Source organism: Novosphingobium sp. KN65.2 (assembly GCF_001368935.1).
Lineage (GTDB): Bacteria > Pseudomonadota > Alphaproteobacteria > Sphingomonadales > Sphingomonadaceae > Novosphingobium > Novosphingobium mathurense.
This window is the reverse complement of record NZ_CCBH010000131.1, coordinates 1-48260: the sequence shown is the minus strand read 5'-3', so window position 1 is coordinate 48260 and position 48260 is coordinate 1. Positions and strand designations below refer to the sequence as shown.

General features: G+C 62.3%; 36 protein-coding genes. 16 read left to right on the top strand and 20 right to left on the bottom strand.

Features of this window, described 5'->3' with window-relative positions; genetic code table 11:
• Positions 1 to 96: 96 nt before the first annotated feature.
• A complete protein-coding gene (locus tag SPHV1_RS04800; RefSeq protein WP_054944905.1) occupies positions 97 to 1317 on the bottom strand; it encodes an MFS transporter in 1221 nt (406 codons plus the stop codon).
• Positions 1310 to 2383 (bottom strand): LacI family DNA-binding transcriptional regulator, encoded by a 1074-nt coding sequence (locus tag SPHV1_RS04795; RefSeq protein WP_054944904.1) that lies wholly within the window; start codon positions 2381 to 2383, stop codon positions 1310 to 1312. Before SPHV1_RS04795 ends, SPHV1_RS04800 begins: the two co-directional genes overlap by 8 nt.
• An 80-nt stretch (positions 2384 to 2463) precedes the next feature.
• Between SPHV1_RS04795 and SPHV1_RS04790 the strand changes: the two genes are divergently transcribed.
• The 4 genes from SPHV1_RS04790 to SPHV1_RS04775 all read left to right on the top strand — a co-directional run bounded on the left by SPHV1_RS04790 (position 2464) and on the right by SPHV1_RS04775 (position 8958).
• Complete coding sequence (locus SPHV1_RS04790) at positions 2464 to 2649, top strand: hypothetical protein (RefSeq protein WP_054944903.1); 186 nt, start codon at positions 2464 to 2466, stop codon at positions 2647 to 2649.
• A 39-nt stretch (positions 2650 to 2688) separates the two neighbouring features.
• On the top strand, positions 2689 to 4446 hold the full coding sequence (locus tag SPHV1_RS04785; protein WP_054944902.1) for a sulfotransferase: 1758 nt from the start codon (positions 2689 to 2691) through the stop codon (positions 4444 to 4446).
• A gap of 135 nt (positions 4447 to 4581) precedes the next feature.
• Positions 4582 to 7008 carry a TonB-dependent receptor gene (locus SPHV1_RS04780; protein WP_054944908.1) on the top strand — a complete coding sequence of 809 codons (2427 nt, stop codon included), beginning with the start codon at positions 4582 to 4584 and terminating at the stop codon, positions 7006 to 7008.
• Between the two features lie 174 nt (positions 7009 to 7182).
• Positions 7183 to 8958 (top strand): diguanylate cyclase, encoded by a 1776-nt coding sequence (locus SPHV1_RS04775; protein WP_054944901.1) that lies wholly within the window; start codon positions 7183 to 7185, stop codon positions 8956 to 8958.
• Positions 8959 to 9001: 43 nt separating this feature from the next.
• Here SPHV1_RS04775 and SPHV1_RS04770 read toward each other — a convergent pair whose 3' ends face one another.
• Entirely contained in the window at positions 9002 to 10240 is a 1239-nt protein-coding gene (locus tag SPHV1_RS04770; protein WP_082430819.1) for an MFS transporter, read from the bottom strand.
• Positions 10241 to 10349: 109 nt separating this feature from the next.
• Between SPHV1_RS04770 and SPHV1_RS04765 the strand changes: the two genes are divergently transcribed.
• Positions 10350 to 11432: a YeiH family protein gene (locus SPHV1_RS04765; protein ID WP_054944900.1), complete on the top strand. Its 1083-nt coding sequence runs from the start codon at positions 10350 to 10352 to the stop codon at positions 11430 to 11432.
• 133 nt (positions 11433 to 11565) lie between these two features.
• On the opposite strand, the gene SPHV1_RS24290 is transcribed toward SPHV1_RS04765, so the two are convergent.
• From SPHV1_RS24290 to SPHV1_RS04715, 10 genes are read right to left on the bottom strand one after another with little or no spacing between them, the layout of a single operon-like run.
• The gene (locus SPHV1_RS24290) at positions 11566 to 14223 is read right to left on the bottom strand and encodes a CocE/NonD family hydrolase (protein WP_231634525.1); all 2658 of its coding nucleotides are present in this window, start codon (positions 14221 to 14223) and stop codon (positions 11566 to 11568) included.
• The gene (locus SPHV1_RS04755) at positions 14202 to 15359 is read right to left on the bottom strand and encodes a CaiB/BaiF CoA-transferase family protein (RefSeq protein WP_054944899.1); all 1158 of its coding nucleotides are present in this window, start codon (positions 15357 to 15359) and stop codon (positions 14202 to 14204) included. Before SPHV1_RS04755 ends, SPHV1_RS24290 begins: the two co-directional genes overlap by 22 nt.
• Positions 15356 to 16387 (bottom strand): TRAP transporter substrate-binding protein DctP, encoded by a 1032-nt coding sequence (gene dctP / locus SPHV1_RS04750; RefSeq protein ID WP_054944898.1) that lies wholly within the window; start codon positions 16385 to 16387, stop codon positions 15356 to 15358. The genes SPHV1_RS04755 and dctP overlap by 4 nt, the downstream gene beginning before the upstream one ends.
• The gene (locus SPHV1_RS04745; protein WP_054944897.1) at positions 16384 to 17670 is read right to left on the bottom strand and encodes a 2-hydroxyacyl-CoA dehydratase subunit D; all 1287 of its coding nucleotides are present in this window, start codon (positions 17668 to 17670) and stop codon (positions 16384 to 16386) included. Before SPHV1_RS04745 ends, dctP begins: the two co-directional genes overlap by 4 nt.
• Positions 17667 to 19751: a CoA transferase gene (locus tag SPHV1_RS04740; RefSeq protein ID WP_231634524.1), complete on the bottom strand. Its 2085-nt coding sequence runs from the start codon at positions 19749 to 19751 to the stop codon at positions 17667 to 17669. Before SPHV1_RS04740 ends, SPHV1_RS04745 begins: the two co-directional genes overlap by 4 nt.
• Positions 19748 to 20629: a hypothetical protein gene (locus SPHV1_RS04735; protein ID WP_054944895.1), complete on the bottom strand. Its 882-nt coding sequence runs from the start codon at positions 20627 to 20629 to the stop codon at positions 19748 to 19750. Before SPHV1_RS04735 ends, SPHV1_RS04740 begins: the two co-directional genes overlap by 4 nt.
• A gap of 3 nt (positions 20630 to 20632) precedes the next feature.
• Complete coding sequence (locus tag SPHV1_RS04730) at positions 20633 to 21940, bottom strand: TRAP transporter large permease (RefSeq protein ID WP_082430818.1); 1308 nt, start codon at positions 21938 to 21940, stop codon at positions 20633 to 20635.
• On the bottom strand, positions 21937 to 22389 hold the full coding sequence (locus tag SPHV1_RS04725; RefSeq protein ID WP_054944894.1) for a TRAP transporter small permease subunit: 453 nt from the start codon (positions 22387 to 22389) through the stop codon (positions 21937 to 21939). Before SPHV1_RS04725 ends, SPHV1_RS04730 begins: the two co-directional genes overlap by 4 nt.
• Positions 22386 to 23492: a CapA family protein gene (locus tag SPHV1_RS04720; RefSeq protein ID WP_054944893.1), complete on the bottom strand. Its 1107-nt coding sequence runs from the start codon at positions 23490 to 23492 to the stop codon at positions 22386 to 22388. The genes SPHV1_RS04725 and SPHV1_RS04720 overlap by 4 nt, the downstream gene beginning before the upstream one ends.
• Before the next feature lie 26 nt (positions 23493 to 23518).
• Entirely contained in the window at positions 23519 to 26179 is a 2661-nt protein-coding gene (locus SPHV1_RS04715) for a TonB-dependent siderophore receptor (protein WP_054944892.1), read from the bottom strand.
• Between the two features lie 193 nt (positions 26180 to 26372).
• Between SPHV1_RS04715 and SPHV1_RS04710 the strand changes: the two genes are divergently transcribed.
• Complete coding sequence (locus tag SPHV1_RS04710; protein ID WP_054944891.1) at positions 26373 to 27050, top strand: GntR family transcriptional regulator; 678 nt, start codon at positions 26373 to 26375, stop codon at positions 27048 to 27050.
• A 132-nt stretch (positions 27051 to 27182) separates the two neighbouring features.
• On the opposite strand, the gene SPHV1_RS04705 is transcribed toward SPHV1_RS04710, so the two are convergent.
• Positions 27183 to 28505 carry an FAD-binding oxidoreductase gene (locus SPHV1_RS04705; RefSeq protein WP_054944890.1) on the bottom strand — a complete coding sequence of 441 codons (1323 nt, stop codon included), beginning with the start codon at positions 28503 to 28505 and terminating at the stop codon, positions 27183 to 27185.
• A 559-nt stretch (positions 28506 to 29064) separates the two neighbouring features.
• Between SPHV1_RS04705 and SPHV1_RS04700 the strand changes: the two genes are divergently transcribed.
• The 5 genes from SPHV1_RS04700 to SPHV1_RS04680 are packed head-to-tail and all read left to right on the top strand — an operon-like array spanning position 29065 to position 35327.
• Positions 29065 to 30768, top strand: a complete 1704-nt coding sequence (locus SPHV1_RS04700; RefSeq protein ID WP_082430814.1) for an ABC transporter ATP-binding protein — start codon at positions 29065 to 29067, stop codon at positions 30766 to 30768.
• Positions 30765 to 32531, top strand: a complete 1767-nt coding sequence (locus SPHV1_RS04695) for a peptide ABC transporter substrate-binding protein (RefSeq protein WP_082430812.1) — start codon at positions 30765 to 30767, stop codon at positions 32529 to 32531. Before SPHV1_RS04700 ends, SPHV1_RS04695 begins: the two co-directional genes overlap by 4 nt.
• A complete protein-coding gene (locus tag SPHV1_RS04690; RefSeq protein ID WP_054944888.1) occupies positions 32532 to 33482 on the top strand; it encodes an ABC transporter permease in 951 nt (316 codons plus the stop codon). It begins immediately after the preceding gene.
• 35 nt (positions 33483 to 33517) lie between these two features.
• Complete coding sequence (locus tag SPHV1_RS04685) at positions 33518 to 34396, top strand: ABC transporter permease (RefSeq protein WP_054944887.1); 879 nt, start codon at positions 33518 to 33520, stop codon at positions 34394 to 34396.
• Between the two features lie 58 nt (positions 34397 to 34454).
• Entirely contained in the window at positions 34455 to 35327 is an 873-nt protein-coding gene (locus tag SPHV1_RS04680) for a GNAT family N-acetyltransferase (protein ID WP_054944886.1), read from the top strand.
• 119 nt (positions 35328 to 35446) lie between these two features.
• Here SPHV1_RS04680 and SPHV1_RS04675 read toward each other — a convergent pair whose 3' ends face one another.
• Genes SPHV1_RS04675 through SPHV1_RS04655 form a run of 5 tightly spaced genes read right to left on the bottom strand, consistent with a single transcriptional unit; the run spans position 35447 to position 42201 of the window.
• Positions 35447 to 36643 (bottom strand): CaiB/BaiF CoA-transferase family protein, encoded by a 1197-nt coding sequence (locus tag SPHV1_RS04675; protein ID WP_054944885.1) that lies wholly within the window; start codon positions 36641 to 36643, stop codon positions 35447 to 35449.
• Positions 36640 to 38535, bottom strand: a complete 1896-nt coding sequence (locus SPHV1_RS04670) for a hydantoinase B/oxoprolinase family protein (protein ID WP_054944884.1) — start codon at positions 38533 to 38535, stop codon at positions 36640 to 36642. The genes SPHV1_RS04675 and SPHV1_RS04670 overlap by 4 nt, the downstream gene beginning before the upstream one ends.
• An 11-nt stretch (positions 38536 to 38546) precedes the next feature.
• Positions 38547 to 40595: a hydantoinase/oxoprolinase family protein gene (locus SPHV1_RS04665; protein WP_054944883.1), complete on the bottom strand. Its 2049-nt coding sequence runs from the start codon at positions 40593 to 40595 to the stop codon at positions 38547 to 38549.
• Positions 40595 to 41524: a hydroxymethylglutaryl-CoA lyase gene (locus SPHV1_RS04660; RefSeq protein WP_054944882.1), complete on the bottom strand. Its 930-nt coding sequence runs from the start codon at positions 41522 to 41524 to the stop codon at positions 40595 to 40597. Before SPHV1_RS04660 ends, SPHV1_RS04665 begins: the two co-directional genes overlap by 1 nt.
• The gene (locus SPHV1_RS04655) at positions 41524 to 42201 is read right to left on the bottom strand and encodes a GntR family transcriptional regulator (RefSeq protein WP_054944881.1); all 678 of its coding nucleotides are present in this window, start codon (positions 42199 to 42201) and stop codon (positions 41524 to 41526) included. Before SPHV1_RS04655 ends, SPHV1_RS04660 begins: the two co-directional genes overlap by 1 nt.
• A 121-nt stretch (positions 42202 to 42322) precedes the next feature.
• On the opposite strand from SPHV1_RS04655, the gene SPHV1_RS04650 reads away from it, so the two are divergent.
• Entirely contained in the window at positions 42323 to 44839 is a 2517-nt protein-coding gene (locus SPHV1_RS04650; RefSeq protein WP_054944880.1) for a TonB-dependent receptor, read from the top strand.
• A 50-nt stretch (positions 44840 to 44889) separates the two neighbouring features.
• Here SPHV1_RS04650 and SPHV1_RS04645 read toward each other — a convergent pair whose 3' ends face one another.
• On the bottom strand, positions 44890 to 45561 hold the full coding sequence (locus SPHV1_RS04645) for a TetR/AcrR family transcriptional regulator (protein ID WP_054944879.1): 672 nt from the start codon (positions 45559 to 45561) through the stop codon (positions 44890 to 44892).
• A gap of 136 nt (positions 45562 to 45697) precedes the next feature.
• Here SPHV1_RS04645 and SPHV1_RS04640 point away from each other — a divergent pair, with 136 nt between their 5' ends.
• The 4 genes from SPHV1_RS04640 to SPHV1_RS04625 form a co-directional block, all read left to right on the top strand.
• Complete coding sequence (locus SPHV1_RS04640) at positions 45698 to 46879, top strand: amine dehydrogenase large subunit (protein ID WP_054944878.1); 1182 nt, start codon at positions 45698 to 45700, stop codon at positions 46877 to 46879.
• Positions 46879 to 47367 carry a MauE/DoxX family redox-associated membrane protein gene (locus SPHV1_RS04635; protein WP_054944877.1) on the top strand — a complete coding sequence of 163 codons (489 nt, stop codon included), beginning with the start codon at positions 46879 to 46881 and terminating at the stop codon, positions 47365 to 47367. Before SPHV1_RS04640 ends, SPHV1_RS04635 begins: the two co-directional genes overlap by 1 nt.
• Positions 47367 to 47960, top strand: a complete 594-nt coding sequence (locus SPHV1_RS04630) for a redoxin family protein (protein ID WP_054944876.1) — start codon at positions 47367 to 47369, stop codon at positions 47958 to 47960. The genes SPHV1_RS04635 and SPHV1_RS04630 overlap by 1 nt, the downstream gene beginning before the upstream one ends.
• Positions 47957 to 48260: methylamine dehydrogenase light chain (locus tag SPHV1_RS04625; protein WP_304437719.1), on the top strand; the 304-nt coding region annotated here is incomplete at its 3' end. The genes SPHV1_RS04630 and SPHV1_RS04625, both read left to right, overlap by 4 nt.

Below are 48260 nucleotides of genomic sequence, written 5' to 3'. Positions count from 1 at the left end.
GGGGGCATTTTTTTTGGCGTGACGGCGTTCACTGCAGTCAGCGTAGAAGAGTATTGTCAAAACGGCGACGCTTCAAAACGCCACCGAAGCGGTAGATCAGGGCCGGGACGGCCGACGAAGCAGGAATGCTGCGGACAGCGCGAAGATCGTCAGGACCGCGAAGAGCGCCGGAAATCCGAGAGCAGGCACGAGGGCCATAGTCAGGGAGGGGACGATAAGTGAGGGCACGGTATTGGTGAGGTTGAAAAATCCCAGATCCCGTCCACGACGCGCGTTGTCTGGCAGGATGCGCAAGGTCTGTGCGCTGTGCAGGGACAGGAACACCGTACTCGAAATGCCGAATACGATGTAGCCACCCATCGCCAGTTCCGGGTCGTTTGCCAGTGCCATCAGCGCGAGTCCTGCGCCACTGACGATCGCGCATATGCGCAAGGGCGCTATCGGACGTCCGGCCAGATCGGCCCAACGTCCAGCCCAAAGGGCCACGGGCGCGGCAAGGAGGAGGACGAAGGACAATAATCTTGCGACTGACGAATCGGTAAAGCTCCGGTCGATGCTGCGAAACCAGATGTAGAGATAGGCGAACAGGGAGACTACGGTGATCTGCACGAGGAGACGCGCAAACCACATGCGAGTCACGGTCAATCGCAGCCATTGGGCGCTGTCGAACCGTACATCCCGTTCCAGCAAATCGGCTTCCTGCCTGCCGGCCCCGCCTCGCCCGCCGAAGACCAGCAGCGGCACCACGCAGGCACAGGTGATCATGACCACGAGCACAAAGCGCATTTGCACTTCCGCCAAGCCCGGGATCGTGACGAAGGCACCGGAAAACGCGCCAAGGGCCGGAGCAAAGGCAAGCAGCCCGCCAAGGATGCCCTTGTGCCTGTCGGGCACCCCGTCCCCAGCCCATGCAGAAAGCGGCGCCATCATCATATTCAGCGCAAGCTGCCAGCCGATCACCGCCGCGATCAGGACCGGCAGCCTTTCGATACTCGGGATGAGCAGCAGGATGACGCCGGAGAGCACCAGGCCAAGTCCCACCCAGATCCTTCGCTGTCCGCTCAGGTCACTCAACCATCCAAAGGCGATATTGCCGAGACTGGCGGCCATCGCTCCGGCGAAAGTCGTCGCCGCCAGCCATTGCACCTGCTGTCCGCCGGCCAGCAGTTCGGCGCGAACCGGCAGGAGTATCGTCAGGAACGGCGTGTAGGCAATCGTCGCTCCGGCCCATGCAAGGGCATAGAGCGCCAGGAAGCGTCCGGCAGAATTGCAACGCTTCTCACCGGATGCCGCTTCTGCGACGTTAATCCTAGCCACTTTGCCCCGGCGGAGCCGTCGATCCGCGCACGACGAGATCGGCTGAAATGACTTCGGCGGCAGGTTCGCACGTCTTGTCCCGCTGCCACGCAATCAGCATCCGCACTGCGCGAGCGGTCATGTCCGCTACCGGCTGGTCCACGGCCGTGAGGGGCGGCCTGGTGAACCGGACTGGCGGGGTATTGTCGAAGCTGATCAGCGAAAGGTCCTGCGGGATCGACAGCTCCAGCTCATGCGCGACTTCGACGGTGGCGAGTGACATCTGATCGTTGCTGACAATGATAGCCGTCGGCCGGTTGTCCTGCGAGAGCAGCGTCCTTGCTGCCTGCTCGCCCGAAGCGAAAGTAAAGTCGCCTGCGGCCAGAAGCCCTTCGGTGGCATTGCCGGCGGCTTCCATCTCACCGCGCCAGCCGTCGACGCGCCACTGCGAGAGTTTGTAATTTGCAGGGCCCGCGATGAACCCGATCCGACTATGTCCAAGGTCAAGCAGGTGACGCGTCGCGAGGCGCGCGGCGCCTTCCTCATCCATGGCGATCTTGAAGCCGTCATGCCCCGTCTCGTCGAACCCTGTGCGCGACCCCATGCGGGAATAGGGAATGTTGAACCGGTCGAGCGTCGCCAGGATCTTGGGATTTTCCGAATGCGGCGGCGTCAGGACAGCACCGTCCGGCTGCAAAGCGGCAATCGCGGCGGTCAGTTCACGTTCGACATGGTCGTTATGCGTGTCGACCAGTTCGAAGATCAGGCGATAGCCATGCTGCGAACATTCCAGCATGCCGCCCAGCAGCATCTGGTCCACCCAGTCCGTGCCATGGCGTGCGCGCCAATCGGCGATCGTGCGCTCCCGATCGTTGAGTGCGAGGATCAGGTAAGAGCGCGATCCGCTCATGCGCTGTGCAGCGATCGACGGGACATAGCCCAACTTGTCGATCGATGCCTGGACGCGCTCGCGCATTTCGGACCGCACATTGGGCTCGTTGTTGATGACGCGACTGACCGTCTGCAGCGAGACGCCCGCGTCCGCCGCAACGTGCTTGATCGTGACTGCCTGGCGCCGTCGCCCCATGGTCTACGGATTTCCCCCTGTGCCTGCTGCCGTGTACTAGCTGCGCTTGGCGGCTTTTGCCAGACACGGACCCAGTCGATATGCACGGACTTGGGATAGTCCTGATCGTCGGCACCGCCGGTGTTGCGGCTTTCAGGGAGACGGCCGCCCGTGCGGGCTACCTGCGCGCGCAGACCGGCAAGCAGGTGCGCCAGTTCATCATCGCGCAGCTTGGCAGCATCGCTCCTGTGCAATTCATTGCCAGTCGAGAATCTTGTCCTGTATGAAAGATGTGGAATCAACCACGGTGAGGTGTCGATCCACGTATGACGCCAGCAAACTACTCCGCCATACGTAAGGAGGTGGGCCAGAACCCGCGCGCCGCCCTACGCGACTGCGAAAGGCTGCTGGCCCGAAATTCGGATGACGCCGAAGCCCATCGCCTCGCCGCCCGCGCCTTGCGCGCCCTGGGCAATGAAGAGCGCGCCAGTGTCGAAGAACTGGCCGCGATCGATGCCTCCACTCTCGACCCGATCCTGATCCAGGCCGGGCACGCGATGGTCCGGAACAGGCTTGAGCAGGCAGAACCGCTCCTTCGCGGCCGCCTGCGCGAGAACCCGTTCGACGTCGCCGCCATTCGGATGCTGGCCGAGATCGCCGGACGGATCGCGCGCTATCAGGATGCGGAACAGCTCCTGCGCCGTGCACTGGAACTCGCCCCCGCCTTCGTTGCCGCGCGCACCAATCTGGCCATGGCCCTCTACCGCCAGAACAAGACTGTAGAAGCCCTGGCGGAGCTGGATCGTCTGACCGATGAAGGCCCCGGCAATGGCGTGCTACGCGCCGCAGTCGTCGGCCGGCTTGGCGAATTCGCCGAAGCGATCAGCCTTTACGAAAGCGTACTGGCACGCCCGGGCAGCGAACGCCAACCGCGCATCTGGACCAGCTATGGCCACGCGCTCAAGACCGTAGGCCGACAGGCCGACGCGGTGGCCGCCTACCGCCGCGCGCTGGACTTGCGCCCGGCCTTCGGGGAAGCCTGGTGGTCCATCGCCAATCTCAAGACCGTGCGCCTTCAGGAAGCGGATATAGCGTCCATTCAAGCCGGACTTGCCGATCCCTCGGCCAGTGCCGAAGACAGGTACCATCTTCATTTTGCGCTCGCCAAGGCGCTTGAGGATGCGGGACGCCCCGAGGAAGGCTTCGACCATTATCTCACGGCCAATACCCTGCGCCGCGAACAGCTTCCCTATCGCGCCGAAAGGACCAGGAGGACGGTCGATCGCACCATTGCCCTGTTCGATGCCGCCTTCCTTGCGAAGCGCAATGGCCTGGGCTGCCCGGAACCCGATCCGGTATTCGTGCTGGGCCTTCCGCGCGCCGGCTCGACGCTCATCGAGCAGATCCTCTCCAGTCACTCGATGGTCGAAGGCACGATGGAATTGCCGGACATCCTTTCCCTGGTCTCCCGGCTTGGGAAGGAAGGCAGCTATCCCGAAGTCATCGCCGGACTATCTCCGGAGCGGCTGCGGGAGCTTGGCGAAACCTATCTCGAGCGCACGCGCATCCATCGCCGTGAAGGCAAGGCGCTGTTCATCGACAAGACGCCGAACAACTGGCTGCATGCCGGACTGATCCACCTGATCTTGCCCAATGCGCGCATCGTCGATGCCCGCCGCCATCCGTTGGACTGCGGTTATTCGAATTTCCGCCAACACTACGCCAGTGGCCAGGCCTTCTCCTATGACCTTGCCGACATCGGTCACTATTACGCCGATTACGTTCGGCTCATGCGTCATTTCGATTCCGTCATGCCGGGGCGCATCGTGAGGGTCATCCATGAGGACCTGCTGGACGATCCCGAAGCGGCGACCCGCAACCTGCTCAACGCCTTGGCCCTGCCGTTCGAGGATGCCTGCCTGCGCTTCTTCGAAAACGACCGCGCGGTGCGCACCGCCAGTTCCGAGCAAGTTCGCCGTCCCATCAATCGCGACGGTGCCGGGCTTTGGAGAGCCGTCGAAGACCGCCTGACGCCGCTGCGCGAAGCCCTGGGGCCCACGCTTGACGATTACGCTTGCCGATAAACCGCCGAAGCCACTGTGGCAGCACCGCAACGCATAGCTGAAAAAGCAACACAAATCGCGATGCCCTGAAACAATTCGCTTTGCGAATAAACACGCATGGCAAACTATGTCGCATCATTTCAGGGGGGTTTCCGCATGCTTCGAGGAATCCGAAAGGGCCGGCTCGCCTTTACTCTGCTTTCGACGACATCTCTTATCGCGCCCATAACCGTTCATGCCCAACAGGCTGGCGAAGAATATAGCGGCGAAATCATCGTTACCGCCCAGCGCAGGGAGGAAAGCCTCCAGAAAGTTCCGCTGAGCATCAATGTCCTCGGCTCGGAAAGCCTCGAGAACGCGAACGTCGCCTCTTTCGACGACTACGCGAAGATCCTGCCCAGCGTCAGTTTCCAGTCGTTCGGCCCCAGCCAGTCGCAGATATTCTTCCGCGGCGTGGCTTCCGGCGGCGACGGCCTGCACATCGGCCCCTTGCCGACCAGTTCGATGTATATCGACGACGTGCCCGTCACGACGATCGGGGGAACGGTAGACTTCCATGTCTACGACATTGCCCGTATCGAAGCGCTCGCCGGGCCGCAGGGCACGCTGTTCGGCGCTTCCTCGCTTTCGGGCGTGTTGCGCATCATCACCAACAAGCCCGACCCGACCAAGACCTCCGGCTCGATCGACCTCCAGGCCAACAAATGGGGCAAGGGCGACTTCGGTGGCTCCGTCGAAGGCTACGTCAACCTGCCGCTCAGCGACATGATGGCCCTGCGCGTCAGTGCCTTCTATGAAAAGCAGGGCGGGTATATCGACAACAAGCCGGGCACGCGCACATTCTATCTGGACGACAACGATCCGACGACCAGTGTCACCGTCACCAACGCGGCGCTGGTGGAGGACGACTTCAACGATGTCGAGACGGCCGGCGGCCGCGCAGCGCTGGGTATCGAACTCGACGATTCCTGGACGGTCACGCCCTCCTTCATGTACCAGCACCAGGTTGCCCACGGCAGTTTCCTGTGGGGACCGGTGCGCGATGTCCCAGGCAACGCCAACCGTCCTGCCGTTTCAGGCAAGCCCTATCTCACAGTCACTTCCTACCTGCCCGGCTATAACAAGGACGAATGGTGGCAAGCTGCGCTGACCGTACAGGGCAAGCTCTCGGACTGGGATGTCACCTATGTCGGTGGCTACTTCGAGCGTACGGTCGATAACCGTCCCGATTATTCCTATTATAGCGTCGCTTACGACAGCTACACCTACGAATACGATGGCGTTACCTACTTCAGCGATGCAACCAAGTTCATCGGACCTGACGGCCAATTCCTCGACCCCACCCAGAACGCGATCCTGAAGGACAAGTACACCAAGTTTACGCAGGAACTGCGCGTCAGCTCACCTTCGGACAAACCGTTCCGGCTTACCGCCGGCATGTTCCTGCAGATCCAGACCGACAAGGTCTTTGCGGACTATGATATCCAGGGCCTGGGCACCGCAGTCGACCCCGATTGGGTAGTCCCCTTCCCCAATTCCGACACGGCTTTCCGCACCCGCATCAACCGCAAGGACCGCGATTACGCGATGTTCGCGCAGGCGGAATACGACGTTGTCCCGTCGGTCACGCTAATCGGCGGCATCCGCGGCTTCATGGCCAAGAACACGATCTTCGGCTTCTCCGGCCTCAATTCCGGCAGCAGCGTCGATCCGGCTATCTGCTTCCCGACCGACATTCCCGACGTGCCGTGCCAGAGCGTGGACAAGAAAGTCGACGAATCCGGCGTCATCTGGAAAGGCGGCGTGAAATGGCAGGCGACGCCGGACATCATGTTCTACGGCACCGTCTCGCGCGGCTATCGCCCCGGCGGCAACAACCGCAGGCCCGGCGTCAGACCGTTCAAGGCCGACACCCTCGACAACTACGAGATCGGCTGGAAAACCCGCCTCGGCCCCGCCATTTTCAACGGCGCGGTTTTCTACGAAAAATGGAAGAACCTCCAGTTCGGCCTCGTTCCCTTCGGCCAGAATGGCGTGACCAACACCTACAACGCCGGCGATGCCCGTATCTACGGCATCGAGGGTGACGTCTCGATGCGCTTCGGTGGCCTTTCGCTGTCCGCCGGTGCGACTTATGTCGATGCCCAGTTGTCGCGCGGCTTCTGCTACCTCGACGCTACGAACAATCCGGACTGCTCGCTTGGCGAATCCACACCTTCGGGCACCCGTCTCCCGGTCATGCCCAAGTTCAAGGGCAATGCCACCGCACGATACGAGGCCCCCGTGGGCGCAGGAACGGCATTCTTCCAGGCTACGGTCAGCCACCAGGGCGGCACCCGCTCCTTCCTCACCGACAGTGACTTTGCCGCAGTCGGCCCGACCAGGGCGTTCACGACCGCCGACTTCTCGATAGGCATGAGGTGGGATCACTATCGCGTGGAAGGCTTCATCCAGAATGCCTTTTCCAGCCACGGCATCCTGTCGCTCAACACCGTATGCGCCCCGCAGCTCTGCGGAGAATACGCGATGGCCTATCCGACCAAGCCCCAGTTATTCGGCGTCAAGGTGGGCTACGACTACTAGTGGCCAGTCATTGGCCAAGGATCTGAACACCAGGTACTCCTTGGCCAAGCCTACGGTCCAAACGAGATCTTTGCGCAAGCAATTTTTATTGCAAATCAACGCAATGGATTTCGAATCGCACTACCTAATCGACGATAGAAAATTCTTTAACGAATCTTGCTAGACCGGGCGACGATGGTCGCCAAAGTAAGTGAAGGAAAAAAGGACTGGCAGCACTGCGTCGATAGCGCGCTTATCGGCGCACTGGGTTACGCCCTGCTCGCTTGGACCACGATCTACGTCACTTCCGACCTTCACGCGCATGCCACGATGTGGCCCGCCGATGCTGTAATTCTTGCCCTTCTCCTGAAACATCCGAAGCGTGACTGGCCCTACATCCTGCTCGCCGGCTGGTGCGGCAACCTGATCGCGAACGTCCTGACCCGGGAATGGACGCCGGGACTTTTCCTTTATGGCGGCATCAACATGGGCCAGACCTGGCTTGCGGCCTGGTTACTGCTGCAGGTTAACAAAGGCGACAGTCTGCTTGACAGCGCTCGCACGGTTCTGGGCTTCGTGACCTGTGCCGGGCTCGTCGCGCCACTCGTCGGGGCCATGGCCGGCACCCTCGTTACCTTTCTAAGCTACGGCGAGGACCTCGGTTCCTCCTTCCTCAGCTGGTTCCTCAGCAATTCGCTGGGCTACATCGTCGTGACGCCGTTCCTCAAGGCCCTGTTCGAAGGAAGCTACTGGCATGGCTTCCAGTCGCGCGGCCCTACCGAAAAAGTCGAAGTTCTGGGCCTAGTCGGCACACATACGCTGCTGACGGCTTTCGTCTTTGCACAGGACAACATTCCCCTGCTGTTCCTGCTGACGTCATCCCTGCTGGTGCTGGCCTTCAGACATGGCAATTCCTCGGTCATGGCAGGCGTCATCATCATCGCCGTCATCGGCGCCGTCGCCACGATCAGGGGGGCGGGACCGATCGCGATAATGCCCTATTCCAAAGGCGCCCAGGAATTCTATTTCCAGTTCTACCTGGTCCTGCTGCTCGCGACCGTGCTGCCGGTTGCAACGATCGTCTCCTCGCGAAAGACCGTCATGCACGACCTCGCCGAACGCGAGGAAGCCCTGCGTCTGATGATGTCGCATTCACCGGACGGCATCCTCGGCTTCGACGTAGACGGCATGTGCAAGTGGGCGGAAGGACCGCTCAGGAAGTACCTCGGCATCGAGCCGGGTCAGATGATTGGCCGCTCAATGGACACGGTCTCGCCACTGGCGCAGGATCTCGTTCGCGAGATGCACCGGGCGGCAAGAAATGACATCGCCTTGCCCGGCACATTCGAATTCACGCCGATGTTGCGTCCTGAACTGGTCCTTGAAGGCTCGATCGGCCTGCTTCGGCGCAATTGTTGCATCGCGGGTGCGGTGATCAATTTGCGTGACGTGACCGTACGCAAGGACAACGAAGCCACACTGGAGCTGAAAGCCCTGAAGGACGACCTCACCGGCTTGCCGAACCGCCAGGGTCTGCGCGTGGAACTGGAAGCCCTTGCTCACTCCCCCATCGGCTCCACTTCGCTGGCGATCGTCGACGTCGATTGCTTCAAGGCCATAAACGACGCCCATGGACACGGCGTTGGTGATGTCGTCCTGCGGGAAATAGCCCAGCGCATGAAGAGAAGCATGCGCGAAGGCGATTTCATTGCACGGATCGGCGGCGACGAGTTCGCCATTCTCCTCCATTGCGATCTGGAAACGGCGCGAAATGCATGTCAACGCATCGTCGAATCCGTCAGGCAGACGCCTGCCTTCAGCGAGGATACTGTCCATATCCTGGCGACAGTCAGTTGCGGCGTGGCAGAATTTCGCGCGTCGGACCTGCCGGATCAGGTCTTTCACGCTGCCGACGTGGCACTTTATGAAATGAAGCGGTTCGGCAGGAACGGCGTTCGCGCCGCTGCCTGACCCATGCCTGCCGAGAACTGGCGAACATGGGGGACAAGCAGGATCAATCCTCCAGCTGAAGATCCGGCACGACCAGATGGATGAAGGCCAGCGCACATAGGTAGGCGACACTGCAGATCCCGAAGATCGGGCCATAGCCAAGACCGCTATCCAGCGACCAGCCCGCGAACTCGATCATCGCCGTTCCTGACAGGTTGCCAGCCACCGCACCCACGGCAATCACGCTTGCCATGCGCGCGGACGGAACGATGTCTGCCGCCATGCCGAAGATGTTCGTCGAGAAACCCTGGTGAGCGAACAGCCCGAAGCCGATGAACACCGCAGCAAGCCAGGGGTTGTCGGTCTGCAGGGCAAGAAGCATGATCAGGACCGTCATTGCGAAGAACAGCATCGACATCTTGCGGGCGCGGTTGACGGTATAGCCGCGACCCAAGAGTATGGGGTAAAGCCCCCCGGATGTAATCGCGCCAAGCGCGGCGAGCGCGAAGATGATTGCAATGGGCCAGCCAAGATCGGCCTGGCTCATCCCGAAGGCCCGGTTGAAGAAGTCCGGCATCCAGAACAGCACGAACCACCAGACACAGTCGGTAAAGGCCTTGGCGCCGGTTACCGCCCAGGTCCTGCGGTCGCGCAGCATCTCTCCCCATCTCACGGGAGCTCGCTCGGCAACATGATGGAGCGGCTTGATCCCGCGCATCGTCGGCCACCAGAACGCCAACCAGATGAAGCCCAGGCTTCCGGTCACGATGAAGGCAGCCTTCCAGCCAAAGGCAATGGCGAAGGGCGGGATCAGCAGCGGCGTGATGATCGCGCCGATGTTGGGCGCGGTGTTGATAAGCCCGATGGCGACATTTCGCTGCCTCGCAGGAAGATAAATCGCCGCAGCCTTGAGCCCGGCCGGCGTACTGACCGATTCGCCAACCGCCAGGACTACGCGGGCTGCAACGAACTGCTGGACGCTTGCGGCAAGGGCATGTGCCATTCCCGCGGCGCTCCAGACCGCAATGGCAATGCCATAGGCCAGACGCACGCCCAATCGGTCGACGAACCAGCCGACCCCCAACAGGGCAACGGCGGCAGCGATCTGGAAAGTCGCGCCAAGGTGGGCATAGTCGGTATCGGTCCAGTGGAACTCAGCTTCGAGCGTCGGCTTGAGCAGGGCAAGAACCTGCCTGTCGACGTAATTGAGCGCATTGCCCAAGAAAAGGAGGACAACCAACAGGACGACGATCCTGCTCGCCACCTTTTCACGCATCAACTGCTCTTGCGTTACCACCTGCATTCTCCCGATCCCCGGCCCTACCAGCCGAATTGTTGTTGCAGCTTAGCGCCCGTGCCTGATAAGGGAAGCAAAATATGACACCGTTAGACATATGGGATCGGAGAGAGGAATGAGAGGTGTGGACTGGCAGGCATCGCCCCATGCTGGCGACCTGTTTGGCGAACTGCAGCTCACCGGAGACACCCCGCCGCCGGGCAAGCGTGTGCCGTCGCACCTTGTTCCCGGACTGCTGGCATGCGGTGCGGCGGCCGGTGCAGCGGCATGGCTGTCGGACCATTACGGATTTCCGATCATCCTCATGGGCCTCCTCATCGGCCTCGCCCTCAATTTCATCTCGCGCGATCAGGACACGCATGCCGGGCTGGACTTCGCCTCGCGCACCTGCCTGCGCCTTGGCATTGTCGTTCTCGGTCTGCAGATCACCTTCGTCCAGATCGAAGCGTTGGGCATCCAGCCTTTTGCGGCGCTGCTGGTAATCATGACGCTTGCCTTCGGCGCCGGCCTCGCGGGTGCCAGGATATCGGGACAATCGCGCTATGCCGGAATTCTGGCGGGCGGCGCGACGGCCATTTGCGGCGCCAGCGCAGCCCTCGCGCTCTATGGCGTGATCGGCAAGGAAAGGCTCAGCCAGGCCCAGTTCGCGCTCACCCTTGTCGGCGTATCACTGGCAAGCGCCATTGCGATGTCCGTTTACCCGGCACTGGCCGGCCAGATGGGCTTCGGCGACAAACAGGCTGGCTTCCTGATCGGCGCGTCCATTCATGACGTCGCGCAGGCCATCGGCGGCGGATACGCCTATTCCGACATCGCCGGTTCCTATGCAACGATCGTCAAGCTTGCCCGGGTTGCCCTGCTGGCACCGATAGTCATGCTGGTAAGCTTGTGGCTGGGCCCCAGTTCCGGGCAGGAGGACCGCCCGGCTTGGCGCCGCTTCAGCCCACCATGGTTCATCACCGCATTCATCGGAGTCGTTGCCCTCAACAGCCTCATCGCTGTGCCGGAGGTAGCTAAGACGGCCGCTCTGTCTGGATCGAAAGCGCTTCTGCTTCTCGCGGTTACGGCCACGGCGATGCGCTCTCGCATGGACCTCCTGATCGAACTGGGCTGGCGCTCTTTAACTCCTGTCATCGTTGCAACGGTCGTGAGCTTCCTGTCCGCCCTGGCCTTCGTTGGCCTCAGCATCGGCGGTTGACGGGCCCCAAGCGAGAAAGCGCAACCTGCCGCGGTAGCGTTGCTCGATTTAACCGCTTCCGGGACTCCTTGAATGGCATCCATGATTTCTCGGGGGAGAAATGAGTTTTGAATCCCGCTTCGGGCCAGAAGAATCAGGGCTTTGCCGGAAAGTTCTTTCGCTGCACTGTCCAGTGGGGCGATTTGCACAAGCCGCAGTCATTGCCGGTGAACATCAATCCGGCCTGCCTGTCGCCCTTTAACTGCCAGTCCAGCCATGAGGCACCCACACGAGCCCATTCGCCACCATCGGCAAGCGGAAGCGTCCCGTTATGGCCGACCGGCAGGTTCGCCAACATTACGGGGATATGTGCGATCTTCGCAAAGTCATCGGTGCCGTTCGGATAGGCGATGTCAGTCGGACCACCCAGGATATAGGCGACCGACGTGTGCAGTCGCTTGAGGTCGTCCTTGACGATCTTCACCCCGCTCAGGCCCGACCCGGTTTGATTGTAAACCCCGCTGCCGAAGGCGATGACTGTATCGACGCGCGGGTCGGCTCCTGCAGCCAGCGCCTGCAAACCGCCGCAGCTATGCCCCGTGGCCGCGATCCTCGTGATATCGACACGACCGTAGAGCGGGTCGGCAGGATCGGCATTGACGCGCTCGGCCCAATCGATCGCGGCAAGCAATTGCGCGGTAGAGGTCTCGTCGGGCTTGCGCTCGGCCTCTGTCGGAATGCGCATGGCACCCTCGCCCGGCTTTGGCAGGGCGGCAAGCACCGGGCGCTCCTCGCGCGGAGCGCCGTTGGCGATCACGAGATAGCCGTGGCTGGCGAATTCCCTGAGTGCATGTCCGGCGCTCAACCCGTCATCGCGGCAACCGCCATTGCCCCAAAGAACGAGCGGCAGCTTTCCTGCCGGCAGAACTTGCGGACGATAGATCGTATAGCCTGGCGCATCGGCGCGTGCCTGCGCAACCGCCGGATAGGTACCGCGCCCTCCCGTGCCGCCGATCTGGCCGGCAATGGTATCGTCCCGTGGCTCGCGCAGCGGCAAGTCGATGCGCGAGCCGAACTGCCAACCGCGCTCTATCTCGAGCACCGGTGGCGGGTCCTGCCGCACCTCTGCCAGGTTGCGCTGCCGCGGATCGGCGCCGGTCATTACGAAGCGCAGACGATAGCCCGGCTCGATCCGGTGCGAGAGCGGCATCATGGCGATTTCCATGCGCGCGGTTTCACCCTTGCCCAGCGGCGAAACGTCGTTGCGCAGTCCGCTGTGCCAGGGCAGCCCGAGATTGTCCCATGGGGCGGGAGCAATCGCGCGGTGAGAAAGCTTCAACCGCCCGAAGGAGAGCACTTGCGCCGAACCGCCCGGAGATACTTCCTCCAGATAGACGAATACATCGGCATCGGGACGGTTGGACCGTAACTGCAGATGCGCCAGCGGGTAGCCGAGCAGGTCCACCGGATGCTCGAACGGCGCACTCGTATAGGTAATCCCATGCGCGTCGAGCGGTTGCGGCCAGAACGCGAAATAGGCATCGTTGGCGACATCGTAATCGACTGTGAAGCGGTCCGTCCCACTGTCACCGGGTCGCGGGGAAAGCCCGCGCTGGCCATCCTTGTCACCCCCGTTCAGATACCATGACCACGTGGTCGAACCGGCCCCGGGCAAGGCATCCTGACGCACATAGTGCCCTTTGCCATTGCCGTCGGCGGACCAGAACGTCACCGGCGGCTGCCCGGAAAATCCGTTGTCCGCGTTCTTCAGGTAGTGATCGAAATAGCGCGTGATCTCCCCGGTGAAATCGAAGCCCGGCGGGGGCACGCAATGGCTGCCCGGCCCCACCAAAACCCGACTGCCGAGATTCCGGGCGGCAACCAGCACCTGGCTTGTCGGCTCGTCCTTCCAATTGCCCCACACGTAAGTCACGATGCCCGACTTGCGGATCGTATCGGCGTAGCGCCAGATCGCCACTTCGTTCCAGAAGTCATTGCCGGTCAGCGGCGACACGCTGTCGCGATAGGGCATGGAGTACCACAGCCCGCTCATCGAAGTATTCGCGGCATGCTCCGCCACGGCCTCGCGCAGCATCGCGGCATCGGGGTCGGCATCGACCGGCAGACTGGCAAGATCGACCGCCGGCGGCTCGTCGGGACGGGTGTTGAACTGAGCGGTCAGGCCGCCCCGGCGCACGAAGGCGTATTTATCCCAGTCGGTCGCGCCAATGAAGGCGGCCTTGAGCGAGGGCGGCGCGGTACTGACCGTGTGCATCGTCGTCCCGCCCAGATAGGAACACCCAATCATGCCGACCTTGCCACTGGAGAAAGGCTGGCGCGCCAACCACTCGACAAGATCGTATCCGTCGCGCGCCTCCGTGCGGTCCTGGAAGCCGCGGCGATGGCCGAAAGAGGCACCCTTTCCGCGGATGTCGGCTACGGCGACGACATAGCCCGCCCGCAGCAGCGAACGCAGGGCAAGCTGGTCGCCCAGGGCGGCTTCAACGATCCTGCCGTCCTCGCCCTTATAGCGCGCGCGATAGGGCGTGAAGGCGAAGATCACCGGCAGTTTCTCGTCCACGACGCCGGCTCCATTGGCAGGGCGATAGACGTTCATGGCCAGCTTCGTGCCATCCCTGACCGGCACGTAAACGGAACTGCGCGTGTAATCCGGATAGTCTTCGGCCTGCACGCCTGACGCGACAAGAAGGGAACCGGCGACAGAAGCGGCAATAAGCCCGACTGTCCTTCGCCAAGGCGGGGTCGCGCGGCCCACCCAGGCTCCCCCTGTCATTGCCCGGATGCCAGCCATTGCAGTATCTCCTCCCGGTGTTGGTCAATTCTCGGCGGAGCCTCGTTCGTGCCCGGTTGTCCCGGCTGCATGCGGAAACCGGCGTTCGGCACCGAGACCCGGTCGCCCCCTGGCAATCCGGCAATCGACATCTCCATCAGTGCATCGGGCGTAGCCAGGCTCGCCGCTTCACCGACCCGACGGATCTTGCCGCAGGGAATGCCTGCATTGCTGAGGTCCCGTTCCCAATCGCCGGCATCGCGGGTCAGGAAGATCGCTGCCAGTTCATCGTGCATCGCATCGAAGTTGGCGCGGCGCGCATCGGCCGTGGCGTAACGTGGATCGCCGAGCCAGTCCTGCCGCCCGAGCTCGCGCGCAAGCGCGGCAAACTGGTTCTCCTGCACGACGCCGAGCGAAACGTGCCGCCCGTCGCGCGCTTCGTAGAGCGCAGCGGTCGGCAATTCGCTGTAGCCGGTGTTGCCGAGCCGCCGCAGCGGGCTGCCGGTCACGAGATAGGGCGTGAGTGCGGAGGTCATGAAAGCCAGGCTCGCATCGAGCATCGACACGTCGATATAGGCCCCCTCGCCCGTCCGCTCCCGCTGCATCAGCGCGCCCAGGATCGCGACCGCCGCCGTCTGGCCCGTCAGCGTATCGACGATGGGAAAGCCCACGCGCACTGGCGGATCGCCCTCAGCACCGCTCAACATCATCATGCCGCTTGTCGCCTGAACGATATTATCGATGGCGGGCCAGTCGCGTTGCGGGCTGTCCTGCCCGTATCCCGAGACGGAGCAGAAGACGATACCGGGCCGCATGGCCCGCACCGCGTCGTATCCGAAACCGAGACGGGCGATCACGCCGGGCCGAAAGTTCTCCAGCAGCACGTCGCTGCGCGCGACGATTGCCCGCGCGATCTCGCTGTCCTTCGGGTCCTTCAGGTCAAGCGCGATGCTCTTTTTACCGACATTGGCCGCGATGAAGGCCGGGCTCATTCCGTCGTACTCGCGATTCGAGCCGTAGTTGCGAAACTGGTCCCCATTGGGCGATTCGATCTTGATTACTTCCGCGCCCATCAGGCGCAGCAGATGACTGGCGAAGGGGCCAGCCATGACATGACTGAAATCGGCCACCCTGATCCCGGCTAGCGGTTGCGTCATGGGTGACCTCCACACTTGACCCGATTGCGGGCGACAAGGCTCTCGCGAGCCACGCGATAGGCATTCATTCCATCTATTCCGTATTGTTCGAGCGCGCGCGCGGTCTGCTTTGCCTCGCGCAAGTAGAGAGCTTCGAACCGCGCCTGTTCGGCGGGGTCGGCCGGGCTATTGACGATGACGCCGCGTCCCGCCTGCTCGCCTGCCGCCGCAGCCGCGCGGTTCTCCTCGGCAAGCGCCTGTTCCCACACGCCGATGCCTTCAGTCAGGGTTTCCCGCTGCGAGGGATCGAGCGCGTTCCAGGCCTCGAGGTCCATGGCCCGCCCGGGATAGGCACCGCGTGGAATACGCAGTTCGAAGAAATAGCGCGTCACTTCCGCGAAGTGGAGGGAGCGCAATGTATCGGGTGGAGCGACGACCCCGTCTATCACCCCCTTGGCAAGGGCGCTGTAGACCTCTCCCATCGGCAGGTCGACCGGATCGGCGCCAAGCGCTTGCAGAATAGGCAGCAGTTCGGTCGGCGCCCTGATGCGCAGGCCCTTGAGGTCTGCGAGATGCTCGACCCTACGGTTGCGCGTCAGGATACCGGGCAGAACCCCGCCCTGCACGGCCAGCACTTTCAGCCCGGCCAGCTCCCGCGCGAATTCAGGCACTGCGCCAGCCATGCAATGATAGAGCGCAAGCTGCGATTCAATCGTATCCGCACCGCTGTAGAAGCCCGTCTGCGTGCGCAGCAGATGCGTGCCGCCGCGCGAATAGATCGGGGTAATCAGTCCGATGTCGGCAACCCCATGGCGGATCTCCTCCATCGACATGTCCGAGGACAACAGCGCCCCCGACCAGATCGGGCGGATCAACAGGCTGCCCCCCGAGCGCTTTTCGACAAAGTCGATCCAGCGCCGGTCCGCGCGGCTGAAGGGATGCGACGGCGGATAGGGAGAGGCATAGACAAGTTCGGTCACACCCGGCGGCAAGGGCCGGGAACAGGACGCCAGAAGGGCCAGCGCCAAGAGGGCGGCGAACCGCCTCATGCCAGTCCCTTGTCCCGCAGGAAGGCCTCGACCATCGCGACCATCCGGTCGTGATCCCAGATTTTGGCGTCGACCATGTCAGCATCGATCATCAGCACTGGCACGCCCGCCTCTTCCAGTGCCAGCGCGGTCAGTTTCGTGCCCGATTGCGAGAGACGGTTATCGGGCGGGAGCAGGATTACCGCGGCATCGATCCCGCAGCGCTTGGCTTCCGAGGTCATCCAGCCGCTCATCCAAGGCGGCAGGTGCAGCGTTTCGTTCATCGAGGCAACGCGGCTGGCGAGGGCCTCCATCGGCCGCCCCTTGATATCGCGGATGTAGGCGGGCCCGGCAAAGGGCATGTACATCGACCAGACGAACACCGCGCCGAGATTCTCCTCAAGCGCCTGGTAGAAACCCGGATCGTGCCAGACCCCTGCCCCGATCCACATCAGGCGCAGGCGCTCTTGCGTAGCGGCGCCCTGCCCCTGCGCGATGCGTTCCAGAACCTCGTCCCGGAATTTGCGGGCATGGGCAACGGCCCAGTCCGATCCGCGATGCCACTGCGGGATCATCGTATTGGGCATCTGCTCGGCGATCGAGACCGGGCACGGCCGCGCTTCGCCGATGGCGCGGGCCGCCTCCCAGATATAGCCCTCCTGCTCGTTGATGCGCTCCATCAGCGTCTCGAACTTCGCTGCATCGAACTTACGTCCCGTCCGTTCTTCCAGCAGGACGATCAGGTCTTCCATCTCCCGCACCATCTGCGCGATCCTGTCGGGCTGGTAGACGCGTTCCCAGTCGGCCCTGGCGTTGGCGTACCAGTCCTCTTCCTTATGCTCCCACGCGGGCGCTTCCATGGCGAAGAACTCGCTGCCGAGTTCGTGCGCCCAGAGGCCGAAGACATGCTGGATGCAATCGCAGGTCAGCCGCGCGACCAGCACCGTCGGGCTCGGCAGCCCGCCCCAGGGCGCGGTCTCCGGTTCGTTGGCGAGGGTGCAGGCAAGGCCGAGCGAGCAGTACTTGCAGCTGTTGGCAGGAAAGCCCTTGTCCACCATTGCATCGAAATAGCGGCCGGAAAGCTGCTTTGCGGAAATGTAGGCGGACCACCACTGGTTGGTAACGATGGGAATCCCCATCGCGTGGAACAGCTCGTGCGGGGTATCGGCCTGAACGATGGCGTAAGGCTCCTGATCGTCGACGACGCGGCGGCGCAAGTCCTGGCCGAACGCCTTCTGGTAGGCCGTCGCCTCTGCGGTACAGGCAAGCATCTTGCGGCTGCGCTGGTTGGCGGACTGGCTCAATGGAATACTCCGTTGTCGTCGAGGCGCGCGATATCCGCCTCGGAAAGGCCCGAGAGACTGCGGGCGATTTCATGGCTGTGCTCGCCCATCGAAGGCGCGCGGAAAGGCTGCAGCCGGTCACGCGAAAAACGCATCGGCGTTGCCACGTGGCCGAACCTGCCGAGCAGTGGATGATCGAGGTCCCATAAGGCCTCGCGGCCCGCGATCTGGGGATCGCTCTCGAGAAGGTCCTCACAGTCCTGCAGCGCGCCAGCGGCAATGCCAGCCGCCTGCAGCTGCGCGGCAATGGCATGATCCTCGCGCATGCTGGTCCATGCAGCGATGTCCGGGCCGGCAATCTCGGAGAGGCGACTGCGCTCCTCGGGCGTGAAGGCGCTGATTGCCACCCAACGATCTTCACCGGCAGCGGGAAAGACATCCTGAAACGGCACGGCGGGATCGGCGTTACCCAAACGCTGCGGATGTTGCCCAGCCCGCGCCATCGCGAGAGAATCGCGCATCTGCTGGACGCAGATCTCGTACATGGAGGCATCGATTTGACACCCTTGCCCGGTTTCGCGTCGGCGTTGCAGCGCGGCGGCGACATGGCCCGCCATGACGTAGGGAACGATCACGTCGCCATAAGGCACCGCGCCCGGTATGACCGGCTCGCCATCCGGATAGCCGGTCAGGAAAGTACGTCCGGACAAGGCTCCGCCGGTCCCGTCGACCCCCCACTCCTGCGCCAGCGGACCGGTCTGGCCGAAGACGCTGCCCGAAACCATGACAATACCCGGATTGCGAGCCGCCAGCCGGTCGTAGTCGAGCCCGAGCTTGGCCATCGTCCCGGGCGAGAAGTTTTCGACGACCACGTCCGCCCATTCCACCAGGGGATCGAGTACTTCCCGTGAAGCAGGTTTCTTGAGATCGAGGGTCAGGCTGCGCTTTGAGGTATTGAGGTTCGCGAACCATGGCTTGTCATCGAAACTGGTGGCCGAAGATGCAGCCACCTGCACATCCAGGCGGGCGAGATCCGGACGGTTGCGCGTCTCGATCTTGACCACTTCCGCGCCAAGATCGCCCAGCGTCTTGGTAGTGATCGAGCCGACCAGGGCCCAGGCGAAATCGAGTACCCTGACGCCTGAAAGCGGCCCGGAGCGCGTGCCCGCATGGATTGCCGGGGCCGAGACGGCGGCGCCGTCACGCACCACTGCAAAGCGCTCGGGCAAGCCGCTCGGCGTGTCGAGAAAACCGCGGGCCGCGAGATGGGCATCGCGCAGGACATCGCGTGGTTCGTTGACGACGCAGGCATTGATGCCCCGGCGGCGTCCCTCGCCGGCTATCTCCGCCTTGGATCGCGCGGCGAAGAAGCGGGCCATTGCCGCTTCCCACCGCCCGCGCGTCTCTGCCGGAAGGGTTGAGCGATTGTAGGCCAGCCAGTCCACATCGCGCATCGGATTGTCGCAACCGGTCTCGTCCATCCATTGCGACAGCGCGCGGTTTGCCGGGGCACCCAGCCTCCCGGTCATCAGCGCGTGGAAACACCAGCCGTCGACGAGCTTCCAGATCACCCGAACTTTTGCGCGGCCATAGGCGATGCATCCGCCGGCCCGATCGAGCTTGCGCTTGTCAAACTGCCAGACAAGGATGCCATTGACGTTGCGGCTCATCGCCACTTGCTGGATCGAGACGTCTACGTATTGGCCCCGCCCATGCGTGCCGCGTGCGAAGTGTGCCGCCATGGCTCCGGCCGCCGCGACCATATCGGCGTGAAAGGTACAGGCATCGCCTGCTTCCTTCACCGGCTTCTCGCCCGGCTCGCCGGTCAAGCGCAGCGCGCCACCCATGGCCGAAGCCACGAGTTCCCCGCCGCGCCATGTCGAGCGCGGACCGCCAGAGCCGAAGGGGGTTACAGAGACGTGGACGGCATCTGCGGAAATCCCCATGGCCCCGGTCGCCTCAAGCCCGAGATCGTCGATCACGAATGAGGCCCCTTCCACGGCACCGCCCAAATCGGCACCGAGCGAGGCTAGGTAGCGCGCGAGCGGACGCTCGTGCATTGCGCCCAGCACAGCCACGCGATGTCCAGCAAGCAGACTCATGCGCTCACCTCCCTCAGGAACGACTCGATCTGCGCAGCGGAACCGTCGCGTCCCAGCCAATCGCGGCGGGTGAGGATCAGCGAAGGCAGACCCGACGCCTCGATCGCCGCACGCTCCTGTGGCAGATGCCAACACTGCGCCTCGTCCTCCTCGATACGCCAGAGGACAACAGCCTCAGCCCCGCTTGCAGCAAGACCAGCGCGCAGTGCCGCCGCCGGATCGGCAAAACTGCGGGGTCCTTCGCCACGGGCATGCAGCTTGCGACCTAGGGCGGCGTAGGGATCGCCGCTGTCGCGCTGCGCAGGCGCGCCGGGATCAAGCCATTCCTGCGCGAGTGTGCGCCCGACAGCGCGAAATCCGGCCCTGGCGACAGCCTCGTGCAGACGCATGTCAGGCGGATTGGTCCCGGCCAGCAGGCACACGCGGCCCTCCCCTGGCGCTGTGCTGCCATCGCCTGCCCTATCGTGGCTTGCGACGATGGCCTTTTCGAGCGCCTCTTCGCTCACGCACAACCGCTCGCCCATTTCGCGCAGCTTTTCGACCGTCCGGTCCAGACTGGTGCGCCGCGGGATCTTGGCGATGTCGAGGACGATGGCTTCGGGTCCGCCCAGCAGCCCCCGGCGCTGGAGTTCGCAGACGTAGTAATACAGGCGCTGAGACGTATCGTCCGCGCGACTGAAGAGCACCTGGTCCAGATCGTCATAGGCCCCTTGCGCCCAACCTTCCAGTACGGCCCGCGCCCATGGCGCAAACTTGCTTTCCAGCCAGCGGTCGGCACGCGGCGTCTCCAAGTCCGGATCAAAGCCGACCACGCCCGCATGGCGTCCGGTCGCGGTGAGCAGTTCTAGCGGCAGGTTCGGGCCGGCGATTGCAATCATCGGTCAGGTTCCAAGCATTTCGGGCAACCACAGGACGATTGCCGGGAAAAGAATGATCAGGAGCAGGTGGATAAAGTCGGCCGCGAGGAACGGGAGCACCCCGCGAAAGATGCTGGAGATGGAAATCTCCTTCGCCACGCCCTGCATGACATAAAGGTTGATGCCGAGCGGCGGGGTCAGGAAGCCCACCTCCATCGCGCGGACGAGGAAGACGCCGAACCAGATCGCGCTCATCCCGGCGCCTTCGACAATCGGCAGTAGGATCGGCGTCATCAGCAGCATGAGCGCCAGCCCGTCGAGCACGGTGCCAAGTACGAGCAGGAGCAATGCCACCAGCACGAGCATACCGAATGTCCCGGTTCCCAGCCCGGTCACAAGCGCGCCCGCCGCGTCGGCAAGCCCTGTCACGCCAACGAAGACCGAGAAGATCAGCGCGCCAATCACGATCAGGTAGATCAGCCCGGTGGTGCGCAGCGTGTCGCGGAAGGCGGTAAACAGGCACTCGAGACTGAGCTTGCGGCGTAGCGCGGCAATGGCGAGCGCCCCGCAGGCACCGATGGCCGCCGCTTCCGGTGGGCTGAACCAGCCTACCGCGATACCGCCAATCACCAGCAGGACGAGGACGAGGACCTCCCAGATCCGCGCAATCGCGCGATAGCGCTCAGGCCAACTTGCCCGCTCTCCTGCCGGCCCCAGATCGGGTCGCAGCCGCACCAGTAGCGCGACGACTGCGACGTAAAGCAGCGCCTGCGTGATACCGGGGACGATGGCTGCGGTGAACAGGCGTCCAATCGATTGCTCCGCGACGATGCCGAACACGATCAGCGCGCCCGAGGGCGGGATCATCTGACCGAGCGTACCGCCCGCAGCGATGGTCGCGGTCGAGAGGCGACCGTCGTAGCCGCGCTTCTTCATCTCCGGATAAGCGACAAGGCCAACGGTCGCCGTCGTCGCCAGGCTGGAGCCGTTGATCGCGCCGAACCCGCCACACCCTGCGATGGAGGCATAGGCCAGTCCACCTCGCCGATGGCCGACGAACTTGGCTGCGGCATCGAACAGGTCACGACTGGCATCCACCGCGAAAAACAGGTGCGCCATGAACAGGAACAGCGGCAGCGTACCAAGCTCGTAGCGCGTAAGCGTATCGACGACGATCACGCCCGCCTTGATGAGAGCGGCCTCCGGACCGATCACGAGCGTCAGGCCGCCCAGCCCGACAAGGCCCAGTACAGCGCCGATTCTCCCGCCAGCCAGTAGCAGTGCGAAAAGTATGAGGATGCCGACGAGGCCGGTTCCGGCAGTATCGATCATTCGCCCGCCCTCCGCACGATGCGCAGCGTCAGCACGGCGCAGATGGCAAGCAGGCAGGCATTCGCGAACAGGCGGAGCACGCGCCATGGCACGCCGAGCAGCTCGCTTTCCTCGTGCGCGTTCCACAAGTCGACGGAAAGCCAGACCGATCCGGCCAACAGGGCAAGGACGAACAGCAGCGTCAGCCCGTCCGAACAGCGGTCCGCAATCGACCGCCACGAGGGCGGCAGGCGGTCGACGATCAGCCGCACCCGGGCATGCGAACGGTAGATGGTCGAGACCAGCAGCCCGATTGAGCCGGAGACCAGCACCGCAGCCTGCATGAGTTCGATTGACCCCGTCACCGGAAGGCCGAGGTGACGGCCCAGCACGGCGAGTGTGTCGATGGCCGTGGCAGCCAGCAGCGCCGCGCCGCCCAGCCAGATGACGATCTTGGAACTCAGGGTCACGAGACGGCTTCCACCCTGCCCTTGTCGTTCACGGCGACAGGGGGCAGCCCGGCCTCGCGTGTGATCTTCTCGAGATAATCGGCAATGGCGCGAGCGCGCGAGCCGGTGGCCAGGACCGGGCGGCCCGGCGCTTCGACATGCACCGGGACGATGGCAGCATGCGGCAGGCCGTCTCCCAGCACGAGGGTGCCGATAAAGGCATTGACCGCCTCGGGATGAAAAGGCGCGAGGTAATAGGCCGGGTCGGGCTCGAAACCGAACAGCTCGCGCCGTCGGCGGGCCCATTCCCGTCTTGCGGGGTTATCCTGGTCAGGCGAGAGCGCACGCGTCACGACGCAGCCGTTACCGAGACCGTGGAAGATCGGGCGACCGCGATGGAACTCGATCCCGCGCACGATATGCGCATGATGCGACACGACGGCATCCGCGCCGCCTTCCACCGCCAGACGGGCAACCTCGCGTTCGTAAGGGACGACTAACGCGGGCGTGTGAACTTGGCCCTTGTGCAGGGCGACGATCACGAAGTCCGCCGCCTTGCGTGCCCCTGCGATGTCCTCGGCCAGGATTTCGGCAACAGCCAAGGGAACGCCGACGATCTCGGACATGGGCGCAACCGGCGATCCGTCCCGCGTATCCAATGGCAGATAGGCGCAACCCGCGGCTTTTTCCGCGGCCCACCCCGCCTGCGGGCCAACGCAATTGTAGCTGAGCAAGGCGACCCTGCGGCCCTTGATCTCCGCCACAGCCGGAGCGCGGGCACGGGCGATATCCGCCCCTGCCCCGGTGTGGCCGATGCCGAGCCGATCGAGTTCCGCAATCGTATCGGCGATACCCTGCACCCCGCAGTCGGCTATGTGATTGCCTGCGAGGCTGACCATGCCGAACCCGGCCCACGCCAGCGCCTCGAGGTTTTCAAGCGGTGCGCCCGGCGCGGGAACGTCGCCTTCCAGTTGCTCGGTGCTCACGGTATGCGGCACTTCAAGGTGGCCGATCGCGAGATCGGCCTTCTGCAGGACCGGGGCGATCCCCGCGAGCCAGTAACCGGGATCGGGTTCATCAAGGACCAGGTCGCCGGTCAAGGCCAGGGTAATCGCCTCAGTCATGCCCTTACGCTCTCCGCCACCGCTTCTCAGAAGCGGACCCGCGCGCCCACTGCGAACTGACGCCCGATGGGGTTGGCCGCGGTCGCATCGTATCCGCCACTGCCGTTCGGCCCCGGCGCCACGTTGACATAGGGCGGGTCAACATCAAACAGATTGCGCACTTCCGCCGAGAGTTCGAGCCCTTCGAGGCCGGGTCCGGAGAACGTCTCGCCCACGCGCCATGTCAGCGAGAGATCGACCGGGGTGTAGGAATCCACCTTCTCCGAAGGGGTGACGACATTATTGGTGTACCCGCCAACATGGCTGATCATCGTCCGCAGGCTGAGCGGCCCGTGGTCCCAGTTGGCCACGAAGCGTGCCTTGAACTTCAGCGGCTGGAATATCAGGTTCAACTGGTCCACCTGCTCGGCGACCGGCGACACCGCCACCTTGTAATCGGTGATATAGGTGCCCGAGGCATTGAGGGTCAGGACGTCATCCTTGCCGATTTCCGCGCTGTAGCCGATGTTGAAGTCGATGCCGCGCGTGATGGACTTGCCAAGATTCAAGCTGCGCCCGTCGACGAAGAGGTTGACGTTGGCGATATCGTCTCCTGGAAACGGGCGCAGAAGGATCGGGATGCCCTGATCGACCAGAGACTGGATGCGATCGCGCGCCGCCTGATCGTGCAGGATGACGCCGGTCCCGGCATATTGGCCTTCCTGCGCCAGAATGGCGAGATTGGACAACAGCGCGGTGACCTGGTTGTCGTAGGCAACGTCGAAGTAGGTCAGCGAGATGCGCAACCGGTCGATCGGCTCGATATCGGCACCCACCGACCACGTCGTTGCCGTCTCGGGCCCGAGATCGAGGTTCGGTCCGGACAAGGTATAACCCAGCAACGGCGCACCGCCCGAGGGATTCTGGTAAAGCTGGCCGAAGAGTGCATTCGAATTGCCGTAGATCTCCGGGATCGTCGGCGCACGGAACGAGGTGCCATAGCTGCCGCGCAGCTTCAGACCGTAGAACGGCGTCCAGTTGACGCCGAACTGTGGGTTGGTGGTATCGCCGGCATCGGAGTAATCGTCGTAACGGACTGCCGCGGTCAGCTCCAGTTCGCGCAGGCCGGGCGTGGCATTGCCCGCACCGAAGATCGGGACGAGCAATTCGGCATAGACCGAATCCACCTTGCGGTCGAAAGTGCGGAAACTGATCGGCGTTGTCGGCGCACCGCGGGCGCTTCCCAGTTCGACGGTAAAATCCTGCTTTTCATAGCCGACCGCTAGCTTGACCTCGCCGCCCGGCAACTCGAACAGCGGACCGTGCGCCCCGATCTCGTAGAAAGTCAGCTCGCCATTGGTCGGGGCAAGGAATATCTGGTCGAAAAGCCCGTCCAGCACGGACTGGCTGGTGCGCCCAAGCCCATAAGGATCGAGCGCCGTCGCCGGATCGCTGCTGGCCAGCGCCGCCGCGAGCGCGCCGCGGTTCAGGCCGTCATAGGAACCGGAGAAGTCCTTCGTCTTTCCGTAGCTGAGCAAGGCTTCCACTTGCCATTGGAATGGCAGGTTGAAGCGAACGCCCGGTGAGACCTGCCAGCTTTCCGCCGAGCCGGTCGTCTCGCTGGTCGGGATATCGTTCACGAAACTGTAGTCGATCGTGTAGCTGCTTCCCGTAAAGCCGGGCGGACGCACAAAGAAGGCGTTGGTCTCGGGCACCGCAAGCTGTGCACTGATGACCGCGCCCTTGCGGCGGAACTTGCGCTTCGAGTAATAGCCGTCGAAAAACAGCTCCATCCAGTCGGTGACTTCGAAAGTCGCCGTTCCGTTCAATGAATTGTATTTCTGCTGCGGAAACAGGTCTTGTCCGATCTGGCTGTCGCACCGGTTGGACGTGCCCGGCGTAATCGCCCCGGCATTGGCCTGGGTATATTGGTCTGGCAGCGCATAAGTCGTGCCATCGATAATCATCGTCCCCGGCGCGCACCCGGTTACGCGGTAGTCGTTGCCGCCAAATGGCAGCTGGTTGCTGGTGTAGAACTTTCGGTCATCGCCGCTCAGGTTGGAGCGCTCGACATGCTCGAAGGCCACCATCACCTGGCCACGGTCGAAGATCTTGCCGAACGCGGCTCCCGCCGACCATTCGTCGAAGGCTCCGTCTTCGGCGGTGTTGTAGCGTGCGAAACCTTCAACTCCATCAAGGTCGCGCCGCGGGATGAGGTTGACGACGCCTGCAACCGCATCGGACCCATAAATCGCCGAGGCGCCATTGGCGACGACTTCGATACGCTGCACGCCCAGCGTGGGCAGCACCGAAGGATCGGTCGATCGGCTGTTGTTCACGGCGCGATGGCCGTCGATCAGAACCAGCGTCGCGTAAGGACCGATGCCGCGCAGGTTGACCGTGTTGCCGTAGACAATGTTGCCCGAACCGCCGGCCTGCGCGCGTGAATTCTCCGAGACGCCCAAGTCGAAGTTCTGCGGAAGTTCCTTGATCACCCTGTCGATGGTGATCGAGCCTGACTGGGTGATTTCCTCGCGGCCAAGGACGGTAGCCGTGGCGCCAACCGGTGCGCCAGAGCTGATGCGGCTGCCGGTCACGATGATCTTGTTCGCATCCTCCTGCGAGAGCCCTTCATCCTGCGCATGCGCTACGCCCGGTAGGCAAAGCACTGCAAGCGATACCCCTGCGAGCAGGCCGCCCCCGGTCAATCGACGGATTCTTCCTAGATTCTGCATCCTTCGCCTCCCTCGTACGCCCGGAAATTCTTGCCCGGTGCGTGCTATCGATCGAGCACTCCGGCCCGTCTCCCCGCATGTGTTTTCCCAAAGCCGGTCCCCATGCAAGGAAAACATCGATAACGATATTGTTGACAATTATGTCGATGACTCTCAGGATGTACGCATGGATGACATCGCCAAGGCACTTCCGCGAAAGGGTCCCGCCAGCCCGGAAATCGCGGACTGGATACGCGACCAGATCCGCACCAGCCGCTTCGTCCCCGGGCAACGGCTGGTGGAAGTCGACATCATCCGCAAAACAGGCGGCAGCCGCTTCAAAGTTCGCGAGGCATTGCAGCGCCTTGCCGCGGAAGGTCTGGTCGAAATCGAAGAGAACCGCGGCGCTTCGGTGCGAGAGGCTTCGATGTCCGAAATCCGCCAGCTCTACCGCTCGCGCGCAGCTTTGGAGAGCATCTGCGCAGGCGACTTTGCCCGCGATGCGTCCCCTGCGGAAAAGGCTGAACTGCAGGCAATCGCTGAAAAGATGGAAAGCTGCCTCGAGGACGGCGCGCCGGAACGCTTCGGCAGCCTCAATGCCCAGTGGCATGCGATGATCATGCGCGTGACCGGAAATACCGTAATCGAAAGCATCGTGCGCCGGCTAAACACGCCGGTTCATCACCTGCTTTTCGAGACCTTTTACCGCGGCAACCGCATGCAGGACGCAGTGAACGACCACCGCCTGATCCTTTCTGCGATCATGGAAGGCGATGTCGAGGGCGCCGAAAGGGCCATGCGCCAGCACGTCGAAAACGGACTGCAGTTCCTGGCCTCGCTGGACAAGGCGCTCCATCGCGAGTGAGCGCGCCCGACTACCGTACAACTGGAGACCAGAAAAAATCAGGAATTCACTGCATCCCCTTGCTGGGGAACGGTGAATTTCGCCGGGACGCTATCGCGATTGCCGCTTATGGGAGCCCAGTCAATTCTGTAATCACAGACCTCCGATTTCGAGCGGTGAGCCATCGACGAGACGCGACAGGCGAAAAGGCGTTGCGTCCACGCATGGTGTGTCGTTGGCCAGTAACTGCGCTGCAAGTAGACCGATGCCAGGCCCCATGCCGAAGCCGTGGCCGGAACAGCCAGCGGCCAGGACAAGTCCTTCGACCTGTTCCGTTTTCGAAATGACGGGCACGGCATCCGGAGAGCAATCGACGAGCGCGCCCCATGCCCCGGCCAGTTCGATACCTGCAAACTGCGGAAACGAGCGGGCGACATTGGCCAGAATCCTGCGTACGAGCCACTGCTGCGGCTCCGGATCGAGAACGCGGGTTCGTTCAAAGATCGTTTCATCGTTCCTGAGCAGGGCGAACAGGGATTCCGGGCCGGTTACGAACGAAGGCCCGATTGCGAGTCTGACGTTCTTCAGGCGACGCTTGAACTGCGGCAGGAATTCTCGGGCATAACGGATGCCTTGCGGCGTCAGGTCGATGGTTGCCTTGCCGCTGATCGCCAGCGTGTAGCTACCGTCGAGCCGGCGGGTCATCGAGAAGCCAGGCGCGTAAAGGCAGCCTCCAACGTCAGCGATGGGTTTCGTGCGTATGGCAGTCTGTCGCACGCCGGCCTGCGGGAAGTTAATTCCATGCGGACGAAGAAAACGCGAAGCCCAGGCGCCTGCCGAACACAGGACTGCATCGGCCTTGATCAGGCCCTGTTCCGTATTCACGCCGACAACCCGGCCATTCGTGATGTCGAGCGAGCGGGCAGCGCATCCCTGATGTATTGTTGCGCCATGCGCACGCGCGCCAAGCGCGATCGCAGGGGCAGCAAGCGCCGGTTCTGCCTTACCGTCGTTGGGCGAGGAAACCCCGCCGATCCACTTGCGCGAGCCTTCGGGTATGTGGCGAGCAATCTCTGCAGCGCTAAGCATGCGCGTGTCGACGCCATTTTCGAGACCATAGGGCTGCCACTCTGCCCACTCGGCCAGTTGGGCCTCGTTGTCGGTCGCGTAGAAAAGGCCACAGCGACGAAAGCCGACATCGCGGTCGAGTTCCTTTGAGAATTCGTCCCACAGGCGCATCGAAACCGAGGAAAGGGGCAGTTCGCGATAATCACGGTTCTGCTGACGGCACCAACCCCAATTTCGACTGGATTGTTCGCACGCAATATGGCCTTTTTCGATCAGGGCTACCGATTTGCCCTGCCGCGCGAGAAAGTATGCCGCCGAGACGCCGACAATACCGCCGCCCACGATAACCACGTCGGCAGACTCGGGTAGGCGCTCGTCGCTATCGATGCGCTCGACGTAAGGTGACATTCTCTGTGGCCCTCGATCCATCATTCAATTCGGTCAGACGAGACATTCCATCACTCGCTCGGCAGATTATGTCGAACTTCGCAGCAAATTGACCTCTTTCGTGCAAATTGACCCCTCATTCTGGTGACGGCAGCCAGGAGCCATATAACGTCCGGTGCGCACCGAGCCGTTCCGCGGGAGCAGCGCTTTCCAAAATAATCGTTTTACAACAGATGGTAAGGGCAAGACGGACTTTATGGCAGCGGCCAGTTTCCCGAGGAAATGCCAATTCGCAGTCGGTTTACAGGATTTTCTGCCATCAAGCAGGGCAGATTTGATGCACATGGCAATGCAAAAGCCTCACACTCCCGACAGTTGGTCAGGCAATCTGAGGGGATGGCAAGTTTCACCACGCTTCTGAACGAAAGGGCAAGACGCCTTCGGAGCCGATCGCAAGGGAGGCAAGTTCTGGTCCATGCGCCGAACTTCATCGCGTCCATTGGCTCGCTGGTGAAAGGCACCTCGCACCCCTCCCGGCGCTTTCACCTGAAGCAAGCGAATCCAATACACCCAGGGTCCCATGCCCCGCGACGAAAAGGGAGTTTACCGATTGATTAAAAGTGTGGAGCCAGAAAGCTCTGGGCCTTTGGCTCTCTCGGTTCGAAACCTTACGGTGGCGCTGCCCAAGGGAATGGACAGGATCCACGCAGTCGAGAATATCTCCTTCGACCTTGAGCGCAGCAAGATCCTATGCATCATCGGTGAATCCGGTTCAGGCAAGTCCGTATCGGCGAACGCGATCATGGGATTGTTGCCCAAGGCCCTGCGCGTAACGTCCGGCACCATCGAGCTGGACGGGATCGATGTCACGGACATACCCCCAGCCAAGCTGCGCGATCTGCGCGGTCGCGTCGTATCGATGATATTCCAGGATCCGCTGTCGGCCCTCAACCCGCTCATGACTGTCGGCGCGCAGGTCGAAGAGGTCATGGCGGCGCACAATGTGGGATCGCCACAATCGCGTCGCGACAGGGCGCTCGCCCTGTTGACCGAGGTGGGACTCCCCGACCCGGAAGTCATGTATCACCAATATCCGTTCCGTCTGTCAGGCGGCCAGCGACAGCGCGTCATGATCGCGATGGCGCTGGCACTCGAACCCACCATCCTGATTGCGGACGAGCCCACCACCGCTCTTGACGTGACGACGCAGGCGCAGATCCTGGAATTGATCCGTGAAATCCAGCGCCGCAAGGGAATGAGCGTGATGTTCATCACGCACGATTTCGGCGTTGTAGCCCAGATAGCGGACGATGTCGTGGTGATGGAAAAGGGCCACATCGTTGAACGCGGCACTGCACAGGAAGTACTTGAGTCGCCCAAGCATCCCTATACCCGCCAGCTCATCGCGGCCATTCCGCGGTTGAGGTACGAGGACCGCGACACCCCTGAAGCGACGAGTGGAACGTCGCGACTTCTGCAAGTCGAAGGCCTTATGAAAACCTATCGGACCGCCCGCGGCCTCTTTCAACGACCGCGAGTGGTGAAGGCCGTGAACGATGTGTCCTTCGAACTTGCGCACGGACGAACGCTTGGCATCGTCGGCGAAAGCGGATCGGGAAAATCCTCGCTGGGCCGGGTACTCATCAAGCTGCTGGACAACGACGGCGGGACAATCCTGTTCGAGGGCCGCGACATCGCAGCACTTTCCGAACGCGAGTTTCGGCCGCTGAGAGCGCAGGTCCAGATGATCTTCCAGGACCCTTTCGCGTCTCTCAATCCGCGGGCAACGATCGGGCACAGCCTGACGGTCGGGCCCATCGCGCACGGGATGTCGCGGGACGCGGCGCGCACCGATGCGATGGCGCTGCTTGAACATGTCGGCCTCGACCCCGGTGCATACGACCGTTATCCGCACGAGTTTTCCGGCGGCCAGAGACAGCGTGTGGGGATCGCGCGTGCGCTGATGTTCAAACCAAAACTGCTGATCGCGGATGAGGCGGTATCGGCGCTCGACGTCTCGATCCAAGCCCAGATCCTGCAACTGCTCGATCAGATCCAGAAGGAAACCGGCGTGGCGATGATCTTCATCACCCACGACCTGCGCGTGGCAAGCCAGATCTGCGACGAGATAGCGGTGATGCAGAAAGGACGGATCGTGGAGCACGGGCCGCCCTCGCACATCTTCATGGCACCACAGGCGGACTATACGCGTGAACTGGTGGCCGCAATCCCCGGAAGGCGAGCAGGCCAAGCAGAAGCGGCGCAAACAGGTGCAAAGCAATGACCGAACCTGCTAACCGAGGCCGTGTCAGGCGGCGCGACGTCTTGACGGCACTGGCGATCGGGGCCGGCGGCCTTGTCGCTTACAACCTGCTGGGCAAGCCTGGAACCGAAACGGAGCAATCGAACTCCCCTGCCAACGGTTCGTCCGTGAATGGGCGCAACAAGGTCGTCGTCGGGTTGTCCCAGGAACCGACCGTGTTCAATCCACTGATGGTCCACACCGAGCCGGACGACGGCGTGCTTTTTTCCATGTTCGACGCACTCGTCCGCATGGACCCCAAAGGGATCGTGAGGCCCAATCTCGCGGTCGAGGTTCCCAGTCTCGAGAACGGCGGAATTTCCCAAGACGGACTCAACTGGCGGGTCCGCCTTCGCGACGACGTTCGCTGGCACGACGGCAGGCCGTTCACCGCCGAAGATGTCAAGTTCACTCTCGAACTCATCACGAATCCCGATTTTCGCGCCTGGCGTACGGCCGGTCATACGCTCGTGCGCGATATTACCGTGATTTCGCCGACGGAATTGACGTGGCGGATGGAGCAACCCTTCGCCCCTTACCTCTCCTTCCTGACGGAAACCTTCATCGTGCCCCGACATATGTTGGAAGGTGAGGCAGATCCCAATGCCGCCCCGTTCAACCAGGCACCTGTCGGCACTGGAGCCTTCAAATGGGGCAACCGGGTTCCCGGCGACCATCTGGAACTGGTCGCGAACCCCGATTACTTCGGCGATGGGCCTTATATCGACCGGCTGATCTTCAAATACATTCCCGACGTCACCGTGCTTTATACGCAGTTCAAGAGCGGTAGCGTTGACCTTGTCGGTCAGGTCTACATCAGTCCGGACAATTACGAGGAAGCTCGCAGGTTGCCCGGCAAGGTGGTTGAACCCGTCCTCGCTTCTTCGGTCGAATCTTTCTACCTCAATCTCGGACGGCCCCAGTTCAAGGAACTGGCTGTTCGCCAGGCACTATTTGCGGCGCTGGATCGCGAAGCGATCGTCGGTTCGCTGTATCACGGCGTGCCGGTTGTGACTGAGACGTTCATGCCGCAACAATCCTTTTATTATAATCCCGACCTGCCAAAACAGGAATACGATCCAGGCAAGGCCCGCCGCATTCTCGACGACGCAGGGTGGGTACCGGGTGACGATGGCATTCGCGTGAAGAACGGGGTGCGCCTGGCATTCGAGAACTCGACGACGTCGGGCGATCACCTTCGCGAAATGGTGCAACAATACCTGCAGCAGACCTTTCGCGAGATCGGCGCGGAAATGACTATCGCGAACTTGCCGCCTGCGGTCATGTGGGGTGATTTCTGGACGCAGTCGCGGTTCGATTCCGTGATAGTGGGAAGCACCTACCTGATCGGCGCGGACCCGGACGTGACCAATCGCCTGCACAGCAAGTCGATCGTCATCCAGGGCGGCAGCGGATCGAACAATGCGCAATACGTCAACAAAGAGGTCGATGCGCTGCTGGAAAAGGGCGCGCAGACCTTCGATCCGGAAGAGCGACGGGCCATCTATTTCCGCATTCAGGAAATCGTGCGCCACGACCTGCCCCTGCTGCCGATGTTCCAGTACAAGAACGTCTTCGGGCGAAGCGCTGAGATCAAGGGCTTCGAAGCGAACAGCAACACGCGCACCGAATCCTGGAACGCCGCCAGTTGGTACCTGGCCGACGGTCGAAAGAAACCGAAGTCTGACCGAAACCGGCCCCGAACTTCGCGGTCAAGTTCGCTTTCACGCGCGATGGAGAGCTGAATGCTGCGTTTCCTGCTCAATCGCATCACGCAAATCGTCGTCCTTCTGATCATCGTCTCGATAATCGGATTCTTTATTCTCAATCTCATTCCCGGCGGACCGCTTGCGCAATATGCGCTCGATCCGGGTATGACGCAGGACGACATCGAACGCCTCAAGGAACAGTTGGGCCTCAATCGCCCGATCTATGTGCAGTACCTGGACTGGGCCTGGCGGCTGGTACGGGGAGACTGGGGGCACTCTTTCCGCGATGGTGCTCCGGTCCTGGACGTGATCGGCGGGCATATGTTCGCAACACTGCTGTTGATGGGCACCTCGACCGCGATCGCCATTGCGATCGGCACATGGGTTGGCATTCGCGGGGCAACGCACCGCTATTCCACTTTCGATCATGTTGCGACGATCGGCGCCATGATCGCGCTGTCGATTCCGACCTTTTGGTTCGGCCTGGTCGGCATCTACATCTTTTCGCTGCAACTCGGCTGGTTGCCCGCCGGCAACATGTACACGGTCGGCGAAGAATCTGCGCTTGATTACCTGCACCACCTGATCATGCCGAGCATCGTTCTGGCACTCGTGCACATCGCAGTGTGGAGCCGTTACATGCGAACTGCCACGCTCGATGTCATCAATCAGGATTTCGTCAAGACAGCCCGCGCAAAGGGCCTGAGTGAACGCAGGATCCTGATGAAACACGTAGTGGGCAACGCGCTTTTGCCGATGATCACCCTGGCAGGTATGCAGCTTCCCTCGCTCCTTACCGGCGCACTGGTAACCGAGACCGTGTTCACGTGGCCCGGAATGGGGCGTCTGTTTCTCGATAGCATCAGCTACGGCGACTACCCGGTCGTGATGGGACTCCTGATGTTTTCAGCCATCCTCGTCATTTTCGGCAACCTGCTTGCGGATATTGCCGTCGCTATCGTCGATCCCCGGATTCGCCTGAGTTGAGCGCGCAAGCCCATGCCTCAAAGGAGACAGCCCAAATGACTGCTGTTGCAGCAAATCCTGGACAGGGCCGTTGGTGGCGGAACCGGGCCGTCCGCCGGTTCGCGAACCATCGCCTGGCGCTACTGGGCTTCACGATGATCAGCCTTTTGACGATAACCTGCTTCATCGGCCCCTACTTCCTGCCGCATGACCCGCTCTATATCGACCTGAGTGTGCGTTTCACCCCGCCTCTGGTCGATGGCTACTACTTCGGGACTGATCCGTTGGGTCGCGACATCGCTGCACGCCTGCTCATGGCGGGCAGCGTCTCCCTGCTCGTCGCCTTTTCCGCCATGCTTATGTCGATCATGCTCGGAACGCTCGTCGGCCTGATCGCCGGCTATCGCGGCGGGTGGGTCGCGGCGGTGCTGATGCGCACCGTCGATGGCTTCCTGGCCTTTCCCTCCATATTCCTGCTGCTCGCACTCGCCGCGGCGCTGAAGCCTACGCCCATGATGGTCACCATCATTATCGCCATAACCGGGTGGATGGAGGTAGCGCGTATCGTCGAGGCAGAAGTTCGGTCATTGCGGGAACGGGAGTTCGTGCAGGCCGGTCGTATGCTCGGGCTGAGCGGAGCGCATATCATGTTCCGCGAAATACTGCCAAACGCGATGGGTCCGATCATCGTTGCTGCCACCCTCACCGTTGCACGCGCTATCCTCCTCGAAGCTTACATCAGCTTCCTTGGATACGGGATCCAGCCACCGCTGCCCAGTTGGGGCAACATGCTGGGCGGGGCGCAGCAATACCTCGCGAGCGCGCCGTGGCTCGCGATCATTCCCGGGCTGGCCATCACCATCGCCGTCACCAGCTTCAACTTCGTCGGCGACGGGCTGCGCGACGCGCTCGACGTGCGTGACGACCGTCTCTGAAGTCGGCAAATGGGGCTGCGTCACGCAGGCCCATGACATTGGAATGAATAGGCAAAGTATGAACGGTTCCACTCCTGACTCCTCCACGCCGGCACCGCCAGAGTGCGAAGTCGTGCCGTTGACCCCCGAACATCTGCCCCAGGCACTTGCCTTGTCGCAGGCGCTCGAATGGCCTTACCGGCTCGAGGATTGGGAAATCGCCCTGAGGCTTGGACGCGGCTTTGCCGTCGAAAGAGACGGAGAGTGCATCGGTACGGCGCTATGGTGGCCTTACGACCCCGATTACGCCTCTGCAGGCATGATTATCGTCGCGGAAAAGGCACAGCGGCAAGGCATAGGCGCCCGCCTTATGGACGCGTTGCTCGCTGATACTGCCGGGCGCACGATGATCCTGAATTCCACGGCCGAAGGACAGGTGCTGTATCGCCGTGTAGGCTTCGAGCCTTATGACATCGTCCACCAGCACCAGGCAGTTCTGATCGAGGCCCCCGCGATCGATGCGTCGGTGCCGCTGCGTCCGGCTACTTCCTTGGACCGGGACGCACTGATGGCCCTGGACAGGGCTGGCTCGGGGATGGGCCGGGACAATCTTGTCGGTACACTGAGCGAGGGCGGCGATGTGCTGGTGGTCGCGCGCAAGGCAGGTTTGACGGGCTATGCGATCGTGCGTCGATGGGGCCGCGGCGTCGTCATCGGACCGGTAATTGCGCACGATGCGACCGATGCGAAAGCCCTGATTGCAGCTCTGGCGGCGCGCCATGTCGGAACCTTCGTGCGGATAGACGTGACGGAAAGCTGCAAGCTCAGTCCATGGCTGGAAACTCTCGGGTTGCCTCAGGTTGGCCGCGTGGTTTCCATGTCGCGCGGAAAGCCTCCGCAAGCCAAGCCGGGCACGACGCTGTTCGCCCTATCCAACCAATCGCTAGGCTGAAGCGGGCGGCCTCGCAGTTCGCCCCAGCCCCGATCGCTGATGGTACTGCCATTCGCATCCCGGCATGTATTTCTACGAGATTTGCCGGGAGAGACCCCTTAGCGGTTATGCCACGGCACTTACACAATGCCCTGAGTTGCCAGCCGCGCAATCTCGTCGGGCTCCATGCCCAGTAACCCGCCATAGATCTCCTCATTATCCTGCCCAGGATGCGCAGGGGCAGGGCGTCGGATCGATGAGGGCGTTTTGGAAAACTTCGGAAACGCATTCTGCATCCTGATCTTGCCGCGTTCCTGCGTTTCCACTTCCACAATCGCCTTGCGGGCAGCGAAATGCGGGTCGGCCAGCATGTCGGCCGCGGTATAGACGCGTCCCGCCGGGATCGAGTGCTCGATCATCAGCGCATCGACTTCCTCGATGGTATGCCCGGATGTCCATGCATTGATCAGACTATCCAGCTCTGTCTGGTTCCTGCCGCGTGCCAGGTGCGTGGCGTACCTTTCGTCTTCGGCCAGTTCGGGTTGCCCCATCGCCCTGGCGAGCCGCACGAAGATTGCATCCTTGTTCGCGCCGATCATGAACGGCCCATCCCTGCATGTGTACACGTTCGAAGGCGCAATACCGGGCAGGATCGAACCCGAGCGTTCACGGATGATGCCGTTGTAGTCGTACTCGGCAACCAGCCCTTCCATCACCTGCAGCACCGCTTCGTATAGCGCGGTATCGATGACCTGCCCCTCACCGGTCCTGTCGCGGTGGTGCAGCGCCGCCAGAATACCCATGCACCCGTAAGTGGCGCAGAGCGTATCGCCGATGGAGATGCCCATGCGCGAAGGCGGACGATCCGGCTCGCCGACGACATACCGCCAGCCACCCATGGCCTCGCCGACACCGCCGAACCCAGCACGATCGGAATAGGGGCCGTCCTGCCCGTAACCGGACATACGCGCGATAATCAGACCCGGCTTTTCCTTGAGAAGGTCATCGGGTGCCAGCCCCCACTTCTCCAGCGTACCGGGCTTGAAGTTCTCGACCAGCACGTCGGCGGTCAGTATCAGCCTGCGTGCCAGTGCCTGACCTTCCGGAACACGCAGGTTGCACGTCACGGAGCGCTTGTTGCGGGCAATGACTTCCCACTGGACCTTTTCTTCGCCCTGCCCCCATTCGCGCATGGGATCGCCCTTGCCCGGCGGCTCGACCTTGATGACATCGGCACCGAGGTCGCCGAGGAGCTGACCGCAGAAGGGACCTGCCAGAAGCTGGCCCAGCTCGACCACGCGAATGCCGGCGATGGAGCCGGGATTGCCCGGTATCATTGCATCGCCTCCGTCATGCTGCGGTTACGCCATACCGGTTGAACCGGTGCAGCAAGGCCCGTTTCTTCCTCACAGCGCTGTCGCAGTTCCTCGATCGACGGACCGAAATTGAAGATCTGGCCCGGCTCTCGCTGGCCGCGCATCGTATCGCGCAAACGCGCCGTCGCTTCGGCCTCGACTGCCCCCGTGCCGTCGGCGACAACGCCGTAGGCGCGTGCGCCGTCCACGCTCACCAGACCCTCGCGGATTTCTCGTGCGACAACTGCGGGATCGCGTTCGAGCGGATCGCCCCAGCCACCACCGCCCCAGGTGATGAAATGGAGCTGGTCTCCTTCCTGCACTTTCACTTCATCGACCTTGTTACCGATGATCTCGGTGCTTCCGTCGGCGCGTTCGAGTATCTTGCGGGCGCGTTTGCCCGGCTGGCCGCCATTCACGCCCCAAGGCGGAACGAACCAGCGATCGTCGTGGATGGCAATTTGGCCATCGGCAAGGAATCGGTATGTCATGTGAATGCCGTTACCACCGCGATGCAGACCGGCGCCACCACTGTCAGGCTCGGTTTCGTAACGTTCGATGCGCAGCGGAAAATAGCGCTCGAGGAACTCGTTCGGCACGTTGGTGAAGCCCGGCCAGAGCGAATGCCCGTCCGGCCCATCGCCCAGCGGCCTGCCCGGGATGCCCCCGAAGCCGATCTGGAACAGCTGGAACCATTCGCCATCCCGACCCGTTCGATTGTCCCAGCCCGAATAGAACAGGTGCGGGGATGAGCTGAAGCCTGCGGCATTGAGGAATTCCGGGGTCTTCTGCCCCAGCAACCCACCGAGAATGTCGAAAATCCGCCCGAGCGCATGGGTGCGACCCGACAGGGCTGCGGGGAATTTCGGTTTCAGCAAGGAACCTTCGGGAATGCGGACTTCGATCAGATCGTAGAACCCGTCATTGAACAGGATCTGCGGGTCGAAGACCATGATCATGTAGATGCCGAAGAACATCTTGAACATGTTTTCGTTGAGATAGAAATTGATCGAGGCCGCGCTCTGCGGATCGGTACCCTCGAAGTCGAGGATGACCCTGTCCCCCTCGCGCCACATGGTGCACTTGATCCGGTAAGGGCCATATCCCAAGCCGTCGTCGCACACATAATCCTCGAAGCTGACCGGCTCTTCCGCCACGGCCTGCGCTATCAGTGCCTTCATCGCCCGATGGTTGCGCTTGAGCAGGTCCTGCGTCGCCGAGATGAACACGTCATCGCCGAAGCGATCGGCAATCTCGATAACTCGGCGCGCGGCCACACGGCATGAAGCGATGATCGCATTGAGGTCTGCCTGGCACCAGTCCGGCTTGCGGGTCTGGTGCATGACCAGCTTCACCAGGTCCTCATTGTATTCGCCCCTGCGCCATATCTTCACCGGGGGAATGCGCACGCCTTCCTCGAAGATCGATCCGGCATCGATCGGCATGGACCCCACGACCTTGCCGCCGATATCCGACTGGTGCCCGAACATGGCAGTCCAGGCCAGGAGTCGCCCATCCTTGAAGACCGGCAAGAGGACCAACCAGTCGTTCGAGTGACTGATGGCCCCATCGCAGCTGTAAGGATCGGACAGGAAGATCATGTCGCCGTCCTCAAGCGTCCCGTCATAGGACTTGAGGAAACCGTCGATGAAACTGCCGAACTGGCCGACGATCATCTTGCCGTCGGGGTCTGCGATCAGCGGGAAGGCATCACCCTGTTCGCGTATACCGGGCGACATGGCCGTGCGCACGAGTGTGGCATCCATTTCGATCCGGGCGTTGCGCAGGGCGTTCTCGATTATGTCCAACGTCACCGGATCGATGGCGACATTCTCGAAGGCCCTCGGGTTTTCCTGGATGATCCTGGCAGGCATAGGTTCACTCCTCAGGCGGGATTGATCAGAATGTTGCCGACGGCGTCGATCGTGCCGACACAGCCGCTTTCGATCAGCGTGGTCGAGTCCATTTCCGTGACGATGGCCGGACCGGAAATCGTATCGCCCTGGCGCAGGCGCGCGCGGTCGTAGATAATGGCTTTCTGCTCGCGCCCGTCCATCCACAAGGTGTGATCACGGATCTTCGCCGCGGCGGGATTGCCGTCACCCCTGGGCAATTCTGCCGCGGGCAATTGCGGCGCTTCACCCAGGGCGACCGCACGCAGGTTCACGATCTCCTGCGGCGTATCCATGTTGAAGGTGAAAAGGCGATGGTGTTCCTCGTCGAAGCGCTTGAGGATCCCTTCGATGCCTTCCGAACGCAGCGTGGCCTGATCGATGGTGAGCGGCACTTCGAAGGCTTGCCCGGCATAGCGCACATCGACTTCGAAAGCGCTTGAGATCTCGCTTTCGGGAATGCCGTCCCCGATCAGCTCGGAGCGCGTCTGGGCGGCCATTTCATCGAGAATCGTTACCAGTTCCTCGATGTCGGTATCTCCGGCAAGGCGGCTGAAACTGCGGGCGGTTTCGGTCCGCATCCGGGTAGTGGCATCGCCCAGAGCGCACAGGACGCCCGGGGATACCGGAGAAATTGCCGGCCAGCTTCCCATCAGCTTCGCCACGGCATTGACATGGAGCGGACCGGCACCGCCGAAGCCCATCAGCGCGAAATGGCGCGGGTCATAGCCTTGCTGGACGCTGATCATGCGCAGCGCGCCGAACATGTTTTCGTTGACGATGTCGATAATGCCGCGCGCCGCGTCCATCAACTCGATGCCAAGGGCATCGGCGACTTTCTGCACCGCGGCCTTAGCGCCTTCGCGGTCCAGCTTGAACGAACCGCCCAGAAGATCCTCGGGCAGATAGCCGAGCACGACATTGGCATCGGTAACGGTCGGCTGCACTCCGCCCTTTCCATAGGCTACCGGCCCCGGCATCGCGCCGGCCGATTGCGGGCCGACACGCAGCGCCCCGGTCAGTTCGGGAACATAGGCGATCGAACCGCCGCCTGCGCCCACCGTCTTCACGTCCAGCGAGGATGCGCGCACCGACAAGTGCCCCACATCGGTCGTGCGCACGCGCCGCGGCTCGAGATTCTCGACCAGTGCCACATCGGTCGAGGTTCCCCCGACGTCGAGGGTGAGGATATTCTTCAGGCCCGCATTCTTGGCGACCCACAGTGCCCCGGTTACGCCACCGGCCGGGCCGGACATGAGGATACTGACCGGCTGTTCTTCCGCCTTTTGCGAACTCATCAAGCCGCCGTCGGAGCGCAGCAGGGACAACTTGCCCTTCACCTTGGCGGCAGAAAGCTTGTCGCGCAGGCTGGAGACGTACTTGCTCACAACCGGTCGGACCGAGGCGTTGGCAACCGTCGTCAGGGTCCGTTCGTACTCCTGCATTTCGGGCAGCACTTCATGGCTGAGCGAGATCGGAATGTCGGGCATCATCTCATGCGCAATCTCGCCGATCCGCGTTTCGTGAGCGCCGTTGACGTAGGCATTGATCAAACTGACGGTGATCGCCTCCACACCGCTGTCTCGCAAACCGGCCAGCTTCTCGCGGATCTCACTTTCGTCGAGCGGCCTGATCTCTACGCCGTCGGCATCCATGCGCCCCTTGACGGTAACGGTGTCTTCAAGGGCAGCGAGAGGCTGAGGCTTGGGCCAGACGATCCACGCGGCCAGCCCACCGGGCACGAAACTGCGCCCGATCTGCATGATGTCGCGAAAGCCTTCGGTCGTAATCAGGCCGACGCGTGCGCCCTTGCCTTCCAGCACCGCATTGGTGGCTACGGTCGTGCCATGAAGGAAGTATTCGATCTGGCCGGGATCGACACCCGCCGCGCGGGTGATCGCTTCTACCCCGGCAAGAATGCCCTCCGAACTGTCGCTAGGTGTCGAGGGCGTCTTGTGCCGCCAGAAGTGGCCCGTTTCGTTGTCGAAAAGAAGCAAGTCGGTAAAGGTTCCGCCAACATCGACGCCCAGCCGATAGCGCATCAGGCAAGCTCCTTGGGTTGTTCATCATGCGGAGGAAAAAGCCGCGCCTTGGCCACCATGGCGGGAAGCTGCTTTTCCATGACGGAGGCCAGCCATCCGTTCGTCTCGATCAGGGTCTCGAGATCGAGACCTGTCGATATCCCGGCCCTTTCGAGCATATAGACGACATCCTCGGTCGCGACGTTACCGGCTGCACCCGGTGCGAAAGGGCACCCGCCCAACCCGCCGATCGATGCGTCGACGATACGGGCGCCTGCCTCGATGGCGGCCCAGACATTCGCGAGGCCAGTGCCGCGGGTATTGTGGAAATGGACGCGCACCGGAAGCGGATCGACGAGCTTGCCAATCCGCGCCACGAGCCGTGCGACATGTGCCGGATTGGCGACGCCAATGGTGTCGGCCAGGCAGATTTCCGTGGGGTTCGCCTCGGCAATAGCCTGCGCCATGGCGATCACCCGATCTTCAGCGACTTCGCCTTCGAACGGACAGCCGAAACTGGCAGCAATCGTGGCTTGCCCCGTCAAACCGGCCGCCTTCGCCGCCGCGATGATGGTGCGGCACGCTTCTACCGAGCCATCGCTGGTCTGTCCCTGGTTGGCCATCGCGAAGCGGTCGGTCGCCACGGCAACCGCGCCAAGCTGGTCGATCCGACCCGTGGCGATGGCACGATCGGCACCGCGCTGGTTCATGACCAGTCCGATATAGGTCACATCGTCGCGCTCGGGCAGACCTGCGCAAACCTCCTCCGCGTCGGCCATCTGGGGAACGGCACGCGGGTTGACGAAGCTGGTCGCCTCGATGCGGCGCGAGCCTGCCGCGATGGCCCGCTCAATCAACGCCAGCTTGTCTGCGGCAGAGACCTGGTGCTTCTCGTTCTGGAGCCCGTCACGCGGACCGACTTCGACCATTTCAATCGATTTTGTATACATCACTCGGCAGCCTCTACCAGCGCGTCAGTCGAAAGCGCGCTCTTGTGGGCATCGGCGTAAGCGTGGAATGCACGCCGCACATGGGCCGCCATGACGGCCTCCGCCCATCCCCCATCGCCCCTTTCGAATGCCGCGATCAACTCGTCATGCTCATGGTGCGAGCGCATCAGTTCCTCACGGCCGTACTGGTGCGCCGTGCGCCACACGACCGGCTGCTCGATCAGCGTGGCCAGCAGCGCCGCCAGTCGAGGCGAATCGGCCGCTTGAAGGATGATCGCGTGAAACTCCCGGTTGCCGTCCAGGAACCCCCCGACATCGGGCACCTCGGCGCAAATCGCCTGTTTAATGGCGTTATTGCAGGCACGAAGCCGTTTCACCGTCTGCGCATCGATCTTCTCGGCAGCGCGGCGCGCGACCATGCTTTCCAGGACTGCCCGCAAGTCGAAAGCCTCTGCCACGTCGTCCAGCGACCAGTCCGCCACGTACATACGCTGGGTGGCGCTGCGCTTGACGAGAAGCTCCGCTTCCAATCGCCGTAGAGCCTCCCGAACCGGAGTGCGCGACACGCCGCAACGCTCCGCCAGAACCTCCTCGACGAGATGCGCGCCCGAAGGAAGCTCGCCGGAAAGGATCATTTCGCGGACTTGTGCGTATGCCCGGTCCGAGGCGCGTGACATGCAGACTCCCAAATCACTTGACCTACCCAGTTTGTATACAATACAACTCTCATCACGCAAATTGCAAGTTCCTTGAGGTGCCAGAACTACGCTCGATTACGAACCAACAGGGGGTCCGTTCATGCGTCCGATCAATCTGCTGCTTTCCACCTCCGTCGCCAGCCTCGCTCTGATGAGTATGCCGGCCCTCGCACAAGACAGTGCGAACGACACAAGCGCGAACAGCACCGGCGAGACGATCATCGTCACCGCACGCCGCGTGAACGAACGCCTTCAGGACGTACCGGCATCGGTTTCGGTTCTCACGGCAGCCGACCTGGCCAAGACCGGCGCCGAAAAGGCGCAGGACTTCGTATCCCTCACGCCGGGCGTGACGATCGTCACGGGAACCGCGGAAGCAGGCGACACCCAGATCAACATTCGCGGCATCAATGGCGCGCGCGATGCCGAAAGCTCGGTTGCACTGGTCGTCGACGGCATTCTCAAGACGAACACCGCGCAGCTCAACCAGCAACAGGGCACGCTGCAGCAGGTGGAAATCCTCAAAGGTCCGCAGGGTGCGCTCTACGGTCGCAACGCGGCGGCTGGCGCCATCGTGATCCAGACGCTCAAGCCCGATGACTATTTTAAGGGTGGTGCACGCGCTTCCTATGGTGAGAACAACACCTGGTCTGCGACCGCCTATGTCGCAGGACCGATAACAAGCAACATCGGCGCAGTGCTCTCCGGCTACTACGCAAAGACGGACGGCTTCTTCAAGAATATCCTCACGAACAATTCGCACACCATCGACGACAAGGAAGACTGGTCGGTCGACGGGCGCATCTTGGTCGGCCGCGATACGGCAACCCAGTTGGATATCAAGGCGCGCTACGGCGAATTCCACGGCGCCTCACTGCCGTTCAACGCGGCCTTCCACCTGCCGGGCTTCGCTGCGGTTAACCCGGCCTTCAACGAAGACGTGAACAAGCATCCGTTCAATTTCTACAACAACATCCGCGCAACCAACGACCAGTCGAGCTTCGATGTCTCCGCCAAGATCGATCATGACTTCGGCGATATCAAACTGGTCGCCTGGGCCCTCTATTCGGACATCAAGCAGGATCTGGTCGCAGATGGCACATCTGCGGACTTCGCGCGCTATACCAATGCCGTCGACCCGGCAGTGGCTTCTTCGGTCGCGTCCTGCTTCAGCTCCACCGCCGCCCTCACCGGGTTTCCGGTCAACCAGCCGGGCTTCATCGGGTCGACCCCGATCCCCTTCATCTTCGATCCCGCGAACGGATCGACTTTCGGCCCCTATAGCCCGACCACTTGCGATGGTACGCAGTACCAGGTGCGCAACCAGAAAGACGTAAGCGGCGAGATCCGCCTGATGTCAGACAACGGCAGCCCACTGCAATGGCAGGTCGGCGGCTACTTCCTGCACATCGACCGCAAGGTCGGGGTCAGCCTCGGCGCCGACAACGGCAATGGCGTAATCAAACAGCTCTACAATGCGCCCGACTCGGACAATCCGACGTCGCTGCTGCTCGCCGACAAGTTCAAGACCGACGTCTATGCCGCATTCGGTTCGCTAGAGTGGAAGCCGGCCGATCAGCTGCGGGCCGGGCTTGCGCTGCGCTACGATGTCGAGAAGCGCAAGTCGTCCTCGCTCGTACCAGACGCAACCGATCCCTTCACCGGCGGACCGATCAACCCAGGCCAGGCTTTCGGCCCGCTGACGCCGCAATCGGCGACCTTCAAGCAACTGCAACCCAAGGTCACGGTTAACTGGGAACCGACCCCGGATATCAACCTCTATGCCAACTGGGGCATCGGCTTCAAATCGGGAGGCTTCAACAATCAGGGATCGGCCGCCCTGATCGACCAGAACTTCAACGCCTTCATCAATGCCGATGTGACAATCAGGGACCAGTACGACAAGGAATGGTCGAGCGCGTGGGAAGCGGGCGTCAAGGCGCAGTTCCTCGACAATCGCCTGACCTTCGACCTCGCAGGATATTATACACGCGTCCACGACATGCAGTTCTTCGAATTCTTCGTCGGCAGCTTCGGCCTGCTGCGCGTGGTTTCGAACATCGATCTGGTCGAGATAAAGGGCGCGGAACTGAACGTCACGGCCAAGGTCCTGCCGACGTGGAAGTTCTACGGCTCGCTCAACGTCACCGATAGCAAGATCAAGAAGAACAGCTCACGCACCTATACGGTGGGCAACAAGTCGCCCTACACCGCCGACTATACGATCAACCTCGGAACCGAAATCAATGCCCCGCTCAACGACACTCTGAACGTACTTGTGAGAGCGGACTACCGCGTTACCGGCCCCACGTGGTTCAGCACGGTGCAGGACCAGACCCGGCCGACGCTGTTCTCCGGCCTCTTGCCTATCTCGGCACTGGGACTTCCGGCAGCGGTTGGCGATGCGAATTACTCGACAGCCAAGCGCGACGCGTTCGGCGTCCTCAACTTGCGCGCGGGGATTCAATCCGACCGCTTCAGCATCGCCGTCTTCGCGGACAATATGCTGAACCGCAAATACCTTGCCGAAGTCATCCCCGCGATCGAGTTCGGCGGATCGTTCATTTCGCCTGGAGCGCGCCGGGTCGTCGGCGTCGAGGCTGGTTTCAACTTCTGAGGAGATGCGCGCCGGCTGGCTCGTGACGGGAAAGCGGGCCGGCAGGCACGTCATTGCGCCTCTCCAGAACCCGGATAGGTCTCAACCAACGATATGAACGAGTGGATGGCGATCTTCCCTATCGCTGGCATGCGGGGCTCGAATGGCTTCTCATAGCCTGCAAAAGGGGTCGTGCCTTCCATCGAGACCGAGATGAACAGGGCTATGCATTCACGATCCTCCTGACCAAGGTCGGGCCGCATTTCGCCGATAATCTCGATCAGAGGCGCGCGGGCCCTTCGATAGAGATCCTGGACGCGGGCGAGGACGAAAGGATCGTGGTTGGAAAGGGCCCATAATTCGGGGAATATCCGCGTGGTCTTCTTCGTGCGAATGTCCTCAAGGATCAACTTGCACATATCGGTGAGGCGCTCGCGCGGATCAACGCCGGGCCGATGTGATATCTGTTCGAAGGCAAGCTCGTAGCTGCTGATCACGGCGTCCAGCAATTCGCGCACCAGATCTTCACGGGTGGGAAAGTGGTATGTCAGGTTCCCGAACTTCATACCGCACTCGGTCGCGACTCGGCGCATACTCATGGCCCGGTACCCTTCGTCGACCAGGATCTGAAGCGCTGACCTCAAGATTTCCTCACGCGTCTCATGCCCCTTGGTGTAGCCACCCTGACGAGGCGGGAAGGCCAGATCCTCAACTGTAATCGCCAATTTATGGTCTTTGCTCATGCAGTTATTCCCGATTCCGGCAGTTGATCGAATACACGCAACCGGACAGATTTAGGTCACTTGACAGAATTTGTCAAAGAGGAGCACTATTCGAGCAACACAGAGCATGAGCTCGTATTTGAGGGGGGTTGAATAAATGCGCCTGACGCATGCCTCGATTGCACTTGGCTTAATGTCGCTGACGCCCTCGACCGGCGCATTCGCCGCGGAATCGGCCCAGTTCACAAAGCCTTTGCCTGACGAAGAGATCCCCAGCGTTCAGTCATTACCGGCCCAGTATCCGAAAGACTGGGTGCTGATTCAGGACTTTCACTTCAATGCCCTTATCGATGGGCGCCTGGCAATTGTCGACACCAAATCGCCCGACTTGCCACTCAAGGGCACCTTGCGGGCCGCTCAGTTCGCCAACGTCTTGTATTCACGCACGAATAACGAGATTTACACCTCCGAAACCTTCTATTCGCGACTGACCAGAGGTGAACGCACTGATGCGATTACAATCTGGGATACGGCCACGTTGCAACCGAAAGGGGAGATTATCCTGCCCGGCGGCAAGCGCCAGCAGTCGGTGACCTACACCGGGGTCTTCCAGTTCACCAATGCCGAAAAGTGGGCGCTTGTCGCAAACTTCACGCCGGCGCAGTCGATCACGGTCGTCGATCTCGACGGCAGGAAGGTGCTGGGAGAAATCGATCTTCCCGGGTGCACGCATATCTATCCCACCGGTAGCCGCGGTTTCAGCAGCCTGTGCGCCGACGGTTCGATGATTTCGATCACTCTTGACGAACAGGGCAGCGTTGCCAGCTCAAAGACAATCGCCAGCGTGCAGGACATCGACAAGCAGCCGCTTTTCGGAATGCCGGCGATGGTGGGACGCACGGCCTGGTTCGTCAGTTACTACGGTGAACTGCGTGGATTCGATCTGTCGGGCAACGTTGCCCGACCGACCGGCTCGACCAATGTCGGCACGGCTCCGGGCGGCGATCCGCAGTGGCGTCCCGGCGGCTGGCAGGTCATCTCCAGCGATGCCAAGGGGCTGCTCTATGTCCTGATGAGCCCGCATGGCCGCGAAGGCAGCCACAAGGACGGCGGCACACAAGTCTGGGTGATCGATCCCGCGACCGGTACACAGATGCGCCGGATCGACCTTGAGGGCATGGCGACATCAATCGCCGTCACCCGCGAGGACCAGCCGCAACTTGTCATTGCCCGCCCCGATGGCGCGATCGCCGTGTTCGACGCTGCGACCGGAAAGCCGCTGCGCGATCTGGGCGCGACCGTTGCCTTCAACCCCCTCGTCATCATGCCGGTCCAGTGATGAGCGCACTGACACTCTTCCTCGCGCTCGTGCTCGCCGTATCGGCAGGGCACAAGTTCGCATCGCCGCAGCGCATGGCGCAGGCGACCGCACGGCTCACCGGCATGCCGGAGGCAACGGCAACCGCTGCAGCCTTCGCCGCCGCTGGACTTGAAGGGTTCGCGGCCCTCGCCCTCCTGCTCGAACCTACCCGCACTGGCGGCGCCATTGCCGCAACCGCACTGTGGTGCGGCTATGGCGCCCTCCTTTTGGGCCGTCGCGGCCAGACGCTCGATTGCGGCTGCGACCTCTCGCAGCGGGCCAAGCGGATCGGAGCTTCTGCGATCTGCCGCCCCTTTTTCCTGGCAGGCCTGGCGCTCTTCGCCCTCGCCGCGCCCGTTCCCTTCCTCTGGACCGTCGATGCCCCGTTTGCTGCCTTCGCCCTACTGGCGCTGTGGTTTGCCTCGGCCGAACTCGGCGCGCTCCCTCTTAATGCAAGGACCCGGTGATGATCCTGACGTCGCAAATCCTGCTTTGGGCCGTTGTAATCGTGCTCGCCGTCATGGTCGGGGCCCTGGCCCGACAGGTCGGAATCCTCCATGAACGCATCGCCCCTGCCGGTGCCCTGACACTGCACCAGAAGGTTTCCGTGGGGGAAGTCCCGACCGCGCTGACCCTGCAGGCCGTCGATGGCAGCGCTGTCACGGTCGGTGGCAAGCGGCAAGGCAAGAGCCAGCTGGTGTTCTTCGCCGCCCCCGACTGCCCGATGTGCAAGTCGCTGCTGCCGGTGCTGCGCTCCGCCGCCCGTGCCGAAAGGGATTGGCTCGACGTCGTGCTGGCAGGAGACGGCGATGCGGGCGCCTATGGCCGCATGGCTTCCGAGCACGGCCTGGCCGGAACGCCGATGGTCCTTTCCGAAGCTCTCGGCCGCTCCTTCGGTGTCTCTAAGCTGCCCTACGCCGTCCTTCTGGATGAGACCGGCCGCGTCGCATCGCTCGGCCTCGTGAACAGCCGGGAGCACCTTGAAAGCCTCTTCGAAGCCAAGGAACGCGGGGTCGCCTCGATCCAGGAATTCCTCGGCCGTCGCAACGGGAGCGCATGACGATGTCCGGTATCGACAAACTCACCGAGACCCTTTCCCGGCGCCTGGCCAAGGGCACCTCACGGCGCAGTTCTCTGGCCTGGCTCGGCGGGCTGGTGACGGGAACCGCAGCCCTGCCCCTGCTACCGGTTGCCCGTGCCGCAACGCCGCATGGCGGCGGAACCGGCCGCCCGCCTATCACCTCGGGCACCCCGCAGGATCCGGGCGACCGCGCATCGTGCGACTACTGGCGCTACTGCGCGATCGACGGCTTCCTGTGCAGCTGCTGCGGCGGCACTGTCTGTCCGTCGTCGAGACATT

Coding starts and splice junctions, on each gene's coding strand:
- SPHV1_RS04790 (WP_054944903.1), top strand. CDS start 2,464: ATGCACGGACTTGGGATAGTCCTGATCGTCGGCACCGCCGGTGTTGCG.
- SPHV1_RS04650 (WP_054944880.1), top strand. CDS start 42,323: ATGCGTCCGATCAATCTGCTGCTTTCCACCTCCGTCGCCAGCCTCGCT.
- SPHV1_RS04740 (WP_231634524.1), bottom strand. CDS start 19,751: ATGAGTCTGCTTGCTGGACATCGCGTGGCTGTGCTGGGCGCAATGCAC.
- SPHV1_RS04685 (WP_054944887.1), top strand. CDS start 33,518: ATGACTGCTGTTGCAGCAAATCCTGGACAGGGCCGTTGGTGGCGGAAC.
- SPHV1_RS04635 (WP_054944877.1), top strand. CDS start 46,879: ATGAGCGCACTGACACTCTTCCTCGCGCTCGTGCTCGCCGTATCGGCA.
- SPHV1_RS04700 (WP_082430814.1), top strand. CDS start 29,065: ATGCCCCGCGACGAAAAGGGAGTTTACCGATTGATTAAAAGTGTGGAG.
- SPHV1_RS04695 (WP_082430812.1), top strand. CDS start 30,765: ATGACCGAACCTGCTAACCGAGGCCGTGTCAGGCGGCGCGACGTCTTG.
- SPHV1_RS04730 (WP_082430818.1), bottom strand. CDS start 21,940: ATGATCGATACTGCCGGAACCGGCCTCGTCGGCATCCTCATACTTTTC.
- SPHV1_RS04755 (WP_054944899.1), bottom strand. CDS start 15,359: ATGACGCAACCGCTAGCCGGGATCAGGGTGGCCGATTTCAGTCATGTC.
- SPHV1_RS04775 (WP_054944901.1), top strand. CDS start 7,183: ATGGTCGCCAAAGTAAGTGAAGGAAAAAAGGACTGGCAGCACTGCGTC.
- SPHV1_RS24290 (WP_231634525.1), bottom strand. CDS start 14,223: ATGGCTGGCATCCGGGCAATGACAGGGGGAGCCTGGGTGGGCCGCGCG.
- SPHV1_RS04705 (WP_054944890.1), bottom strand. CDS start 28,505: ATGTCACCTTACGTCGAGCGCATCGATAGCGACGAGCGCCTACCCGAG.
- SPHV1_RS04735 (WP_054944895.1), bottom strand. CDS start 20,629: ATGATTGCAATCGCCGGCCCGAACCTGCCGCTAGAACTGCTCACCGCG.
- SPHV1_RS04630 (WP_054944876.1), top strand. CDS start 47,367: ATGATCCTGACGTCGCAAATCCTGCTTTGGGCCGTTGTAATCGTGCTC.
- SPHV1_RS04765 (WP_054944900.1), top strand. CDS start 10,350: ATGAGAGGTGTGGACTGGCAGGCATCGCCCCATGCTGGCGACCTGTTT.
- SPHV1_RS04665 (WP_054944883.1), bottom strand. CDS start 40,595: ATGCGCTATCGGCTGGGCGTCGATGTTGGCGGAACCTTTACCGACTTG.
- SPHV1_RS04680 (WP_054944886.1), top strand. CDS start 34,455: ATGAACGGTTCCACTCCTGACTCCTCCACGCCGGCACCGCCAGAGTGC.
- SPHV1_RS04780 (WP_054944908.1), top strand. CDS start 4,582: ATGCTTCGAGGAATCCGAAAGGGCCGGCTCGCCTTTACTCTGCTTTCG.
- SPHV1_RS04720 (WP_054944893.1), bottom strand. CDS start 23,492: ATGACTGAGGCGATTACCCTGGCCTTGACCGGCGACCTGGTCCTTGAT.
- SPHV1_RS04655 (WP_054944881.1), bottom strand. CDS start 42,201: ATGTCACGCGCCTCGGACCGGGCATACGCACAAGTCCGCGAAATGATC.
- SPHV1_RS04770 (WP_082430819.1), bottom strand. CDS start 10,240: ATGCAGGTGGTAACGCAAGAGCAGTTGATGCGTGAAAAGGTGGCGAGC.
- SPHV1_RS04660 (WP_054944882.1), bottom strand. CDS start 41,524: ATGTATACAAAATCGATTGAAATGGTCGAAGTCGGTCCGCGTGACGGG.
- dctP (WP_054944898.1), bottom strand. CDS start 16,387: ATGAGGCGGTTCGCCGCCCTCTTGGCGCTGGCCCTTCTGGCGTCCTGT.
- SPHV1_RS04670 (WP_054944884.1), bottom strand. CDS start 38,535: ATGCCTGCCAGGATCATCCAGGAAAACCCGAGGGCCTTCGAGAATGTC.
- SPHV1_RS04640 (WP_054944878.1), top strand. CDS start 45,698: ATGCGCCTGACGCATGCCTCGATTGCACTTGGCTTAATGTCGCTGACG.
- SPHV1_RS04785 (WP_054944902.1), top strand. CDS start 2,689: ATGACGCCAGCAAACTACTCCGCCATACGTAAGGAGGTGGGCCAGAAC.
- SPHV1_RS04675 (WP_054944885.1), bottom strand. CDS start 36,643: ATGATACCGGGCAATCCCGGCTCCATCGCCGGCATTCGCGTGGTCGAG.
- SPHV1_RS04690 (WP_054944888.1), top strand. CDS start 32,532: ATGCTGCGTTTCCTGCTCAATCGCATCACGCAAATCGTCGTCCTTCTG.
- SPHV1_RS04710 (WP_054944891.1), top strand. CDS start 26,373: ATGGATGACATCGCCAAGGCACTTCCGCGAAAGGGTCCCGCCAGCCCG.
- SPHV1_RS04795 (WP_054944904.1), bottom strand. CDS start 2,383: ATGGGGCGACGGCGCCAGGCAGTCACGATCAAGCACGTTGCGGCGGAC.
- SPHV1_RS04645 (WP_054944879.1), bottom strand. CDS start 45,561: ATGAGCAAAGACCATAAATTGGCGATTACAGTTGAGGATCTGGCCTTC.